Source organism: Peteryoungia wuzhouensis (genome assembly GCF_003205195.1).
Classification (GTDB): domain Bacteria; phylum Pseudomonadota; class Alphaproteobacteria; order Rhizobiales; family Rhizobiaceae; genus Allorhizobium; species Allorhizobium wuzhouense.
This window is the reverse complement of sequence record NZ_QJRY01000006.1, coordinates 56,774-114,444: the sequence shown is the minus strand read 5'-3', so window position 1 is coordinate 114,444 and position 57,671 is coordinate 56,774. Positions and strand designations below refer to the sequence as shown.

Below are 57,671 nucleotides of genomic sequence, written 5' to 3'. Positions count from 1 at the left end.
TTCCTTCGAGCAGGACAATCTGGTCAAGCTGATGGACATTCCGCCGCTGGAAGCGCGTGTGGACAGGCTTCAGCAGGAGGTGAAAGTGTATCTTTCCAAACTCGGTCGCATGGGTCTCAGCCCGGAAGACAGCCGTCGTTCCCTCGACATCATCGACTACGCGATCAATCTCGAACATATCGGCGATATCATTGAAAAAGGCCTGCTGACGCAGGTCACAAAGAAAGCAGCTCTTGGACTCAAATTCTCTGAGGACGGTCATCGGGAACTGAGCACTCTTTTTCAACTGACGCTCGACAATTTGCGCATCGCGCAGACGATTTTTGTCACGCGTGACTTCCCTCTCGCTCGCCAGATGATGGAAGTGAAGGTGGAGGTGCGCCGCATGGAAAAGGAGTCCTCCGAGCGCCATATCGAACGACTGCGTGACGGGAGGCTGGAAAGCCTTCAGACCAGTTCACTGCATCTGGACATTCTGCGCGATCTCAAGCGAATCAATGCCCATATCGTCTCGGTCGCACATCCGATCCTGGATGATAGCGGCCTCTTGATAGAAAGTCGCCTTCGCTCAGTTGCAGAGTTACAGCCACAGCCGGCGGGTCGTCGCGTTCACCAGTCGTAGCGCCAGCATCAGAAGCAGCCGTCCGGGGTCACTGCGAGACGGACATCGGTTGAAAACTCATTTTTGACCCGCGCCATATGCGTCCAAGCTGCAGGCCAAACCCTACGTTGCTGCAAGCCCGGCTCAGTTCAATGGCGTTATCCAGGGCCGGCGACCTCGGGAAATTCAATCAATTCATTGAATGCCCTGAGGACGGAAGAAAACGCCGATTATCTGTTGGCTCCAAGACTGCCTGCGGCTGGCTTCAGCCACTGGGTTTAGGCGCATGACGCTGAAGCTTGTACCGCTACGGCGGGAAGATAGCTTCACGATGCCGGCTCGCTCGACGATATCTCTTGCGAGAGAATTGGAAAATAGCGCGCGCCATTCCCCGACTCGCGGGCGCGCTCCATAAGCGACCAGGCAAGCTTGGCCCCCTGAAGCTCGATACCCAGCTCATCGGCGAGTTCAAGGGCACACGACATGTCCTTCATCGCGTAGTTGATGGGAAAAGTGTTCTCGGGAAAATCCTGCGGCACAAGGGCCTTCATACCATGGTTGCGCAGCGCAAAACTGTCGGCTGATCCCTTGGCCAGCGTCTCGAAGAGCCGCCGAGGGTCCATGCCGGCCGCTTTGCACACGGCCAAAGCCTCAGAAAGAGCCACGATATTCTCGAACAGGATCATGTTGTTGAGAACTTTTGAAAGCTGTCCGCATCCGATCGGACCACAATGCAAAACCTCGCTCGAGGTATAGGACAAAAAGGGGCGGATCCGATTGAAGACATCCAAGTCGGACCCGACCATTGTCAGCAGCGTTCCGTCTTCCGCTGCCTGTCTAGTTCTCGCTACGGGCGCGTCGGCAAAGGCAATATCCCGCTCGGACAGTGCGGCGGCGAGCCTGCGCGTGAGTCCGACCGAGAGCGTGGACGTATCGACAACGGTCAGACCGGGATTGGCATTTTCAAGGATGCCTCCAGCTCCCGATATAACCTGTTCCACCTGCAAGCCGCCGGGCAAGGAGAGAAAAATTATATCCGCAGTCTTTGCCATCTCGGCAATGCTTTCGACAGGAACGGCACCAAGAGCGACGAGGCGCTCGACAGGGGCAGGGTTCAAATCCAGGATCTGCACGGGCGCACCGGATTTTGTCAGGATGTTTCTGCACATCGGTTCGCCCATGACGCCGAGCCCCGCAAAACCGATTTTCAAGTCGTTCATCCTGTTCTCCAAATTATGCCTGCGACCATGTTTTGCATCGCCGCGTCTTGCTCGTGCGTCGTCTTTAGAAAGACGGTTCCTTGCCGGCTCGACCAGACGTCCCGCCCGGCATCTTGAGAGCGGGCGGAACGTCAGCGGCGGTATCAGTCTTCAGTGTGCTGCATGGGCCTTTACGGCTTCGCGGTAGGCGGAAAGCGCCTCGGAACCCTTCTGACCCCGACCGTCCAGCAGCTTTGCCCAGTCGGTCGTGACGCCTTCCATCTTCGTGTTTAGCGCCTCGGTGTCTTCCGGCGAGAGCTTGAAGACAGTCGCACCTTCTTCAGCCAGCTTCCGGGCAAGCTCCGCTTCGCCGACGTCGAAGGCGTGGCAACCGCTTTCGGTCACTTCGCGGCCGACACGGGCAAAGGCTTCCTGCATGTCCTTCGGAAGTGCATCCCACTTCGCCTGCGACATCGAGAAAGTCACTCCAACTGTTCCGAAATTTGCGCCTTGAGTTGACGAGCCCGCGATCTGGTCCAAACCGTAGGAGAACATCGAGGCAAAGGGTAATAGCGCACCGTCCACCGTACCCTTGCTCATCGCGTCGAAGATCTCAGGCGGGGCCATGCGGACCGCTGTCGATGCCGTCGACTGAAGTGTCAGTTCCATCGCGCCGGCATTTGCGCGGATCTTCTTGCCCGCGAAATCCGCAAGTTTAGCGACCCCTGCGCGCTTGGAAAACACGGCCTGGTAGGGAGCCTGCGCGACATTGTAGATGACGCGGATCCCATTGGGTTTGAATTCGGCCTCATCGAGCATGCCACCATTCGTGACCAGATCGTAGAAGGCCAGAGTTGCTTCGCACGAACTCGACGCGATACCCGGCAGGTCGGCAACATTGCTCAACGGCATTTTTTCAGACACGTAGCTGGGGCCGATATATCCGATGTCAGCAATGCCCGCCTGCGTGAGCGTGAGCATATCCGAAGCCTTGCCGAGCTGCTGGGCCGGATAGTGCTCGAATTTGATACGGTCTCCGAATTCCGCCTTCAGCTTTTCCATGAATACGTTGGTGGTATATTTCGTAATCAGATGTTCCGCTGGAAGGCTGTCAGCAATCTTGATGGTCACTTCCTGCGCAAGGGCCGGCCCTGCACCGATCGAAATGGCAACGGTGGCAGCAAACCCTGCGGTTGCTGCGGCGTATAGGCTCTTGAATGCTCTTTGGTTTCTCATGCTACTCTCCTCCTCTAAAGTTCCTCGAGATGACGATATGCGGCGGCGTAATGTCCATGTTCAGGATCTTACATTCCGCGCTGATCTCAGTTCAGTTGGCTCGGCAGCCACAAGATGATTGACGGGAAGATCACCATCAGAGCCAAGACGATGATGTGCGCAACGACATGGGGCAGAATCCCATGGAAGACTTCGCTTAAGGGCCGTCCCGAGTATCGAGCCACGACGAAGGCGTTCAGCCCCAGCGGCGGCGTGATCATCCCGACCTCCGCTGCAACCACGACCAGCACCCCGAACCAAACGGGATCGAAGCCCAGCGACACGATTGCCGGCACCATCACCGGTACGGTCAAAATGAGGATCGCCAGCTGCTCCATGAAGCATCCGAGAATAAGGTAGAACACGATGATCCCGGCGATGATCAGGTAGGGCGACACGTCGAGCGTGGTGACCCAGCTGACGAACTGCGGCGTGATCTGCCCCAAGGTGAGAACATAACCGAAGACATTTGCGGCAATGATGATCAGAAAAATCATGCACGTGGCATGGACCGCGCGTCCGAGCGCCAGGAACGCCGTCTGGAAATTCAGAGCGCCACTGAAGAGCGCAATGAGAAAGGCACCTGTTGCACCCAATGCGGCCGCCTCTGTCGGCGTTGCAATACCGAGATAGATCGATCCGGTTACGCAGAACAGCAGCAAGAGCATCGGCCCGATTTGCTTGAGCGCACCCAGTCGCTCGCTCCAGCTGTAGCGTTCCGTTTCCGGGGCGATGGAGGGATCACGCCAAAGCAGAACGTAGACCGTCGCAATGATGGCCAAGGTGACGACAATGCCGGGAATGACGCCGCCAATAAGCAGCGCAGCGATATTCACCTCGGCGATGATGCCGTAGAGGACCAGCGCAATCGACGGCGGGATCAACATGGCGAGTGTGCCGGAGACGGCGACGACCCCTGCAGAAAAACTGGGCTTGTAGCCGGCTTTCTGCATTGCAGGCAGCGATGTGGAAGACAAGGCGGCAGCGGCGGCGGTCGACGATCCCGAAATCGCACCGAAGCCAGCGCCAGCCAGTGCTGTTGCGACTGCAAGACCGCCGGGGACCCGGCCGACCCACACGGCGATTGCATGGAACATGCGATCGGCGATCCCAGAGATCACAACGAACTCCGCCATCAGAATGAACAGCGGTATTGCAATCAGTTCGTAGCCGTTCGTCATGGAAAGCGGCGCAGTGGACAATATCGACAATGTTCCACTCAGGCCGACAAAGGCCCACAAGCCAAGGATGGACGTGAAGAACAAAGCAATCCCGACAGGCACGCCCAGAAGCAGCAGAACGAGCAGCCCGACAACAACACAAATGGCAATCACTTCGAGACCTCCGCGGTGGTTTTGCGCGTCTTCAGCACATCCGGCAGGCAACGGAAGAAACTCGCGATACAGAAAAAGACCATGAAGCCGGTGCCGATCGGAACGATCGCAACGCTCGCCCAGACTGGCCATGCGATGAGGGTGTTCAAGGTCTCGTTCGCAGCGAAGCTGTTGGCTGTCCTGACCGCGGATGCCCAGGCCAGAAGACCAAAGACGAACAATCCGATCACGGCTGCAAACAGTTCAAGAAGCTTCTGAAGTCTGGTCGGCAGCGTTCCAGTGAGGAGGTCGATTGCGAGATGCTCCCTCCGCCAGAGGGTCGCGCCGAAGCCGAAGAAGAACAGTGCCGGCGTCAGATAGAGCGAGACGAAGTCATGGACGAAGGCTACCGGCTCGCCGAGCAGATAACGCATCATCACGTCAGCCGTCACAAGTGCTGCGAGAGCGGCAAGAGCCACCCCTGAGACTGCGGTCGTCAATCTCGCCAGTGTATCGATAGCCCCCGGCTTACCTGATGAAGGCGGTTGAAACGCCTCACCACTCTGCACCGGCGCGCTCGAATGATCCAAGGATCCTGTCATCGTGCCCTCCTCTCCTCTTTGCCGAAGCGACCCAACTGGTCTGGCAACTCTGTTATCCCGCAGATGCGTGCGCCTCTATCCCGCCTGCAACTTTGTTCTGCCAGACAGACCATTGGTTTGCTTGACGGAACGAATAACATCTCTTTGACATCGGCGTCAACCGGATCGGAACCGTCCATGCTCACTTCATGCGAAGAGGTGACGACGCGCCGGCAAGCCGGACACCTTTCCAAGGCAGATGAAAGACCGGGTTCGCAAGACGTCATTCGCCGCGGAACGACATGCTCGATCCATGCTATCGAGAGCTAGCCGTGAGACAGGCTGCAGAAATGCCGCGCGCAGGCATCGCGCGGCCGTCAGGCAACGCGACACCAGTCGTTCAACCTCAGCCGGCGCTTCGCCGCTTGGGAAAAGTGGATTGGATCAGCGGAATACAGGCAGAAGTGGACCGCCCGGTGGATCGATCATCAAATCGCGGCGCCGAACGAACGGCTGATCTCGGTCGCGGCAGCGCGTATTTCGACAATCAGGCCCTCGACCCGCTCGGGCGTGAAACGTTCCATGGGGCCGGAGAGCTGCAGGACCCCGACCAGCGCATTTTTGTGGTCCAACACCGGCGCGGCGACTGCGGCGCAATCCGGAGAGGTTTCGCAATAAGACACCGCGAAGCCCGCCTCCCTGATGGCAACGACCTTGTCAGAATGCGGACCCGGCCCGTAGGCTTGAAAAAGATACCCGCCGGCCCCCCTGTCCAGCGGTCGCACGGTACCGACTGTCACTCGATCGAGGGTGGAATGGTTGGAGTTGACACGCAAGATGCAAAGCCGTGTGTCATCGTCCTGCCGCACGAAGAAGCTGGCGCTTTCGCTTCCGCGTTCGACGAGCCTTTTCAGAACAGGTTCGATCCGATGCGCAATTTGACTGCCATGTTGATAACGCGCGGCAAGGCGCACGACAGCCGGGCCCAGGTCGTAGCGTCCGTCTTCGGTGTGGATGATGTAACCGAACCGCTTAAGAGAGCCGATCAGCCGCAGCGCTGTGCTCTTGTAGAGACCTGTACGCCTTGAAATCTCAGAGATGGTGAGGGGACCATCGGATGTCTCGAAGACCGCGACAATGTTCAGCGCGCGATCAACAGCGGCAACGCCTGACTGCATTTCCTGGCCTGCGGCATCTTCGGTCGATCGGTCGGACATGAGACTCTTTCTCCACCATTGAGCGCGCCTTCGACGCAAGCTCGTAAATGCCGCCGGAAAAAACAGAATTCAAGCGCCTCTCTCAATGACGTGCGAGGCAACGGCCTGAGCGAGGGAAAGTTACCGCTTGAACGCACCGGCACAGGATGGTATCAAACTCTACAAAATAGAACAGTGGTCTGTCTGATAGAACATTTGGGAGCCAATGATGGTCAAAGCGTATTCGATGCTGATCGACGGAAAATGGGTGGCCGCAACCGACGGCGCGACGCTGGACAGCTACAATCCCTACAATCAGGAGGTATGGGCAACGATACCCGATGCGCAGCCCGACGATGCAAGACTTGCCATCAGCGCCGCCCACGACGCCTTTCACAACGGGTGGAAGCAAACCAGCGGCCAAGATCGGGCTGAGCTTTTGCTGAAGCTTGCCGATTTGATCGTATCGGAAGGTCCGGAGCTTGCCAGGGTCGACAGCACGGACAACGGAAAGGTCATCCGCGAAACCAGCGCCCAGATGAAATTTGCGGCACGCAATTATCGGTATTTCGCGGGGATGGCTGACAAGCTGCAGGGCGCTGTCGTGCCATTGGATAATACCGAGATGTTCGACTACACGCTGATTGAGCCTCTGGGAGTCGCAGTTCTGATCACGGCGTGGAACTCCCCCATCCCACTGCTTGCAAACAAGCTCGCCCCGGCCTTGGCTGCCGGCAATTCGGTCGTGATCAAGCCATCGGAATATGCCAGCGCTTCAACGCTTGAGATGGCAGCGCTGATCGAAAAGGCAGGCTTCCCCAAGGGAGTTGTGAACGTCGTGACGGGGGGAGCACAGGTCGGCGCAGCTTTGACACGCGATCCCCGGGTGAAGAAGATCAGCTTTACGGGCGGCCTCTCGACGGCGCGACACATCCTGCGTGACGCCGCTCAAAACCTGACACCTGTCACGACAGAACTTGGAGGAAAATCACCGAATATCATATTCGCTGATGCCGATCTGGATGCTGCCGCCACCGGAGCGGTCGCCGGAATTTTTGGTGCCGCCGGGCAGACTTGCATCGCGGGATCACGACTGCTCCTGCAACGCGAAATCTATGAGGCCGTATGTGACAAGATCCTGGCCATCGTTAAACGCATTGTCCTTGGCAATCCATTGGATCCGGCAACAGAAATGGGTCCTGTGGCAAACCTTGCCCAGCTCGAACGGATCTCCGCCATGGTAGATGAGGCCCGTGCCCAAGGGGCCAAAGTCGCGATCGGGGGAAAGCCCGCATCACGCGAAGGCTTGGGCAATGGCTACTTCTACGAACCGACCGTTATCGTTGATGCAGACCCCTCTCTGCGCATATGCCAGGAGGAAGTGTTCGGCCCGGTACTCTGCGTCATTCCCTTCACCGATGAAGCGGATGCGTTGCGCATCGCAAACGCAAGTGACTACGGCCTCGCTTCTGGCGTTTGGACCAGAGACGTCAAGCGGGCCCACCGCATGGCCCGAAGGCTGGAGGCAGGCATGGTGTGGATCAACACGTATCGAGCCTCATATGTTGGCGCACCATTCGGAGGCACCAAGCTCAGCGGTCGCGGACGCGAGCGCGGGCTGCAGACGCTGATGGAATATTCACAGGTCAAGAATGTGATGCTCGATCTCTCCGATGAGGTCCGCGATCCATTTGCCATGAAGCTATGACCCGGTGATCAATGGGTGCGACGGTAGCGCAGACTGGAGTTGCCGACCTCAATGTGGTCGGCGCCCTGGTCTCGTTGCGCCCCAAGGTCAGGTCGACCGGATGAGGTTATCGACGCATAGCTGCGTGTCGCCGATGATTGAAATTTCAACACTGGTAGCGATCGGTTCTCCCAAGCCCTCCGCGCCCGGCAGGTGCTGCCTCCCATAACCTGCCGGGCAAAATCTTGTTTAACAGCACGTTTTTTTCCGGGTGAGGTCAGTCGACACGTCTTTCATGTCGCAGCTCCTGGGCACAGCGCATTCAACTCGTCGCTCCCCGCGAAACGGGTGAAACCACCGGCAAGCGGCTCAGTGCCTGCATGGTCAATTCCTTCGACCAGCTGAAATTCAAACTCCCGAATATCCCCCTTAGACTGATGAAGACTGCCCTCGTCACCAGGGCCAAAAACGGATCTTATCCTTGGCAGGGTGATGCTTGCGGTCCATCCCCGACGTGATGGCGTGCTGTGCATCCGACACAGCCGCGCAGCACCCGGCCGGGGGTGTTCATCCGTTAGTCCGGCGCGTTTCCTTATCTTTTCTTTACGTCGGGCATCACTCTTCGCAATCGAAGTCTGACCCGAAGAGCGCTTAATCCTGTGTCTGTATCAACAGGAGAAACGGACATGTCCGACTTCATCTTCATTGCGCTGGGCGCCGGCACGCTTCTCGTGCTTGCTTTTTACGCCCGCGCGCTCGACCGGCTGTGAGGGTAATGCAAAATGCTTGAACCCCTCTTCGGCCTCGCCGTTGCCGTCGCCCTTGGCATCTATCTCGTCGTGACGCTTCTGCGTCCCGAGCGTTTCTGATCGGGAGCAGATCCATGACCATTGTCGGATGGCTGCAGATCAGCCTCCTCTTCCTCGCCGTTATCATCGTCATCAAACCACTCGGCCTCTACATGGCGCGGGTGTTTTCTGGCGAGCGGACCTTTTTGTCCCCCGTACTCGGCCGCGTCGAGCGTGACCTCTACCGTGTAAGCGGCATCAATCCTGAAAAGGAGCAGAGCTGGCTTGGATATACGCTCGCCATGCTCGCCTTTTCACTCGCCGGCTTCGTGGCGCTTTATGCGATGCTGCGGCTTCAGGCCTATCTGCCGCTCAATCCGCAAGGCCTTGCCGGCATGGCACCGGATCTCGCCTTCAACACGGCGGTGTCCTTCGTCACCAACACCAACTGGCAGAACTATGGCGGTGAAACCACGCTCAGCCATTTCAGCCAGATGGCCGGCCTCACCGTGCAGAACTTCCTCTCGGCCGCGACCGGCATGGCGCTTGCCGTTGCTGTTACCCGTGCGCTTGCCCGCTCCAAGGTCACAACGCTTGGCAATTTCTGGGTCGATATGACCAGAGCCACGCTCTACGTGCTGCTGCCGCTCGCCATCGTCATAGCCCTCGCCTTCGTCGCCATGGGCCTGCCCCAGACACTCGATGCCTCCGTCACGGCGACGACGCTCGAAGGCGCCAATCAGGTGATTTCGCTCGGGCCCGTCGCGTCCCAGGAAGCGATCAAACAGCTCGGCACCAATGGCGGCGGCTTCTTCAACGTCAATGCCGCGCATCCCTTCGAGAACCCGACGGCCTGGTCGAACTATCTCAACATCTTCGCCATGCTGTCGATCTCGGCCGCCATGGTCTACACTTTCGGCCAGATGGTCGGAAACCGCCGTCAGGGCTGGGCGCTGATCTCAGCCATGGCGTTCCTGCTCATCGCAGGCGTGGCCGTCACCTACTGGGCTGAGGCCCAGGGCAACACCATCCTGACGGCAATCGGCGTTGATCCTGCGCTCGGCAATATGGAAGGCAAGGAAGTCCGCTTCGGCCAGGCCATGACCGCCCTTTATGCGGCTGTGACGACCGGTCTCTCGGACGGCGGCGTCAACGGTATGCACGGCTCGTTCACCGGGCTCGGCGGCCTCGTCCCGATGTTCCTGATCCAGCTCGGCGAAGTGCTGCCCGGCGGTGTCGGTTCCGGTCTTTACGGCATGCTGGTCTTTGCGCTGCTTTCCGTCTTCGTCGCCGGCCTTATGGTCGGACGTACGCCGGAATTCCTAGGCAAGAAGATCGAAGGTCGCGAGATGAAGTTCGCCATGCTCGCCGTGCTCATCCTGCCGCTGGTCATCCTCGGCTTCACATCAGTCTCCGCCATGCTGCCCTTCGCGGTGGCAAGCGTGGGCACGGCTGGCCCGCACGGGCTGTCGGAAATCCTCTATGCCTACACGTCGGCTGCCGGAAACAACGGCTCGGCCTTCGGCGGGCTCACCGGCAACACGCCCTGGTACAACACCACGCTCGGGATCGCGATGCTGCTCGGCCGCTTCGCCTATGTCGTGCCGGTTATGGCAATCGCCGGATCGCTCGCCGCCAAGGTGAAGTCGCCCGCTTCCGCTGGCACCTTCCCGACAGACGGCCCGCTTTTCGTCGGCCTCCTGATCGGCATCATCCTCATTCTCGGCGGCCTGCAATTCCTGCCTGCCCTGGTGCTCGGCCCCATCGTCGAACACTTCGCCATGCTTGCCGGCCAGACCTTCTAAAGGACCCATCATGTCAAAAGACCACAAGGCTCCAGGTCTTCTCGACCCATCGATCCTGTTTCCGGCGATGCGCGATGCGTTCGTCAAACTCGATCCGCGCCAGCTCATGCGCAACCCGGTCATCTTCGTGACCGAGATCGTCGCCGTCGTCGTGACGATCCTCTTCATCCGCGACCTCACTGGCAATCCCGGCGAAGCAGGCTTCTCCGGCCAGATCGCCGCCTGGCTCTGGTTCACCGTGCTCTTTGCCACCTTCGCTGAAGCCGTGGCCGAGGGCCGTGGCCGCGCCCAGGCCGACAGCCTGAAGAAGACCAAGTCCGAACTGGTTGCCCGTAGGCTTAACGCTACCGGCAAGACGGAATCGATCCCGGCCAGCAGCCTCAGGATCGGCGATATCGTGCTCGCCGCAGCAGGCGAGCTGATCCCCGGCGACGGCGAAGTGATCGAGGGTGTCGCCTCGGTCAATGAAAGTGCCATCACTGGTGAATCCGCCCCGGTCATCCGCGAATCCGGTGGTGACCGCTCGGCGGTAACAGGCGGCACGCAGGTGCTCTCGGACGAGATCAAGATCAAGATCACAGTCCAGCCCGGCTCCTCCTTTGTCGATCGCATGATCGCGCTGATCGAAGGCGCCCAGCGCCAGAAGACGCCAAACGAGATTGCGCTGTCGATCCTGCTCTCCGGCCTGACGCTGATCTTCCTCTTCGTCTGCGTCGCGATCTGGGGCCTCGCCGGCTATTCCGGCACGGTGCTCTCGGTCACGGTGCTGGCCGCCCTTCTCGTCACACTGATCCCGACCACGATCGGCGGCCTGCTCTCGGCCATCGGCATCGCCGGCATGGATCGCCTGGTGCGCTTCAACGTGATCGCCACCTCCGGCCGTGCTGTCGAAGCCGCGGGTGACGTCGACACACTGCTCCTCGACAAGACGGGCACGATCACCTTCGGCAACCGCATGGCCAGCGACTTCCTCGCCGCTCCCGGTGTCACAGCCACGGAACTTGCGGAAGCAGCACTCATCGCCTCGCTGTCCGACGAAACGCCCGAGGGCCGCTCGGTCGTGGCACTCGCCACAGGCGAATTCGGCGTGCCCATGCCCAGGGCCGAGTTCGATGCCGTGATCGGCTTCACCGCCGAAACCCGCCTCTCCGGCGTCGATATCGGTTCGCGCCGTCTGCGCAAGGGTGCCGTCGATGCCGTGCTGAAGTTTGCCGGTCTGACCGAACAGGATGCGCCGGCCGAATTCCGCCGCGCCGTCGACCAGGTCGCGCGCACCGGCGGCACACCGCTCGGTGTTGCCGATGGTGACCGCTTGCTCGGCGTCATCCACCTCAAGGACGTGGTCAAACCCGGCATCAAGGAACGTTTCGCGGCCCTGCGCGCCATGGGCATTCGCACGGTCATGGTGACAGGCGACAACCCGGTGACGGCAGCAGCTATTGCCTCAGAAGCCGGCGTCGACGATTTCCTTGCCCAGGCAACTCCGGAAGACAAGCTCGCCTATATCCGCCGCGAGCAGCAGGGTGGCCGCCTGATCGCCATGTGCGGCGACGGCACCAACGACGCCCCGGCGCTCGCCCAGGCCGATGTCGGCGTCGCCATGCAGACCGGCACCCAGGCCGCCCGCGAGGCCGCCAACATGGTCGACCTCGATTCAAGCCCGACCAAGCTCATCGAGATCGTCGAGATCGGCAAGCAGCTTCTGATGACGCGCGGGTCGCTCACGACGTTTTCGATCGCCAACGACGTGGCCAAATACTTCGCCATCATCCCGGCGCTGTTCGTTGCGACTTATCCGGCGCTCGAGGCCCTGAACATCATGGGCCTTGCCTCGCCGCAATCGGCGATCCTCTCGGCCGTCATCTTCAACGCGCTGATCATCGTGGCACTGATCCCGCTGGCCTTGAAGGGTGTTGCCTATCGTCCCTCGGGTGCCGCCTCGCTGCTTCGCCGCAACCTGCTGGTCTACGGCGTCGGCGGCCTGATCCTGCCCTTTGCAGGCATCAAGGTCATCGACATCGCTATCAGCGCTCTTCATCTGGTGTAATCATGCTCAACCATCTCAGACCCGCACTCACCCTCGTTGTTGCCATGACCGTGCTGACCGGTCTTGCCTATCCGCTGGCGATCAACGGCATTGCCCAGGCGGTGATACCGGCCAATGCCAATGGCAGCCTGATCGAACGCGACGGCAAGGTGATCGGCTCAAGCCTGATCGGTCAGGCCTTCACGTCAGACCGCTATTTCTGGCCGCGCCCCTCGGCGACGGGCCCAGATCCGTACAACGCCGCGGCCTCCTCGGGCTCCAACCTCGGCACGACCTCCGTCAAGCTGAAGGATCGTGTCACGGCCGATGTCGCGCGACTGACAGCAACCGGCATCGCGCAGCCGCTGCCGGGCGATGCCGTCACCACCTCGGGCTCCGGTCTCGACCCGCATGTCTCGCCGGCCTTCGCCGAAGCCCAGGTGGCGCGCGTCGCCACGGCACGGGGCCTTGAACCCACGGCGGTCGCAGCACTCGTTTTGCAACATGTCGAAAATCCCGAATTCGGCGTTATCGGCGAAGCAAGAGTCAATGTGCTAGAGCTGAACCTGGCTCTTGATGCCCTTTGATATGTGAGACCTAAATGGCGGATGACGACCGCAGGGACGCCAGGCGCCCCGATCCCGATGCCCTGCTTGCCCTGGCGGATAAGGACCGCCGGGGCAAGCTGACCGTTTTTCTGGGGGCTGCTCCCGGCGTCGGCAAGACCTATGCGATGCTGTCACGGGCAAAACGCCTGAAGACAGACGGTGTAGACGTGGTCGTCGGGTTGGTGGAGACCCATGGCCGCAGCGAGACGGCAGCACTCCTTGATGGGCTTGAGATCCTGCCCCGTCGCAGGGTTGCCCATCGCGGCCGGATTCTGGAGGAGTTCGATCTCGATGCCGCGCTCGAACGCCGCCCGCGCATCGTCATCGTCGATGAACTTGCCCACACCAACCCGGAAGACAGCCGCCACCCGAAACGTTATCATGACATTGAGGAACTGATATCAGCCGGGATCGATGTCTGGACCGCACTCAACATCCAGCATCTCGAAAGCCTGGCCGACCTCGTCGCCCAGATCACCGGCGTGACCGTACGGGAACGTGTACCAGATATCGTGCTTAAACGGGCTGACGAAGTCCTGTTGGTCGATCTCGCGCCGTCCGAATTGATCGAGCGGCTGAAGGAGGGCAAGGTCTACCTGCCCGAAAGCGCCAACCGCGCCGTCGACCGTTTCTTCCGCCTCGGCAACCTGACAGCGCTGCGTGAGCTGGCGCTCCGCCGCACCGCCGACCGCGTCGACGACCAGATGGTCGATTATCTCAAGCAGAATGCGATCGACGGCCCCTGGGCGACCGGCGAACGCCTCATCGTGTGTGTGGGCTCGGACTCGCTGTCGGAGAAGGTCGTACGCGTCGCGAGCCGGCTTGCTTCGGGGCTGAATGCGCCCTGGCTGGTCGTCTCGATCGAGCGGGCCGACCGGGAAGTTGAAACGCCGGAACGCCTGCAGCGGATCGAGACCCTCTTTCGGCTGTCGGAACAGTTGGGGGCGGAAACGCGCCGCGTCATTGGCAATGATTTTGTTGAAGAGATCCTGAAGCTCGCCCGGCGCGAACATGCCACCCAGATCGTGATCGGCACGCGCAAGCGCAGCCGTTGGCAGAAGCTCGTCACCCGGTCGCTTCCGGATGCCTTGGCGCGCAAGGCCTCTGGCCTTGGCGTCCATATCGTTACCCCGGAAGGCGGCACACCGGCGGAAGCACGGCGGCTGCCATTCCGGTTGCCCAAGACGACAGCGCTCGCGCATTCAGCACAGTCGGCGATTGGCTTCGTGATCCTGACGACGCTGATCGGCATGGGCATAGACTATTTCGTCGATCTGCCGAACATCTCGCTCCTCTTCCTGCTCGCCGTGCTCGGCGCGTCGGTGACGGGAGGCTATGTCGCTGCCTTCCTCGCCGCCCCCCTCTCTGCGCTCGCCTACAATTTCTTCTTCATCGATCCCATCCACACTTTCACGATCGCCGCTCCCCACGAGGTCTTCGCGCTCTTCATCTTCTTTGCGGTCGCGATGATCGCCGGTGGATTTGCCTCTCGCATCCGCGAGCAGGCGGAGATCGCGCGGGTCAGGGCAACGGCGCTGCAGTCGCTCTTTGATTTCTCTCGAAAACTGGCGAGCTCGGCCAAGGGCGAGGACGCAATCTGGCTTGCCGTCTCGCAGCTGCAGGCGAGCCTGAAGCGCAAGGTCGTGCTGCTGGTGCCACGCAAGGGCGATTTGGCCGTCGCCGCCGCCTGGCCACCTGATACCGAACTCGATGTAACCGACGTGACGGCGGCCCGCTGGGCCCATGACAAGCGCGAGGCAGCCGGTCATGGCACAGGCACCCTGCCCAACAGCCGCTTTGAATTCCGGCCGCTGCTCGGACCACACGGCATTGTCGGTGTCTGCGGCATCGAACACGCAGGCGAAAGGCTGGACCTGAATGCCGAGCGCTCCTTGACCGCAATCCTTGACCAGACGGCCATCGCGCTCGACCGGGCCCGTCTTGCCGACGAAACCGTCGAGCAGGCGGCGAGGCTGGAAGGCGAACGTTATCGCGAAGCGCTCCTGTCCTCGATCTCGCACGACCTTCGCACGCCGCTTGCGACGATCACCGGGGCCATCACCGGACTTCGCCAACTCGGCGAACGCATGACGCCTGAAAACCGGGATGATCTGCTTCAGTCGATCGAAGAGGAAAGCGGACGGATGAGCCGCTTCGTTGCAAACCTGCTCGACATGACCCGGATCGAGGCGGGTACATTGAAGCCGAAACAGGATTGGGTTGATATTGCCGACGTGGTGCAGTCCGCCGTCGAACGGACCCGCAAGCATGCACCCGGACGGGTCATCGAGACCGGAATCGCGGCGGATCTGCCCCTCATCCGCGGCGACAGCGTGCTGATCGGTCAGGTCCTCTTCAATCTTCTGGACAATGCGGTGAAATACGGTGGCGACGAACCAGTCAACGTCTATGCCCGTCGCGATGGCGGCGACGTGCTGATCTCTGTTACCGATCTCGGCAAGGGCATTCCGCCTGAAGATCTGGACCGGATCTTCGAAAAATTCTACCGCAGAGGAAAACCGGATGGACGCGCACCCGGCACCGGGCTTGGGCTTTCCATCGCCCGTGGATTTGTGGAAGCCATGGGTGGCCGGATCCATGCGGAGAGCCCGGCTCTGAAGAAGAAAGGCACGCGTATCGTTATGCGGTTCCCAGGAAGCGAAGCAAGAGGCGAGATCAGATGAACCAGTCTCGAATCCTGGTCGTCGATGATGAGCCGCAGATTCAGCGCTTCCTGAAACCATCGCTGACTGCGGCGGGCTACGAGGTGGTTGAGGCGGGTACGGGTGCCGAGGCCTTGAAGGCGGTCTCGACCCAGGCACCGGATCTCGTCATCCTTGATCTCGGCTTGCCCGATATGGACGGCAAGGACGTCATCGCGAGCCTGAGAGCCTGGTCAGACATCCCTATTGTCATTCTTTCGGCGCGCGACCGGGAGAGCGAGAAGATTGCGGCTCTGGATCTCGGTGCCGACGACTACGTCGAAAAACCCTTCGGCATTGGAGAGCTGACGGCTCGCATCCGCACCGCATTGCGCCATCGCGGGCGTCGCGACGCGATACCCGTCGTCACCGAAATCGATGGCCTCACAGTCGACCCGATCAAACGGCTTGTCTCGCGAGACGGCGAGACCGTGCATCTGACGCCGAAGGAATACGACCTTCTGCTTCTTCTTGCCCGGCATGCCGGTCGGGTGGTGACCCACCGCACCCTCTTGACGACCGTATGGGGTCCCGCACACGGCGACGACCTGCATTACCTGCGCGTTTTCATTGGTCAACTCCGCCAGAAGATCGAGCGCGATCCGACGCAGCCACGGATCGTGCGAACGGAACCTGGCGTGGGCTATCGCATGGCCGAGCAGGAGTGAAGCCGCAAATATCGCCGTGACACGTGAAAGACGCCTGGGATGTCATCCCGTCACGTTAAGATAGACGGCAAAGAGAGAGCGCGTTGCGGTGATGAACAGGCGGTTGTGCTCCGGTCCGCCAAAACAGACATTGCTGACGGTTTCCGGGATCAGGATTTTACCGATCAGCCGGCCATCATGATCGAGGCAATGCACACCATCCCCCGCACTGGTCCAGACGTGCCCTGCCTGATCGATGCGGAGCCCGTCATACATGCCATCCGTGCATTCGCTGAAAATGCGACCCTCATGAAGATTATCTGCCGGATCAAGGCGATAAGCCATGAGCCGCGCCGGCTGGACGCCGCTGTCGACCACAAAGAGGGTTTGTTCGTCACGCGAGAGGGCAAGTCCATTGGGTTGCTGCAGATCGGTCACCACAGCATCCATCCGCCCGTCAACTTTGAGCCGGTAGACATTGCGGCTTCCGATTTCGCTTTCTGCACGCGATCCTTCGTAAGGCGTGGAGATGCCGTAGGTCGGATCCGTGAACCAGACAGTGCCGTTGCTGTCCGCAATGACGTCGTTAGGCGAGTTCAACCTTTTGCCACCAAAGCTGTCAGCAAGCACCGTCAGGCTGCCATCGTGTTCACGGCGGGTGACCCGGCGCTCAAGATGCTCGCAGGATATCACTCTCCCTTCGCGGTCGAGTGTATGGCCATTGGCAAAGTTGGATGGGGCTTCGAAAGTCGCGACAGTGTCGTTGACCTCGTCGTATCGCAGCACCCGATTGTTCGGGATGTCCGAGATGAGCAGATGCCGTGCCGCCGGCACATAGACCGGCCCCTCCAGCCAGCGTCCGCCGGTATAGAGCAGGTCGACATGCACATTCGGCAGGATCAGCGATTTGAAGGCCGGGTCAATGATCTCAAACGAATCCGTGTAACGCATGCAGCCCAAGCTCCCCTGATGCGATCAAACTTTTGACATCCAGCCCAGCCCCTCGCGGGTGCCGGCGGCCGGGCGATATTCGCAGCCCACATAACCCTGGTAGCCGATCGCATCGATCTCCGCGAAGATCCTGCGGTCGTCGAGTTCACCGGTGAGCGGTTCGTGGCGATCGGGCACCGAGGCGATCTGGATATGACCGATGATCGGCGCCATCTGCCGGAGCGACATGATCACGTCGCCATGCAGGATCTGCCGGTGGTACACGTCGTACTGCAATTTCACATGCGGTGCGTCGACCTCGGCGATGAAGTCCAGAGCGCGGTTGAAATCGTTGAGGAAGTAGCCCGGCATGTCGCGGCCGTTGATCGGCTCGATGACGAGCCCGATACCGGCCTCGCCCGTGCGGTCAGCAGCACGCTGCAGGTTTTCGCGATAGGTTGCGATGGCTTGCGAATCGGATGCTGGCGCCAGACCGGCCATCATATGCAGGAGCGGCGTGCCGATCACCTTCGCATAGGCGATGGCCGTATCCAGCGCGGATGCGAAATCGGCTTCGCGTCCCGGCAGCGCTGCCATGCCGCGTTCGCCGGCCGCCCAGTCTCCGGGCGGCATGTTGAACAGCGCCTGGGCAAGGCCAGCTGCTTGCAGCCGCTCGGCGACGATCTCGGCCGGATTGTCATAAGGAAAGAGATATTCCACCGCCTTGAAGCCGCTCTCCGCTGCGGCCGCGAAACGATCGAGGAAGGGCACCTCGTTGAACATCATCGACAGGTTGGCGGCGAATTTCGGCATGTCAGTCCTCGTCCTCCATGCCCGGCAGTTTGAGGCCAGCGACTTTCGCCAGCAGGCGGGCGACCGAGCTATCGTCGTCGCGGCCCATGCCGGCGGCTTCGGTCATGATGAAGAGCTGAAGCGCTGCACTGGCGATCGGCAGAGGAAATTTCGACTGGCGGCCGATATCCGAGACGATGCCGAGATCCTTGGTGAAGATCGCGACCGCGCTGTGCGGCGTGTAGTCTCCTTCCAGTACATGCGGGATGCGGTTTTCGAACATCCAGCTGTTGCCGGCAGATTTGGTGATGACGTCGAAGACGCGGGAAATATCGAGATCCATGCTCTTGGCGAAGGTGATCGCCTCGCAGGCGGCGGCGATGTGCACGCCGGCCAGCAGCTGGTTGACGATCTTGAAGGAGGAGCCGATGCCCGGCTGGTCACCGAGTTCGTAGACCGTGCCGGCCATGGCATCGAGCGCCGAACGGGCGGCAGCGAAAGCATCAGATGAGCCTGAGGCCATGAAGGTCAATTGTCCGGCTTCGGCCTTTTTCGAGCCGCCACTGATCGGGCCGTCCACATAAAGCAGGCCAGCTTCCTCGACACGGGCGGCAAAGCGCTTCGCTTCGGCCGGCGAGATCGTTGCGCAGGCGATCACGACGCCACCCGGTTTCATGGCGGCGACCACGCCGTTTTCGCCGAAGAGCACCGTTTCCGTCTGCGCGGCGTTCACCACCACGATGACGGCGACATCGGCGCTGATCGCAGCATCACCGGGATTGCTGGACGCATTGCCGCCGGCCGCCTCGAGCGCTTTCAGGGCGTCGGCACTGATGTCATATCCCCGCACGGCATGTCCGGCCCTCAGCAATGAGCGGGCCATACCGAGGCCCATGGAACCGAGGCCGACCACGGCGACGGACGAATGATGAGACATCAGCGAAAGCTCCTTTTGTAGCCACGGATCAAAAGCATGGCCAGAATGATGGCACCGAAGACGATCTGCCGAAAGGCTTCAGGCATCTGCAGCACCGAGAGGATCGAGGACAGCAAGGTGATGAAGATGGCACCGACGATCGTGCCACCATAACCACCCTGCCCGCCCATGATCGACGTGCCCCCGATGACCACGGCGGTAATCACTGGGAGCATATAGGGGTCGCCCATGCCCTGATAGGCCTGGTTTGCATAACCGGCGAGCAGGATCGCGCCGATCGCGGTAAAGACGCCGGCGACCACGAAGGTGAGCGTGGTGACAAGCCGCACGCGGATACCGGAGAGGTAGACGGCCCTTTCCGAATTACCCATGGCAATCAGATACTTGCCGTAGACGGTCCGGTGCAGGAGATAAGCCATGGCCACCATGACCGCCAGCCAGAACAGAAAGGCGTTGGGGATGCCAAAACTGCGCTCCAGCGACAAGGTGATGGAGAGCGGAGGGGCAAGTCCGCGCGGCTTGAAGCCACCGGTAAAGAAGACCACGGAGCCGATCAACATCGAGTTCATCGCCAGTGTCCAGACCATTGACGGCAATCGCAGGAAGGCAACGCCAATGCCGTTGATCAGGCCAATCAGGGCACCGGTGAGGAGGCCGATGGGGATGGCCAGCGTGGCCAGTGCAGGGTCCTGCGAGCCGGCAATCGTCGTTGTCACGATGGCGATCGAGGTAATCGCTGCCGGCACCGAGAGGTCGATATGCCCGAGCAGGATCACAAGCGTGGCGCCGGCGGCGATGATGCCGAGGAAGGAGGCGATCTGCAATTGCTGCAGCAGGTAACCTGCGGTCAAAAATGCCGGCAGGATGATCCCGCCTACGGCGAGCAAAAGACCGCAGCCGATTGCGACGACGAGGACAGCCGGATCGACGGGTAGGCTCGGCCTGGATGGCCTTGAAAGCGCACGGTCGGTCATTGGGCGAACAACTTCAGTTTGTTGCGAACGCGCAGCACGCCGATGGAACCGAAGGCGATCGCGAGCGCAAGGATCAGCCCCTCGAAGAAAGGCTGGGCGAGAGGAGGAAGGCCGGAGAAGAACATCAGTGAAGCGACGGTCTTCAGAAGCATGGCACCGACCGCGACGCCGATTGCCGTGCCGATGCCTCCGGCAAGCGAAACGCCGCCAAGCACGATCGCTGCGATCGAATTCAGCGTATAGGTCGGGCCGATGCCGGCATCCCCTGTCATGGTGACCATCGAGACATAAAGGCCGGCCATTCCGGCCATAAGACCTCCGAGCACGTGGGCCGAGATGCGCATCGACGTCGTGTTGATGCCGGTCAACTGGGCGGAGTGCTCATTTGCCCCGAGCGCCTTCAACGCCATGCCGAAACTCGTCTTTCGCAGCACGATGGTGATGATCAGCACTGTCGCGATGATCAGCAGAAGCGAGGTGGGAACCGGACCGATGGCATAGGTGAAGGCATCGGAGAGTTCCGAATTCACACCGCCGCCTGGCGTGGGCCGCAGATAAAGCGCGATGCCGGAATAGATGGCCCCTGTGGCCAGCGTTGCAACGATCGGCGGCACGTTGCCGAAACAGACAAACAGCCCAGTGAAGAGCCCGCAGGCCATGCCGACCAGGAGCACGGCAGCCATGCCGAAGACAAGCGATCCACCGTCGCCGGCCAGTACGAAGGAAGCCGTGACGTTGGTGAGTGCCACCACCGCGCCGACAGAGAGATCGATGCCGCGGACAAGAACGACGAAGAACTGGGCGAAGGCGGCAAAGACCAGGAGCGCAGACTGGTTGGACCAGATCGTCAGCACATAGGTGGAAAGACCGCGCGGATGGGTGGCGATGTAGAGCACAAAGAGTGCGATGAAGGCGATGGTCGGGACAATGACGCGCAGGTTGCGTCGGATGTAGAGCGCGGTCATGACACGGTCTCCGGCGCGGGTGTGGCAGTGCTGAGGCCCATGGCCGCTGAAATCAGGTTTTCAGGCGTCAGCGTGCCTCCGCTCAGTTCGCGGGCAATCCGGCCGCGATAGAAGACCGCGACCCGGTCGCAGAGATGCACAAGCTCCTCATAGTCCGTCGATTGCATGACGATGGCGATGCCCTGTCCGGCAAGGTCGGTGAGCAGGCGGTAGATCTGTGCCTTGGTCTTGACGTCGATGCCGCGGGTCGGATCGAGCAGCAGCAGGCAGCGTGGGCCAAGCGCCAGCCATTTGGCAAGCAGCACCTTCTGCTGGTTGCCACCCGACAGCGACATGACGGGATCGGAGAGCTGGCCATAGGTCAACTCAAGCCGCTCAAGAAGGGCGAGGCAGCGGGCGTCCAGCGCTTCGCCGTCTGCGTGAAGTCCGATGCCGGCAAGCCGCATGTTATCGGATATCGAGAGCGGCTGAATCATGCCTTCTGTCTTGCGGTCCTCGGGTACCAGCGCGATGCCGATATCCGGCGACTTCGATCGATGCGGCGAGCGGCTCTCGTAGGGCTTTCCAGCAAGTTCGATGGAGCCACCGACGCCCGACAGCGTGCCGAAGATCGCTTCGAGAACACGCTGCTGGCCCTGCCCTTCCAGGCCGCCGAGACCATAGATCTCACCGGGCCTTACGGTGAAGCTGACATCGAACAATTCTCCGGGGAAGGACAAGTCCTTGACGGAGAGAAGCGGAGCAAGACTTGCCGACACCGCCGGGCGTGGCGGTGGGAAGAGGCGATCCATGGTCTCACCGATCATCAGTGAAACGATGCTCTGGTTGTCCAGGCTGCCAGCCGGGAACGTGCGGACATGCTGCCCGGCACGGAAGACCGAGATCGTGTCGGCGAGTGCCTCGACCTCGTGAAACCGATGGGAAATGAAGAGGATGCAACACCCCTCGTCGCGCAGCTTGCGAATAACCGTGAACACCTTTTCGACGGCTGAGGCGCCGAGTGCAGATGTCGCCTCGTCAAGGATGAGAAGCCGTGGCTTCTGATAGAGCGCCTTGGCGATCTCCACCCGCTGCCGATCGGCGAGCGACAGTTCTTCAACCGGCGTATCGAGGGAAATGCTCTCGGCACCAATGAGGTCGAGCGCCGCGCGTGCTTCTTCATAAGCCCTGGCCAGCATGAAGCCGAGCCGCGTCTGCGGGCGGGCAAGAGTGATGTTGTCGCCGACGGAGAGTGTCGGCAGCAGCGACAACTCCTGGAACATGCAGACGATACCGGCGGCCGAGGCCTGGCGCGTTCCGGAAAACCGGATGGAGCGACCTTCGAGGCGGATCTCGCCCGTCGTCGGCTGGATGGCCCCGGAAAGCAGTTTCATCAGGGTCGACTTGCCGGCGCCGTTTTCGCCAAGAATGGCGTGCACGGAGCCCGGCCGGGCGGAGAAATCGATCGTCTTCAGGGCCTGGATCGGCCCATAGGATTTGGAAATCCCCGATAGCTCGATCAGTGGAGCTGTCGTCATTCTGGCATGTCCTGGTAGGGGTCGGGCGGCGGCGCCCTATGAGGTATCAGGCACCGCCGTCCGACTGGGAGGATCAGGTGTTATCGGGGGTCTGGCCGAGCAGTTCTTCCGGTGTGAAGACCGGGAAGCAGTTCGCGTAGCCTGTCGTCGTGTAGAACGTGTCCGGCAGGTTCGGGAAGTAGTCGGTACCTTCCTTCAGCTCAGCATTGTCCTTGTTCGGGATCGGCAGGAAGACCTTCTGCGGCAGGGCATTGCCTTCGAGCAGCGAGACGGCGGCTTCGAGTGCGACGGCGGACATGACCGGCGCCTGGGCCGCAGTCACGCCCGGATACTTGCCTTCGGCGATCAGCTTGCGGGCGCCGTTGCCGGCATCGCCACCGATCGGAACAACCGGATGACCGGCATTCTTCATGGCGTTCAGTGCACCAATCGTGCCTTCCTGAACCATGACGCCGTCAAAGTTGCCGTTGGTGGCGATGGCGTCTGCAGTCACCTTCTGCACGGTGCCGGCGTCCCAGTTGCCGACCACCTGGACGACCTTGAGGCCCGGATGCTTGTCGAGCACGGAACGCATGCCGAGATGGTTGTCACGATCGGTTGCATTGCCCGGCAGACCGGAGACCTCCAGCACGCTGCCTTCGACCTTGCCCTTGGCCTTTTCGATTTCGCGCACGACAGCTTCCGCCTTCATCGCGCCGAGTTCGAACTGGTTTTCGTTCACCTGCACGATGGCATCAGTGTCGAGCACGTTGTCGAAGGGAACGAGCACGGTGCCAGCCTGTTCAGCGCGCTTGATGACGGACGAAAATGCGGTCGGATTGACAGCGATGAAGCTGATCGCGTCGTAGCCGGCGGCGATGAAGTTGTCGATCGCGGCGATCTGGGCAGCGCTGTCATTGCCGACGGAAACAACGGTGAATTCTGACAGCTTTGCCTTGTTTTCCGGACGAGCAGCCCAAGCCTTGGCGCCCTGGATGGCGGTCACGCGCCAGTCGTTGCCGGCAAAGCCGTTGACGAAGGCGACCTTGTAGGGGCCGTCGCGCTTTTCGTACGTGATGACCTTGGCATTGTCGGGTGCTGCAGAGAAGCACTCCGGACGATAGGTGTCCTCGGCACGGACGGCCGAAGTGAAGCTGAAGGCGCAGAGCATCGCGGCCGACGCGGCAAGCGCGGCCTTGTTAAAGGTTCTCACGGTGAACTCCTCCCGAAGTGAAATCTCCCAGAAAGCGCTTATCTCAGCGCTAACATAATTTTTTAAGCACATCCTCTAGCCAGGATCAAGCGAAATATGTTAGCGCTGAGATAAAGTTTGTGACACCATTGCAAACTGCATGATCAGGTGCCGCCGTTGCGAAACTGAACAATGCGGCAGTGGGGAGAGGGAAACGATGCAGCCGGAGACGCCGACGCTGACGCATGTGGCTCGGCTGGCGAATGTCAGCGAGAACACCGTGTCGCGGGTCATCCGCAACAAGGGATCGATTGCGGAGGAGACCCGCAAGCGCGTGCTCGATGCCATCGATACGTTGGGATATGTGCCCAATCGAGCGGCGGGCTCCCTCGCCTCCTCGGCCTCGCTGATCATAGGCGTCATCCTGCCCTCTCTCTCCAACATCGTTTTTCCCGAAGTGCTGCGCGGCATTCATGCCGCTCTCGCCGATACATCTTTCCAGCCGATGATTGGTGTGACCGACTACGACCTCCACAAGGAGCAGCAACTCGTCTCATCCCTGCTCGCCTGGCAGCCGACGGCCCTGATCACAACCGGCTTCGAACACACAGACGCTGCGCGCCGGATGCTGGAAAACAGCCGGATCCGCATCGCCGAACTGATGGACATCGACGATACGCCGATCGATCTTGCCGTGGGCCTTTCCCATCGCCGCGCTGGCCGTGCAACAGCCGAGCATCTTGTGCGTCGGGGCTACAGCCGGATCGGCTATGTCGGTCACGACTGGACGGCCGACCGGCGTGCCCGGGCCCGCTATGACGGCATATGCGAGGCGCTGTCCGAGGCAGGCCTTTCGCTCGCCGTCGAGAAGCTTCATGACGGCCCGAGCTCGACGATTGCGGGGCGCGATACGCTGGCTGCGCTCTTGGCCGATGGCGCAATGGCCGATGCGATCATCTTTTCCAACGACGACATGGCGGTTGGCGGCTTCATGCATTGCCTGGCCGCCGGGATCCCGGTGCCGGAGCGGCTCGCGCTCTTCGGCTTCAACGGACTGGAGATCGGCCAGGCCCTGCCGAAACCGCTCTCAACCGTACGCTCGAACCGCTTCAACATCGGCAAGACGGCCGTCGAAGCACTTCTGTCCCAGGGCGAGCGACCGAGCGTGCCCGAGATCATCGACACCGGATTTGCCATCATCGACGGCGCGACGGCCTGACGCCGCCCGCCCCTTTACCGGAGACTGCCATGCTTTTGGGCGCCATTGCCGACGACCTGACCGGAGCCACCGACCTTGCGCTCATGCTGTCGCGGGAGGGCATGCGGACCATCCAGACGATCGGCGTCCCGCCGGCCGGGCTTGATCTTGCAGACGCCGACGCTGTCGTGGTCGCCCTGAAGTCGCGCACCAACCCGGCCACTGAAGCTGTCGCCATGTCGCTTGAGGCGCTCGCCTTCCTGCAGTCGGCCGGCGCACGACAAATCCTGTTCAAATACTGCTCGACCTTCGATTCCAGTCCGGCCGGCAATATCGGCCCCGTGACCGAGGCGCTGATGAAGGCACTCGGCACGGATTTAACGATCGTCTGCCCGGCCTTTCCGGCGAACGGCCGTACCATCTACAAGGGCCATCTCTTCGTCGGCGACCAGTTGCTGTCCGACAGCCCGATGCGCAATCATCCGCTCACCCCGATGACCGACAGCTCGCTGGTTCGCCTGATGGCGGGCCAATCGCAGCTGAAGGTGGGGTTGGTGACCCGCGAGACGGTCGCCCAGGGGCCATCGGCAGTTTCCAAGGCCTTCGCGGCGGCGCGTGGCAAGGGCGAGCAAGCCCTGGTCGTCGATGCGCTGACGGATAGCGACCTGAGGGTGATCGGCGAGGCTGCAGCAGGACTGACCTTGATCACCGGTGGCTCCGGCGTCGCGCTTGGCCTGCCAGAAAATTTCCGCCGCGCTGGACTTCTGCGACCTGCCGGCGACCAGTCCGCCTTCACGGCACCGCCCGGCCGGTCGATGATCCTTGCCGGGTCCTGTTCGGAAGCAACGCGTGCTCAGATCCGCACCGCTATCGAGGCAGGGGGTCCGACGCTCAAGCTCGACCCGATTGCGATTGCCGAGGGGCGTTTCCAGGTCGAGGAGGCTCTTTCGTGGGCGTTGGCTCAGTCGGCAAGGGCACCGCTGATCTACTCGAGTGCCGAGCCCGAAGAGGTTAAGGCCACCCAAGCTGCCCTCGGTCGCGAGAGGGCCGGATCGCTGGTCGAGCATTTCCTGGCCGAGACGGCGCTCGGTCTCAAGGCTGCCGGAGTCCGGCGCCTGATCGTCGCCGGCGGCGAAACATCCGGTGCTGTCGTCGGGGCGCTGGCGCCCGCTGCACTGTTCATCGGACCAGAAATCGATCCTGGTGTGCCCTGGACGCTGACCCTCGGGCAGACAGAGCCGATGGCGCTGGCGCTCAAGTCCGGCAACTTCGGCGCGCCCGATTTCTTCCTCAAGGCCTGGGACCTCTTGTCATGACATCAGTTCTTTCCGAGGAGACCCGCCTGCGCGACGAGATCGCCGAAGTCGGCAAATCCCTCTTCGACCGCTGCTTCACCTTCGGCTCGACCGGCAATATCAGCGCGCGCCTGTCGAGCGGCGAGATGCTGATGACGCCGACCAATGCCTCGATGGGATCGCTCGATCCGGCTCGGCTGTCAAAGTTCTCTGCCGAAGGCGTGCATGTCGGCGGCGACAAGCCGACCAAGGAGGCCTTCCTGCACCAGTGCATGTACTGCGCCCGCGAAAGCTCGGGCGCTGTCGTCCATCTGCACTCGACGCATGCCGTGGCTGTCAGCATTCTTGATGGTCTCGATCCCGAGAATGTTCTGCCGCCACTCACCGCCTATTACGTGATGCGTGTCGGTCGACTTCCGCTTGCACCCTATTTTCCGCCTGGCGACGTGGCTCTCGCGGAGGCCGTTCGCGACAGGGCCGTGCAAAGCCATGCCGTACTTCTGGCCAATCACGGCCCGGTCGTTGCGGGCAAGACGTTGAAAGAAGCCCAATATGCCATGGAGGAACTGGAGGAGACCGCCAAGCTCTTCCTGATGCTGCGCGGCGAGAAGACGAGGCCCCTGACGGCGTCACAGGCCGATGCCCTGCGCTCGTCATAAGGCTCCCCATAGCAGCCTAAACCTCGACGCTGCCCGGACGGGTTTGCGGCAAGACGCAGATTGACACCGCTTCCGGCATCCAGACTATCAGCCTGACAGCCGCGAGGTGGTTTACCATTCGAGCCCGTCAGGCGCCCGCCCCCGAGCCAGCAAGGCGGGTCACGCCCAGATCTCCAATCTGCTCGCCATTCCGATCAAAGTCGCCCAGCCGGCATAACAGACATTCGGGACTTCAGACGGTGCATCGCCTCACCTCTGCGCAAAAGCGCGATATCGGCGAAGGCTTGACATCATCGCAACCAAATTTCGGCTTCGCTGAATGGGCGCGCGTGCGCGGCTTTGCCAAGATGCTCATCCCGCTGCTTCGCCTTCATTCATTCCCACGACCAGAGAAGGACATCGGCAGGCTAAATTTGTTATTGATCTGTTGCATCATTCTGAAAATACGTTCATATTTTGATACAGAAGATAACAACAAGGAGATTTCGGGTGCTCGTCATCGTTGCCGACGATCTCACAGGTGCCCTGGATACAGCTGCCCCCTTTGCCGCAAGGGGACTGCATACAGAGGTCGTGCTGAACGCCGCCGCCGTCGCCCAGAGGCTGCCCTTGTCGCCGGATGTTCTCGCGATCAATCTGGCATCACGTGAGCGATCTCCAGAAGAGGCGTTTCAGTCGATGCGCCATGTTGTGCAACAGCTGCCTCTGCATGCTCGCCTGTTCAAGAAAATCGATTCCCGCTTGAAGGGCCACATCTCCCCGGAGCTGGACGCCATTTCCTATCGAAAAGCCCTGGTCGCACCCGCTATTCCAGCGTTCGGCCGGGTCGTGCGGAACAGTCATGTCGAGGGCTTCGGCGTTGCCAGCCCGATTTCGATCGTCGATGTGCTCCGGCACCACGCCGCCTGCGCAACTGTTCCCGATACATTGAAGGACGATGACCTGCTGGCCGCATTGGAAACAGCCGAAGCCGGCGGCGTCGATCTTCTCGTCGGCGCACGGGGGCTGGCTGAGGCGCTGGCGCGCCAGATGACGGGGCAGTCCGAGGCCGGGTTCGTCGCTCCGCCGGAAGGGCCGGGCCTGCTTGTCATCGGCTCGCATGATCGGATCACGGTCGAGCAGGTGGAGCAATTGCGGCAACTCGATACGGTTGCCTATCACCCCGCTCCGAACGGCGTCATGGCGCCGGCCACATCGAATTCGGCGCAGATTGCCGTGGTGCAGGCGACTGAGGGCGCGGTTTCCATTTCCTCGGAAGAGGTTTCGGACAACCTTGCAACCAGTGTCCATCCGCATATGACCCGGACGGCACGGACCTTGCTGTTGTGTGGCGGTGCGACAGCCGAAGCCGTTCTTGCGCGCATGGGAATCCACTCCTTTCGGCTGCAGGGAGAATGCTTGCCGGGGCTCGGGCTGGCCTATGCCGACAGTCAATGTATCATAGCCAAATCCGGCGGATTCGGGGGGCCGGACACACTGGTAACGCTTGCGCGACATCTGGGCGGAGGCAGGGGCTGACAATGGGACTGCAAAGCGGAACTGCACGAAAGAGCCTGGCGGATCTTGTATTTGAGCGCATGCACCGCGCGATCAAGTCAGGCTCCTACCAGTCGGACGAGCGACTACCCACAGAACATGATCTGGCGATCGAGTTCGAGGTTTCGCGGCCGATTGTTCGAGAGGCTCTGCGCCGACTTCGCGAGCAGGGGTTGATCTATTCGCGCCGCGGGGCGGGCAGTTTCGTGCGTTCCGTCGGCATGAAACAACCATTGGGCTTCGGGCAACTCGAGAACGTGGCCGATCTCCTGAACTGCTACGAGTTTCGCATGACGCTGGAGCCGGCCGCCGCCGAAGCTGCCGCCATGCGCCACACACCCGGTGCGCTTTCCGCGATCCGCGAAGCGCTGGAGCTGATGCGAGACGCGACCAACAGGCAGGCACACCGCGAGGATGCCGATTTTCAGTTTCACCTCGCCATCGCACGGGCTGCCAACAACACCTATTTCTCAACCGCCATGGAAGCCTTGAAGGATCACATCGCGGTCGGCATGCGCTTCCACGGTGTTTCGGTCAAACGCGACAATGCTGGCCTTTCGCGGGTTTTTGCCGAGCACGAGGCAATTGCCGAAGCAATCGCTTCGGGACAAGGAGCGCGCGCGAAAGAGCTGATGCACGCGCATCTCACAGGCTCCCGTGCCCGTCTTTTTCAGGCGAGCGCATCGCTAGTGCCGGTGAGCGATGAATGAGCGGATCTCGTTCCCGGCCCCATGTCCGGGAACGACAGAGGACTGCGTCGTCCGTCATCCACTTCAACGTCGATGAATGCCGTCAGTAGGCGGCCTTGTAGACAGCCAGCACATCCGCAACCGACATTTCCGCCGGATTGTTGTCCATCAGGCGACGATTGGCATGGGCTTCCGCAGCGTAACCTGCCAGGTCGTCTTCCTTCGCGCCATGGCAGGAGAGTTGCATCTCGATGTTTAAGTCCGTGCAGAAACGGCAGGCATTTTCGAGGAGAGCGTCGGGCGAGCTCGCACCGAAGCCGAGGGCCTCGGCCACCTCTGTTGTCTTGTCGCGCACGACCGGCTGGTTGAAGGCGAGCACGTGCGGGAAGACGATGGCGTTGGCCAGCCCATGCGGCAGGCCAAGGCGGGTGCCGAGCGGATAGGCGATGGCATGGCCGGCTGCGGTGTTGACGGGGCCGAGGCAGATGCCACCGTAATAGGAGGCAAGCATCATGCCTTCGCGGGCCTCGGTGTCCGATCCATCCTTGACGGCCCGGGCGAGGTATTTGCCAACGAGGCGGAAACCCATGCGGGCAAAGCCGTCGATCATCGGATGCGCGCGCTTGTTGGTAAAGGCCTCAACGCAATGGGCCATGGCATCGACACCGGTCGCGGCCGTGACGGCGGGCGGAACGGTAAAGGTGAGTTGCGGGTCAAGCACGGCCACATCGGCAATCATATGCGGGCTTTCGACCGCAATCTTCGCGCCCTTGACCGGATCGGTGATGAGAGAACGAATGCCGGCTTCGGATCCGGTTCCGGCTGTGGTTGCGACCTGGATCAAGCGGACATTGCGACCGGCGACCTTGTTGGGGCCAGCAACATCGGCCAGCGTCTGCTCGCTATCCCAGAGCACAGCCACGAGCTTGGCCACATCAAGGACCGAGCCGCCGCCAAGGCCGACAACGACCTGCGGCTTCACCCGGCGAGCAGTCGTGAGCGCCGCTTCGAGGGTGGCCACGTCCGGTTCTCCCGGAATCGCATCGAAGATCTCGATCTTGCCGGGCAGTTTCAGCCGCTCAATGAAGCCGGCGGTGATCGGCGTCGCGATGACCAGCGTGGATGTGGCGTCGGAAACGAGGCCGCCGACGTCTCCGATCGTGCCTGCGCCGACGATCAGGCGGCGCGGCTGGTGAAGGGTGATGGATGCGGTCATCGAGGTCATCCTTGCTTGGCTTTGCCGGCGACCAGCTTGCGGGCATAGGCGATCGCGGAATTCATGTTGCCGTGGTTGGCGATGCCTTTGCCGGCGATGTCGAAGGCCGTGCCGTGGTCCACGGAGGTGCGATCGATCGGCAGTTCAACCGAAACATTGACGGCCGTATCGAAGGCGACGAGCTTGATCGGGATGTGGCCCTGATCGTGATATTGCGCGACCACGAGGTCAAAAGCGCCGGAATAGGCGCGGTGGAAAACGGTATCGGCAGAGATGGGACCGTGGACGTCGATGCCCTCCGCGCGTGCGGCCGCGACTGCCGGTGCGATCTGGTCATCGTCTTCGGTGCCGAAGAGACCATTTTCGCCGCAATGCGGATTGACGCCGGCGACCGCGATGCGTGGTTTGTCGTAGCCGATGCGTTTCAAGTGGTCATTTCCGGCCTTGATGGTGGCCAGCACGCGCTCGGTCGTTGCCCGGCGGATCGCTTCCTGCAGCGAGACATGGGTCGAGACATGGATGACCTTCAGGCGCTCAGAAGCGAGCAGCATATAGGCGGCTTTCGAGCCGGTGAGGCTGCGCAGCATGCCGGTGTGGCCGTCATAATGGTGGCCGGCCAGGTTCAGGGCTTCCTTGTTGATCGGGGCTGTCACGATGCAGTCGATCGTTCCAGCCTCGGCATCGCGGACTGCCTTTTCGATGAAGCGAAACGCTGCGTCGCCAGCAACCGGGCTCAGGGTTCCCCAGGGGAGTGGCGCGCCTTCCACCTCGATGTCGACGACATTCGGCACGAGATCAAGGGTGAGGCCAAGCGCGTCCCGCGCTGCATTCAAGGTCGCGAGATTGCCGTAGATGCGCGTGGCCGCACGATCTTCCGCAGTCATCTCGGCCAGGGCGCGGACCGAGATCTCGGGGCCAACGCCGCAAGGATCGCCCATGGTGATGCCGATTATGCCGCTCATGTCATTCTCCGTTTTCGGGACGATCCCAGCCGGGGGCCAGCCGGACATATTTGATCGCGCGTCGGTGATAGGTGTAGGCGATATGGAGCGATCCATCCTGGCCGGCCAGCAGCCAGGGATAGGACATTTCCTTGTTTCGCCCATCGGTGGAATCGTTCGACAGACAGGTTCCTGGTCCATCCTCAATCACGATCCGTTGCGGGAAGGTCAATCCGCCATCGCTTGAGATGCAGACAGTGACCGGAGCACGCGGCACTCCCCAGATGGGGGCGCAACCCCCGGTCGGGTCCGCCTCCGGCCTGTCGTCTTCCTCTCCGAGTTCGTCGTAGAGGGAGGTGCGACGGTCCGGGGAGGCCGCGGCATTGACGGGATTGCAGATGATTGCAACGCGTCCGTCGTTCAAAGCAATCGCTGCGATGGAGGAATTGTTGTTCGGCAGGTCGGTCGGTGCCGGATTGCTCCAGCTCCGGCCTTCGTCGGCGCTCTCCGTCCGGTAGACGAAGTCTGCCTGGCGACGCCGAAAGAAGGCAGCGATCGTGTTTTCGCCGGGCGTGACGGGCGACATGTGCACGCAGCCGGTCGACTGATCGAGTTCCTCCAGCCGCCAGCTTGTCCCGCCATCTTCGCTTACGCCGACGGCGGCGGTGTCATGGCTGCCGTTCCACTTCTGGCCGGGCCGGGGGATGCAGCGAAAGATCGGCAAGAGCCAGGCGCCGTCGGTCCGGATGACCACCGGAGCCCGCACGAAGCTGCCGCGCGGCAGATCGAGATAGTGACCTTCAGCTGCGGTCAATCGGGTCGGGTTGGTGGCGTCGGTCGTGACCTCGGTCATGCGGATCCGGCACTCGTCCTGGTTTCCCGAAGGCTGCGAGGTGTGGAACAGAAGCAGCCGCCCATCGGGGGCTGCAAACAGCACAGGGTTCTGCTCGGAATGGTCAGGGTCGGCGCTCAATCGTTGCGGTGGGCCCCAGCTGTCCGCGCCTTGCGCGAGGACCGAGGCGTAGATCGAAATGTCCGACTTTCCTTCGAGTGATCCCCCGAACCAGGCGCAGATCAGGCTGCCATCCGCCTGCATGTGCAGGAAGGATGCATGGTTCTGCACCATCGGAGACGGAAGATAGGCTTCCGTGCGTACGGCATCAATGGTGGCAAGCGCGCCGGTCATGCGCCGGGCAATATCATCAGGGGTCATGAAGTCGCTCCTCTTGCCCATCGAGATCGACTTTTTTCGCAAAGTTGTCAAGTTTTTTTATGTTGTAATTTGCGGAATTCGATCTCCGTTCTATTTTTATCTCTTTGAAAAAACGTGATTAAATTTGATGTCTGACGTTTGCATATTTTTACATTGGGAAATCATTTGACAAAGATTGCTGGAAGTTGGATGTTTTATGCATGCCGACGTGGAGGTCGGCCCGGGAGGATTGCATGCGTGCAGAAGGGAAAAGCGAGCGGGTGACCGCTGCCGTGCTCTTCGCAGTCGGGGCTGCGGCGCTGGCTGCATCCGATGCCGTCATCGTGCGTGCACTGGATGGTGCCGTGCATCCCTTCGTGATTGCATTCTTCCGGGCGTTGTTTGGCGTCCTCATGCTCTTGCCCTTCGTTGCTCTGCGGCCTCAGGTGCTGCAATCGACGCATACGCTCGGCCAGCACGCCGTTCGCGCGCTGTTCAAGCTTTTCGCGATGGTCGCCTTCTTCGCTGCCTTCAGCGTGGGCCCGCTCGCGGACGTTACGGCGATTGCCTTCATGTCACCGATCTTCGTTGTGCTTGGCGCTGCCGTTCTTCTGGGGGAACGGCCCGGTCTTTCGATGTTTCTTGCCGTCGTGGTTGGCTTCTCGGGTGCCATGGTCATTGTCGGCCCGTCGCCGTCGGGATTTACGCTCGCGGTTGGGCTCGCTCTAGGTGGCGCGCTTCTGCAAGCCGCCATCCAGCTGATCCTCAAGTCCATGTCGCGCGGTGATACGACGTCGACTCTGGTCGTCTGGAATCTCCTCTTGACCGTGCCGATTTCGCTGGCGCTCGCCGTGCCCTTTTTCGCCATGCCGGGCAACCGGGAGCTTGCGCTGCTCGCCCTGCAGGGCGTGGTCGGTACCAGCTGCATGGGCCTGATGACGCATGCCATGTCGCTTGCCCCGGCAAGCATCGTCGCGCCGGTCGATTTTCTGCGGCTGCCACTCGTGGCCTTCGGCGGCTTTGCCCTGTTCAACGAAACCATCGCTCTGACCACCGTGGTCGGTGCGGTCCTGATCTGCCTCGCCGCGCTCATGGCTGCGCGCTCGCGAGGCGTGAAAACGTCAAACTGAATTCATCTGGGAGGAGAATGGAAATGAGAAAGACTGCTTTGCTGTGTGCCTTGGTCATGGGCACGTCCCTTTCGCCTGTTTATGCCGGGTCCGGCCCGATCAAGGTCGTGCTCGCCGAAGAGGCCGATCTGCTCGAGCCCTGCATGGCGACGCGCTCGAACATCGGCCGCATCATCATGGAAAATGTCAGCGAAACGCTGACCGAACTCGATGTGCGTGGCGGCACCGGCGTTCAGCCGCGCCTTGCCGAGAAGTGGGAGCAGAATTCAGACGGCAGCTGGCGCTTCCATCTGCGCCAAGGCGTCAAGTTCTCCGACGGCACCGGTTTCGATGCGAAGGATGTGAAGCACAGCTTCGACCGCATCATGAGCGACAAGAACACCTGCGAGTCCCGTCGCTATTTCGGCGGCATGACCGTCACGCCGACCGTCGTCGACGACTATACCATCGACTTCAAGGCTGATCCGGTCCAGCCGATCCTGCCGCTGCTGCTCACGCTCGTGACCATCGTGCCTGAGGAAACGCCGCTTGAATTCGTTCGCGAACCTGTGGGCACCGGCCCGTACAAGCTTTCCAACTGGACACCCGGCCAGCAGATCGTTCTGACCAGCCGCGACGACTATTGGGGCGCGAAGCCCGAGGTGACCGAGGCAACTTACCTGTTCCGTGCTGATCCGGCTGTTCGCGCCGCCATGGTTCAGGCCGGTGAAGCCGATCTTTCGCCGTCGATCTCTCAGGTCGAGGCGACCAATCCGGCAACCGATTTCTCCTATCTCGATAGCGAAACCGTCTATCTGCGCATCGATCACAACATCGAACCGCTGAACGATGTCCGCATCCGTCGGGCCTTGAACCTTGCTATCGATCGCCAGGCCTTCCTCGGTACACTGCTGCCGGAGAGCGCTCTGCTGGCAACCGCCATCGTGCCCCCGCCGACACTCGGCTGGAACAAGGACGTCAAGGTTCCGGCCTATGATCCCGAAGCGGCCAAGAAGCTGATCGAAGAGGCGAAAGCTGATGGCGTGAAGGTTGATACGCCAATCACCATCATCGCCCGCTCCGCCAACTTCCCGAACGTCACCGAGATCATGGAAGCGATCCAGCAGCAGCTTCAGGAAGTCGGTCTGAAGGTCGAGCTGAAGTTCGTCGAAGTCGCCGAGCACGAGCAGTATTACTCGAAGCCTTTCGCTGAAGGCCGTGGTCCGCAGCTGGTTGCAGCCATGCATGACAACTCGAAGGGTGATCCGTCCTTCTCGATGTTCTTCAAGTATGCGACTGAAGGTACCCAGTCGGGCTTCTCCGATCCCAAGGTCGACGACCTGATCAAGCGTGCGTCGGCTGCCGTCGGTGACGAGCGTGCGAAGCTCTGGTCGGAACTGATCGCCTATCTGCATGACGATGTGGTTGCCGATGTGCTTCTCTTCCATATGGTCGGCTTCTCGCGTGTCTCCGAGCGCCTGGACTTCAAGCCAACGATGGCGACGAATTCCATGCTCCAGCTCTCCGAGATCAAGATCAAGTAATCGTCGGGCGGCAGCCGCCGCCCGTCCCAAGGCAAGTCATGCGGCGGGATGATCCCGCCGCATCGTTTTCTTCGAGGACGCCATGCTGAGCTTCATCCGAAAACGCGCCGTGGCCAGTCTGATCTCGCTGATCGGTCTGGTGGTCATGGTCTTCTTCCTCTCTCGCCTGACCGGTGATCCGGCAGCGCTCTTCCTGCCGGTCGAGGCATCGGAAGAGATGAAGAACCAGTTCCGGGAACTGCATGGCCTGAACGATCCGCTGCTGGTGCAGTTCGGCCGCTATGTCGGCGACGTCGTGACCGGCGATCTCGGCGAGTCCCTGCGCAAGGCACGACCGGCGCTCGACGTGGTGCTTGAGGCCTTCGTCTGGACGCTGTGGCTTGCCGTCATCACCATGAGCCTCGTCACCGCAGCCGCCATCGTTGTCGGCTCGCTCGCCGCGTTTCGGGCCGGTGGTTTCTTTGATCGCTTCTCGTCGATCGTCTCGCTGGTCGGTGCTTCCGTTCCGGATTTCTGGCTGGCGATCGTCGCGATCGTCATCTTTGCGGTGAACCTCTCCTGGCTGCCCACCTCGGGGACTGGGTCGATCTGGCACTGGATCCTGCCGATCGGCGTGCTCTTCGTCCGGCCTTTCGGCATCATCGTGCAGGTGGTGCGGGGTTCGATGATCTCGGCGCTCTCATCCGCTTACGTGAAAACCGCGCGTGCCAAGGGCGTGAAATCGACCCCAATCATCTTCGTCCATGCACTGCGCAATGCCATGCTGCCCGTCATCACCGTCATCGGCGACCAGGCGGCCAGCCTGCTCAATGGCGCCGTCATCATCGAAACCATCTTCGGCTTTCCGGGCGTCGGCAAGCTGATGATCGATTCCATCCTGCAGCGCGACTTCAACGTGGTGCTGGCTGCAATCCTCGTCACGGCACTCGCCATCTTTCTCATGAACCTGCTGATCGATCTCGCTTACGCGCTTCTTGATCCGCGTATCAGGAACTGAGGAGAAGACGATGTCCCTCGACGCCACCGCCGTCATTGACGAGCCTCCCTTCTTCAAGCGCATGGGCCGCATGCTGCTCGCCGACAAGTTTGCGCTCTGTGCTGCGATCTTTCTGCTGATCATTGTGCTCATGGCGATCATTGGCCCGAGCTGGCTTGGTGATCTCGCGACGAAGCAGAACCTGCGCGGCCGCAACGCAGCACCCTTCGATTTCGACAAGGCCTGGGTCTGGTGGATGGGCGCCGACGCGCTTGGCCGACCGCTGCTGGCACGTATCATCGTGGCCACGCAGAACACGATCATGGTCGCGGCCGGTGCCGTGTTGATTTCGGCGGTGACCGGAACGGTTCTCGGCCTGATCGCCGGCTTTTCCTCGCCACGGGTCAGCCAGATCATCATGCGGCTTGCCGACGTGATCATGTCCTTCCCGTCGCTGCTGATTGCGGTCATCGTGCTCTACATTCTGGGCTCGTCCATCCTCAACCTGATGATGGTGCTCGCCATCACCCGCATCCCCGTCTATCTGCGCACCACGCGGGCCGAGGTGCTGGAGATCCGCGAGCGCATGTTCGTGCAGGCGGCGCGCGTCATGGGCGCGTCCAGCAAGCGCATCGTCTTCCGGCATATCCTGCCGGTGGTGCTTCCAACGCTCACCACGCTCGCCACCCTCGACTTCGCCTATGTGATGTTGGCGGAAAGCGCGCTTTCTTTCCTCGGCATCGGCATTCAGCCGCCGGAGATCACCTGGGGCCTGATGATTAGCCAGGGGCGGCAATACCTCACCAATGCCTGGTGGCTGTCCTTCTGGCCTGGGCTCGCGATCATCCTCACGACGATGTCGCTGAACCTTCTGTCCAATTGGCTGCGGATTGCGCTCGATCCGGTGCAGCGCTGGCGTCTGGAAATGAAAGGGGCCAAGAATGGCTGACCACCTTCTCGAAGTCCGCAACCTCTCCGTCGAATTCCATACAGCCGTCGGCGTGGTCAAGGCCGTGCGCGACATGTCCTATCATCTCGATCGCGGCGAGACGCTGGCGATCCTCGGGGAAAGCGGTTCTGGCAAATCGGTCTCGTCTTCAGCGATCATGAACCTGATCGACATGCCGCCGGGGCGCATCAGCTCAGGAGAAATCCTGCTGGACGGCGTCGATCTCCTGAAGATGCCACTGGCGGCACGGCGCGAGATCAACGGCCGTAAGATTGCGATGATCTTCCAGGATCCGCTCAGCCACCTCAATCCGGTCTATACCGTCGGCTGGCAGATCCGCGAGGCGCTGACGACCCATGGTACGGATAGTGCCAAGGCGCAGGCCGAGGCGCTTCGGCTTCTCGGACGTGTCGGCATTCCCGACCCTGATAATGCCCTCGACAAATATCCGCACGAGTTTTCCGGTGGCCAGCGTCAGCGCGTGATGATCGCGATGGCACTCGCGCTTCGACCCGATCTTCTGATCGCGGATGAGCCGACCACCGCGCTCGATGTCACCGTGCAGGCCGAAGTGCTAGCGCTTCTCAAGGAGTTGCAGCGCGAAACCGGCATGGCCGTTCTCATCATCACGCACGATCTCGGCGTCGTGGCCGAGATCGCGGACCGTGTCGTGGTGATGGAGAAAGGCGTTCTGGTCGAGGCCGGCACGGTGCGCGAGGTCTACAAGAACCCGCGGCATCCTTATACCAAGAAGCTGATCGCGGCAGCGCCGGGCAAAGGCGAAATGCACGAACCGCTGAAGGGGGCGGAACCTGTCCTCTCCGTTCGGGACGTGCGCAAGACTTACGGTGCCTTCGCCGCGCTGAAGGGCGTGTCCTTCGATCTGCTGGCGGGCGAGACGCTGGCCGTCGTCGGCGAAAGCGGTTCGGGCAAGTCAACGCTCGCCCGCATTCTTCTGCGACTCGATGAGCCGGATTCCGGCTCTGCACACTGGAAGGGCCGCGACCTTTTCACCCTGTCGCCCGCCGAACTCTACAAGCTGCGCCGCGATCTGCAGATGGTGTTCCAGGATCCGACGCAGTCGCTCAACCCGCGCATGACGGTCTACCAGCTGATCTCGGAAGCCTGGATCATCCATCCCGACATTTTGCCGAAAGCGAAGTGGCGGGAGCGGGTCGCTGAACTGCTGACCCAGGTCGGGCTCGGCCCGGAGCATATGGGCCGTTATCCGCACCAGTTTTCCGGTGGCCAGCGCCAGCGCATCGCCATTGCCCGGGCGCTGGCGCTCGAACCGCAGCTAATCATCTGCGACGAGGCGGTGTCGGCCCTCGACGTGTCGGTCCAGGCGCAGGTCATCGCGCTCCTCGACAGGCTGCGCCGCGACATGGGCATCGCCTTCATCTTCATCGCGCATGACCTGCCCGTGGTGCGCGACTTTGCCGACCATGTGATGGTCATGCAGAAGGGCGAAGTCGTCGAGCTGGGAACCGTGCGCGAGATCTTCGAGACACCGCAAAAACCCTATACCCAGGCGCTGCTTGCCGCCGGGCTTGATCCCGATCCCGACGTTCAGGCGCAAAATCGCGCTGCCCGTCTCAGCCGCGCCTCGTAAGTCAGACCATTCCGGAGAACACCACCATGTCGAAAAAGGCCTTCGTCGCGCTCGTCACCTGCTTCAACGAGGACGAGACGATCAATTACGAAGCCACGCGCGCGCAGGTCCGCCGTCAGGTGGCCGCCGGCAACAACATCATGTGCGCCGGCACCAATGGGGATTTCACCGCGCTCACCTTCGAGGAGAAAGTGAGGCTCGCGGAAGCTGTGGTCGACGAGGTCGGCGGCAAGGTCGACGTCATCGTCAATGCTGGCATGCCGGCCACTTTCGAGACGATCAAGCTTGCGAAGGAATTCGACCGGATCGGCGTGACGGCCATCGCCGTCATCACGCCCTTCTTCATCGCCTGCACGCAGGACGGTCTCATCCGCCATTTCTCGACGGTTGCCGATGCCGTGAACACTCCAATCTATCTCTACGATATCCCGGCCCGCACGCAGAACCACATCGAGCCGGAGACGGCCCGCAAACTCGCCGCCCATGGCAATATTGCCGGGATCAAGGATTCGGGCGGCGCGAAGGAAACGCTGGAAGCCTATCTCGCCGTCTCCCGCGACATACCGGGTTTCGACGTCTATTCCGGTCCAGATCACCTGGTGCTCTGGGCGCTACAGAACGGTGCTGCCGGCTGCATTTCCGGTCTCGGCAATGCGCTACCGGAGGTGCTGGCTGGAATTTTGAAAGGCTACAACACCGGCGACATCGCGGAAGCCGAGAGGCAGCAAGCGGTTTTCACAGCCTTCCGCACCGATCTCTATGCGCTCGGCTTTGCCCCTGCCATGGTCAAGCGGGCGCTCTTTTTGCAAGATGCCTCGGTCGGTGCCAGCCGTCAGCCGGCTCTGCTTCCCGATCCAGAGCAGGATGCGAAGATCGCGGAAATCCTGCGTCGTTTCGGTATGACCGCGAACGCCTGAAGTGCGCCTGCGGTATCAGTCGGCTCGCTGAAGAATTTGCTTACTTGTCCAGGGGCCAAATTGGTCGTCGAACGCGGACATAGGGGCGAAGTTCTGCCCGCGGTGTCGCAAGTGCTCCGCTGTCGCAGACAATCACCTTTGCCGCGAGAGGCTCGAAAGCAGCGCGGAAGTGCTGCATCGACTTGACCACCAGGAAGCGAAGGCATGTCGGCTCGATGCCGAAAGCGCGGACCTGTTGCAAATCAAGCATCTGCCCCGGAATGCTCACCACGAGAATGTCGATGCCGGCGACCCTGAATACGGCTGTGGGTCCAAAGCTGTGTGTGATCCCACCCAGGATGGGCCCGTCACCAGTGTAGGAACCATCGGACAGACACATGATCTGGCCGGTCAGCGTCAGCGGCCCGCCCCCGAAGGTCGGGTCGACCTTGCCGCCCAGTTCCAGAGTGACGGTATCGCCCGCGCGATGGCGATGCAGAAGCGCTGCCGCCTCCGGATCAATGATCGGAGCAAAGGCGCCCTGTGTTGCACCTGCCGCCAGCAATGCCTGAAGCAGGGCCGTGGCGTCCCCATAGGCCCCTGCCCCGGGATTGTCAGCGTAGTCGGCGATGACCAGAGGGCGACCCGACAACTCAAAGTCTTTGGCGATGCCTGCCGCGTCCGCCGGGGACAGAAAGTCATTGGCAACCTGCTCACGCTGCTCCCAAATCGTCGCTGCCAGACCATCGGCGATGACCTGAGCCCGTGTTTGTGATCCGGCTGTGGCTTCATCATAGGTCACCAGCACGGTTGCCCCGGCCTCCTCGATGTCTGCCTCGGAAAATCCGGCATTGATCGATACCGCGAGGATTCCAGGCTCCTGCTCGTGCAATCGAGCACGGTCGTAAAGAGCCTTGGTTTCCGTCACGTCCGTGCGCCCAGCATTCGCTTCGTCGAGCATCGGGATATGAACGCGCAGCGTTCGTGGGTGAATGGTACCGGCCAGGACCCTGTGCAGCAGTCGCCCGGCCTGGCAACCGATCTCGCGCATGTCGATATGGGGATAGGTCTTGTAGGAGACGAAGATCTGCGCCTGGCTGACCATCAGCGGTGTCGCCATCGCATGCAGATCGAGCGTGACCGCGATGGGCAGGTCCGGTCCAACGATCGCTCGAATCCGGCTGAGCAGTTCGCCTTCACCATCCTCGCAAAAATCCGGGACCATCGAACCATGCAGGGCAAGCAATATGCCGTCCAGATCCTCGCCTTCCTCGCGGGCCGCATCGCAGATCAGCCCGGCAATATGATCAAACGCCTCTCGCGACACGCGTGCGCCCGGTGTGGCATGGGCCGACACCACGTGCCTTGTACTCCAGCCTGCCTCGCGTCCTGCATCGAGGAAGCCCGCAATCTCTGCATTGACGTCGCCGAATCTCTCGATTGCAGCTTGGCCCAGGTCGAGCGTTTCGCGTCGAAAGGCATCGAGATCAGTCTTACCCTTCTTGAAGGTATTGCTTTCATGGACGAATTCGGCAGTCAGGACGCGAAAAGACATGAGGATATCCAGCTTCAACAGTCAAAGGGGGTGCAGGCAGGCGAAGGCATGACCATCGTGGCGCTCAAGACGAGGCACCTCGCTGCGACAGTCGCTGCTTGCGCGGCTGCACCGTGCTGCAAAGGCACAACCTTTGGGCAGACTGAACGGAGAGGGTATTTCGCCGGAGAGGGGTGCGATCGTCCTGCGGAGGCTCGGATCGGGCGCGAAGCTCGAATCCATCAGTGCTCGGGTATAGGGGTGACGCGGTGGCGTGCGGGGAGACGGGAGCACTTCGACCACGGAACCGAGATACATGACGACGATCCGGTCGCAGAAGTAGCGAACCAGGCTGAGGTCATGGGAAATGAAGAGATAGGTGAGACCGAAGCGATCGCGCAGCGTTGCCAGAAGTTCGATGATCTGCGCCTGAACCGACACATCGAGGGAGGCCGTCGGCTCGTCCAGGATGACGAGAGCAGGCTTGAGCGCAAGGGCCCGAGCTATGCCCACCCGCTGGCGCTGGCCACCGGACAACTGGTGCGGATAACGTTGGGCGGTGGAAGCCGGAAGCCTGACACTGTCTAGCATCGCGCCAATCTCGTCAGGCGAGACCTGGCGAGACTGAACCGCGAACGGCTCCTCCAGGCTCCTGGCAATGGTGAACCGCGGGTCCAGCGATGAATAGGGATCCTGGAAGACCATCGCCATGCGTCGTCTGATCGCCTGAAGGTCGCGCCGATCCAGGTTGCCGAGGCTGACGCCATCAAGCGTCACGTCTCCTTCGCTCGGCTCGATCAACCGCATGATCAGTCGGGCCAGGGTCGACTTTCCACAACCCGATTCACCGACAACGCCGACCACTTCACCGCGTGACAGAGAGAGATCCACGTTTCGCACGGCTGTCATTTCGCGCGGTCGGGTGAACCAACCGCCGGCCGTTGCAAAGCGCTTTGTCAGCCCCTGTATCGACAGCAACGGATCTGTCATGCGGGTTTTCCTTCTACCAGAAAACAGGCGGCCGCTCCGCTGGGGGAAAGAGGGCGAAGGAGAGGTTGCCTCGTCCGGCACGTTTCAAGGACCCGGTCACAGCGCGGATGAAACCGGCACCCGGATGGAAAGTGAGCGGCGCCCGGAACGGTCCCGGGAATTCCGCGCAGTCCGCCGGCTTCCATTCCATCCCGCGGAATGCAGCCGATCAGTGCCTTGGTGTATGGATGGGCCGGCCTTTCAAAAAGTGATCCGACCGGCTGCTCTTCCGCAAGCCGGCCAGCATAGAGGACGGCCACGCGGTCGCATGCCTGGGCAACGACGCCCATATCGTGGGTTATCAGGAGCAGAGCGAGACCACGCTCCCGCACGAGGCCGGTCAGGATCTGGATAATCTGCGCCTGAACGGTTACGTCCAACGCTGTCGTGGGTTCATCCGCAACGATGAGGTCGGGATCTCCGGCGAGCGCCATGGCGATCACAATACGCTGCTTCATGCCGCCAGAGAGTTGATGAGGATAAGCTTCGGCAACCGCGCTTGCCTCGGGAATACGCAACTGCGCCAACAGGTCGAGGGTACGGGAACGGGCCTCCTTGCGGGAAAGACCCAAGTGGAGCCGCGAGACTATATCCACCTGTTCGCCGATCCGCTGGACCGGATCGAGCGCCGTCATGGGGTTTTGCATGACAAATCCAATTCGTCGGCCACGCAGCTTACGCAGGCCGGTTTCCCCCAGCCTCGCCATGTCCGTGCCATCGAACATGACGCGACCGCCGGTGATGCGTCCGCCGATCAAAGGCAAAAGGCCGGTTATGGTCAGCGCGGTGAGCGATTTTCCCGATCCGCTTTCACCGACGAGACCCAGGATTTGTCCCCGCTCGACGGAAAAACTCACCTCATCCAGCAAGGCGGTATTTCCGATGCTGACAGACAGGCCTTGCACGTCGAGAAGCGCGCTCATGGCTGGCTCCGGCGCGGGTCGCGAATATCCAGGGCGGCAATCAACGCGTCCCCGAAGAGATTGATGGCGATGACCGTCGACCCGACGGCGAGACCGGGAAAGATGATGATCCAGGGGGCCTTGAACAACAGTGCCGAGCCTGAAGACATCATCGATCCCCAGCTTGGCATGGGTGGTTGAGCGCCAAGGCCAAAGAAACCGAGGGTGGCTTCCAGAATGATCGCATCGCCGGTCGCCAACATGGCACTGACCAGCACAGGTGCGAGCGCGTTGGGGATCAGGTGACGGAAAAGCAGATGGCCGTGACCAGCGCCGAGACTTCGGGCCGCCTCGATATAGGTCTCGCCTTTCAGGGTCATGATCTGCGCACGCGCGAGCCTGGCGAATTGCGCGAGATAGGCAACCGCAATTGCGGCCATGGTGCCGCTGACACCCGGGCCTATGATTGCCACGAGGATAAGCGCGATCAGGATTTCAGGAAAAGACCAGGTGAGATCCACCATGGCAGTCACAATGCGATCGAAGACACCGCCGAAATAGCCGGCCGCCGCCCCTATCGTCAAACCGGCGGTGACCGATATCAGGATCGAAATGCTGCTGACGGCCAATGACGTGCGCGCGCCCTGAAGGAGCCGCGTCAACAGGTCCCGACCGAACTCGTCTGTCCCTAGGAAATGCCCGGCTGAAGGTGGACCAAATGCCTCCTTCAGCACTTGCGCATCATAGGCATAGGGGCTGAGGATCGGGCCGAATATGGCTCCGAGCACGACGAGTATCAACCAAGCACCTGCCAGAGCGCCGGATGGCCGGGAGAAGCTACGCCGCATCGGGCCGAGAACGGAGTGCCGCAGACCCTCAAATGTAATCCGGGCTGTCATGCCACAGCTCCCCTGACGCGCGGATCCATCGCCGCCTGCAGCAGATCGCCGAGCAGGGTTCCAAGCATGACCGCCATGGACAGCATCAACAGGCTCGCCTGTACCACGGGATAGTCGTGCTGGCTCAATGCCTTGATCAACAGGGTTCCCAATCCCGGTCGCGCAAAGACGACTTCAACAGTAACCGCACCGCCCAATATCCATCCGATCCGGAGCGCCAGAATGGTCACGACGGGGATCAGGGCATGCCGCAGGACATATCTGAGCTGAATTTCAAGGGGTGACAGGCCCTTTGCGTGCAAGAGAAGGACAAAGTCTCGCGATGCTATGTCGATCATCGAAATCCTCGTGATCCGCGCGACAAGCGCCGTACCACCAAAGCCGATTGTCAGCACCGGCAGGACGAGGGATGACCAAGTGCGTGCACCCGACACCGGGAACCAGCCCAATCCGACGGAGAAGGCGAGGATCAGCAGCAGACCAAGCCAGAAGCTCGGCAGCATCGACCCGAAGAGAACGCCGCCCATGACGAGACGATCGAGCCATCCGTCCTTTTGCAGGGCGGCGACAACGCCGAATGCAATCCCAAGAAGGGACGAGAAGGCAAGTGCCACGCCGCCGAGAAGCAATGAATGGGGAAGGGCCTGGGCGATGAGATCGGCGACCGGTCGACGCGCCACAATCGCGGTTCCCAGATCCCCCGTCAAAAGTTTGGCGAGCCACATCGCATACTGCACAGGCAGCGGCCGATCCAGGCCGTAACGGGTCATCATTTCGGCCCGCTGTTCCGGTGGGGCGCCGACCTTCAGCAGATTGTCGATCGGATCCCCCGGGATGAAATGAAGGATCAGGAATATGACGACGGACACCGCAAGGAACACGGGAACGAGCATCAGCACGCGTCGAAGCGCATAAGCCAGCATGTTTACGTATCCCCCGCGGTCCTGTCCCTTACTCCTTGACTTCCATGTCCATGATCACGGTCGCGCCGACAGTCGGAGAGTGAATCTCTGCCGGCAGAACCAGTCTGTCCTTGTTGTAGGCGACGGAATTCACCGGCTGGTAGATCGGCGCCATCGGGTACTGCGAAAGGACATATTCGTGGTAGGCGGTGAAGTTCTTCACCCGTTCCGCCATGTTCTTCGAACCGCTCATCGCGCGCTTCCTGAGCTCCTCTGCCTTCGGGTCGTTGAACATGGAGATGTTCGGATAGCCGAGGCGGTCGCCGCCGAAGAACCAGTCGACGATATCAGCATTGTCCCAGTTGTAGGACCGGACTGCGAGCTGCTGATTGCCGCTCTTGTACTGGTCACGGATTGCCGAGCTGTCGAAGGTGGTGATTTCGCTGTCGATGCCGACAGCCTTGAGCTCGGCCTGGACGACTTCGGTCAGGCGGCGGAAGCTGGAATCGCTCTGGGTCCACAGTGACACGCGAAGCGGCTTGCCGTCCTTCTCGCGGACCCCGTCTGCGCCCATCTTCCAGCCTGCTTCGTCCAGCAGGGCCTTGGAGCGATCCGGGTCATAGGAGATCTGGTACTTCGGATCGACCTTGGATTCCGGCAGGGCAGAGATCAGGAAGGTATTGGCCACTTCGCCAACGCCTCCATAGACGGAGTCCAGAATTTCCTTCTGGTTGATGGCCTTGGCTGCGGCTTCCCTGACCCGGATGTCGGTGAAAGGTTCCTTGGTCACATTGATCGGCATGTAGGCCACGTCCTGGCCCGCCAAGGTCACCACTTCCAGATTGCTCTCGCTCTTGAGTTCGCCGAGGAAGTCGGTGGGTACGCTGAGCAGCATGTCGACGCCACCGGACTTCAGCTCAAGGAAGGCTGTCGAATCTTCGGCGATTTCACGCAGGGTGATCTTGGCAATCTTGGCCTTGCCCCGGTTCTTGGCGAGCGACGATGCCCAGGCATAGTCCTCGTTACGCACGAGCACGGTTTCCTGTCCGATCGTAAAGCTCTCAAGCTTGAACGGACCGGTGCCATAGACCTCGGTCACGCCATAGTTGTCGCCCAGCGCTTCAAAGGACTTGGGCTCGATGACGGAGAGATAACTCGAGGAGAAATTATAGAGCAGGTTCGGCTCCGGCCGGGACATCACGAACTTGACGGTCGCATCGTCGATCACCTCGACGGTCTGGATCGCCTCTGTCATGTAGGCGTTTTCAGAGGCCTTGAAGAGCTCAAGCCACTTTGCGACAGTTTGTGCATTGAAGGGCTCGCCGTTGTGGAACGTGACGCCCTTCTTGAGATGGAAGATCCAGGACATGCCATCGGAAGCCTCCTCCCAGCTTTCTGCGAGCCAGGGATGGAAGGACAGATCTGCATCTTGCGCCACAAGACGGTCAAAGATCAGCGTGCTGCCGATGCTGAGGTTAGCGGCCTTGATCGGATTGTAGGTTGGCGAGCCAACCTCGTTGGAGGCCATGACAAAAACCGCCTCCTGGGCCAATGAAGGGCCCGCGGCGACCACGAGTGCCGCCAGGCTGACACCTGCGGCGATGATGGATTTGCGAATGTTCAGACGTGTCATTTCGGTCCTCTCTGCAGGTTATTGTTATTGTAAAGTCATCGATCCCAGCGACGCTGCCGGTCAAACTGGCCGGTGTGGCCGATGAAATCGTCGTAGTAGGCGGATATGCGCGCCATGCGTTCTTCGACTTCGGCGCCAAGTTCATTGAACACCCCGTTGACCAATAGGCCGATCAGCGAGGACATGGCCGATGTCGTGTCCCAGAAGTGGTTGAGGTCGGTTGGCACGGCGAAGATTTCTTCGACGACCCCAGTCGCCCAGTCGCAGTAGGGGTCCGTGATCAAACTGACGGGAATTCCGACTTCGTGCGCTGCGGTGGCGAGATCGCGGGTCAGCCGCGAGTAACGCCGCCCATCAATCAGGACGAGGGTCGTATCTTCTGGGGGTGAGAGCAGTACCTCTGCAAAATGCCCCCCTGCAATGTCGGCAAGCTGCACGCCCGGGCGCAAATACTGGAGATTGTGGACGAGTTCGGCGGCATGTCCCCGTTCGGTCTGAAACCCCGCCACGAACACATTCGGGCAGCGCGCAAGCCGCTTCACCGAGGTCTCGAACTCCGGGGTCGACGCGACCTCATAGACGGTGACGAGTGCCGCCATCTCCTTTTCGAGGGCGCGGGCAAGCTCGCCTTTGTCTGACTGACTGCGGCGATGGAAATCCTGCAGACGATCCCCGATCAACCAAGGCTGATCACCAAGATCCTGCTGCAGCCCGCCTTTCAGATCCTTGAGGCTTCTGTAGCCGATCGCGCGGCAAAAACGCCCTATCGAGGCCTCGGAAACCCCGACCTTGGCGGCAACGGTAGCGGCCGTCTCAAATGGTAGAGACTGGAGATTGGACAGAAGGTAGGAGGCGATCGCCCGCTCGGCAGGCGTTCCGGAGGCAGCCTGCTGCTGCAGGCGCTGGCGCAGATCACTCATCTGGCTGCTTCCGCTGCTGTGCTGCATGTCCCCGTCAGATCCAGACATCGTTATCCCCTCTGGTTAAAGAAAGACTGACAGAACTCTTTCATAAGGTCAATCTTGCAAGAAAACTAAAATCAACATAGGTTCGGCTGAGCAGATTCAGGGATGCGCCACATGACTGAAAGACCGAGCGAGACCGAGCCGCGTGCTCCACTGCGGATCGACGGAGCCGAACTTCGTCTGGTCCGTCTTCCCCTTCTCGTTCCATTCACGATCGCAACCGGCACCCTGCATGAAAAGGTGTTTCCTCTCCTGACGCTTTACTCGGATGGCCTTCAGGGACACGCGGAAGGGGTCATGGACCCCCTGCCGGACTATCTTGAGGAGACGGTGGCTGGCGCCATGGACCTCACGCGGACAGTCTTGCTTCCGCAAATCATGGGGAAATCCTTCGATAATCCTCAGGCTCTTCACCGGTTGCTTGCACCGTGGCGGGGAAACGCCATGACCAAGGCCACGGTCGAGATGGCGTTCTGGGACCTGTGGGCAAAATCGCTCTCCTTGCCGCTCCAGACACTCCTCGGTGGATCAGGGGACGCAGTGAATGTGGGCGTCTCGCTTGGCATCATGCCCATCGATCAGACCCTTGCCCGCGTCGAGAAACATGTCGGTGAGGGTTACAAGCGGATCAAGCTGAAGATCAAGCCCGGGCATGATCTCGAAATCCTGCGAGCAGTTCGTGCGCGCTTTCCAAACGTGCATCTGACGGCCGATGCCAACAGCGCCTACACGCTGGCGGACAGTCCGTTGCTCGCGCGCCTGGACGAATTCGACCTGGACTATATCGAACAGCCGCTAGCCTGGAATGACATTCACGATCATGCCGTTCTGCAGAAGCGCCTAAGAACACCGGTCTGTCTCGACGAGAGCCTGAGGAGCCCCGAGGATGCCCGCAAGGCGCTGCAGTCCGATGCTGCACGCGTGATCAACATCAAGGTGGGGCGTTCGGGCGGATATATAAATTCGCTGCGGATCCACGATCTGGCTGAAGTCTTTTCAGTCCCGGTCTGGTGTGGAGGCATGCTCGAAAGCGGCATCGGCCGTGCCCACAATATCCATCTTTCGACCTTGTCGAACTTCCGAAAACCCGGCGACACATCCTCCGCAAGCCGCTATTTCCAGCGAGACATCATCGAGCAGAAGCTGGAAGCGAAGGACGGGCGGATGCCTGTCCCGCCAGGAACCGGGATCGGCGTATCGCTCGACCGGGATTTCCTCCACCACGTGACGATGGGGCTGGAAAGCTTCCGGCCATGACGAGCGTGCACATTCGCGACCTCAATGGAATTGCCGAGTTCCGCCAGGCCGAAGCCCTCCAGGCTGAAGTCTGGGGTCATGGCGACACACCGGATGCCGCGGATCTGATGATGGTCATCCAGGCCGAGGGTGGACTTGTCGCAGGAGCATTCGTTGACGGACGTCTGGCCGGGTATGTCTTCGGCTTCCCGACCCGGGACCCAAACATTCAACACTCCCACCGGCTCGCGGTTGCTCCCGGCTTGCGGGGCAAAGGGCTCGGAGCAGAGCTCAAATGGTATCAGCGTGACTGGTGCCTGCAGCGCGGCATCCGGCATGTCCGCTGGACCTTCGATCCCTTGCGGATCACCAATGCGCGCCTCAACCTCAATCGGCTGGGTGGTCGCTCGTCGACCTACCTCGTCAACTACTATGGCGATATGGGCGGCATCAATACGGGGCTTCCTTCCGACCGGCTTCTTCTGGACTGGTATCTTGACGATCCGAAAGTCGCGCGGCGCGCAGAGGGCGAACTCCTGGACGATCACAGCGCGCATAGGCTCCTGGTGCCAATTGACGACGGGAGCGGAACGCATATCGCAAACGCGGCAGGGGCCTACGACCTATCGAGCCTTCTTGATCTTCGATCGCGGCTTCAGGACGCCCTCTCTCAAGGCTTTCACATCGTCGGTGTTGATGGCGGCAGTTATATCCTCGACAAGTGAGGCCCGAGTTGCGGTCTTGGCGACTGCACGGAGCCTAGCCGCTCGTTCCTCGTTTCGTACTGCGTGGTCGAAGAACATGGTGGCAGAGTAGCGCACGCCGGGTAAAGCCAACGCCGGTCAAGGGAACAGCGCGTTTCATTCCACTTGCATCGAGAGGACAGTGATTTCCTCAAAACCCGTCATACAGGCGCTTGCGCTCGGAAACTCGTTTGATTGAACCCTCTCAAGGGAGCGTTCGCAGACCGAACCACTGTCAGACGTGCTCAATCACGGGGCGGCATAGGCAATTCGCTGCTTTTGCAAGCCATTGAAATCATAACAGACAAAAAACATAACGAACGCCAACCCAGGCATAAAGTTCGCCACTGGTGATTCACCGCTCAGGGAGAAGCAGGAAACCGCTTCCGATGAGCAATCCGCACGACATCATATTACCCGGATCAGCGAACTGATGGAAGGGTTACTTTATCGATAGAGCGGCTCATCGAGTTCACTCCACAGATTTGCAGCTCTTGATCCAATGTCGTACGGCCCCTCCCTGGCTCAGTGAATGCTCTGACGAAATCGCCCCGCTCCTTCGTGCCATCCCTTCCCACAGGACGCGCCTCAAACGGTCAAGTGAGGCACGCGCGGGATCGAACGAAATCGACGCGCCACCAAAAATGTTGGCACCTTGGCTGCATGCTCTACTGTCGTCAGGATTGGGAGCCCCCTACCCTACCGCCCTTCCAGTCAGAGTGTCATTGCGGCGCCTGGATGCGGGCTGCCCTCATAGGCTCCCCAGATCGACTGGTCGAAATTGATCGTCGCACCAGTCATCAAGCCGGATTCGTCGGAAGACAGGTAGGCGCAGGCACGGGCCACTTCGGCCGGATCGACGAGCCGGCCGAAAGGTTGACGTGCCGCAGCCTTCGACAGCCAGTCGGCATCCGCGCCATGGTGCTCACGCTGAATCCGATCTTCACCGTCGCTCGCCATCCACCCGATATTGAGCGCATTCACACGTATGCGATTCCTGAGAAGGGCAAAGGCGGTATTGCGGGTCAGCGTGTCGACAGCTCCCTTCGAGGCGCAGTAGGCCGCGATGAAGGGCTGACCTGCCATCGATGACATCGAGGAGATGTTGACGATCGTTCCTTCAACCTGCGTCTCTATCATCAGCTTGATGGCGTCCTGCATCAGGAAAAATGGCGCGCGCGTATTGATGGCAATCATGCGATCGAAGAGCGCCGGGTCGGTATCGAGGATCGTGCCGCGATCGGTGATGGCCGCGACATTCACCAGCGCGTCGACACGGCCGAATTTGGCTTTGGCAACGGCGATGACCTTGCGGCACTCGTCGACCCCCGCTAGGTCGGCCGCGACAAATTCGACTTGGCACCCATAGCGGCGACGGAGGTCATCCGCCCTCGCCTGCCCCTTGTCCACGCTGCGGCCGCAGATGACGAGACCACTGGCGCCGCGCTCAGCAAAAAGGCGTGCGACTTCGGCTCCCAGCCCCTGGGTGCCGCCCGTGACCACCGCAAACTTACCATCCATTCTTCCCATGACACTCCTCATTTCTGCGTGGCCAACCAAGCGCTCGGGTCCCACCATTGCCCGTTTCAAAAGCCGCCGCCATGATCCTCTTCCTCGATGGCAGCGCAAGTCCTCGAGCGACATTCGGCAGCGGCATTGTCTGGAACCCGGCGGTTGACAGCTGTCAACACCTGGCGGCGGACGACAGACGAAACGTACGGCAACCCATCAGCGGCATGAATCGATGGTGCCGGACCGATTCCATTTATGCGTTGGACCTGACACCTCGAGGTGTCGGAGACTCTGCGCATGACACAAGCGCCCTTTGACTGCGTCCACCTGCACCGCATAGATCCCTCCATCAACATGGCTCGCTTCTATCGCGTCACGATCGAAAAGACCTTGTTCAGCGAAACGGTCATCCGCCGCTCGTGGGGACGCATCGGCACACGAGGGCAGAGTCTCTCGCTTACGCTCCCGACAGGCGCGGATGCCCAACGAATGGCCCGCGAGATGGAGCACAGAAAGCGTCGGCGCGGCTACCGCGAGCCAGGCGCGTCGTAACTCACCGACCCAACTTTAGGGCAGGGCAGGGCAGGGCAGGGCAGGGCGCGACATCCTAAGGATGTTGACAGCTGTCAACAGGGCCCGCCCGGCGTCGTAAGACATACCCCAACAGCGCCATTTATCCGCAGCCGCCAAAGGCCCCTCGTTCCAAACCCTGCAAGCCGAACTCCCTTCAACTCGCACCAAAGACATCCCGCGGCGCCCCAGCCATCTCGCCGCCGCGACTTTCACCAACCGATGGGGCGAGGCAGGGTAGGGTAGGGTAGGGTAGGGTAGGGTAGGGAGGAGACGCCTACCTTGTCGAGCGCATCAAGAGGCCAGCCCGTCGCCGTGGCCGCCCCGCTGTTCGCTTCACCTGCCTGCCGGACCACGATGAATTCACGCACCATCAGCGATCAAACAAGATCGGCTTCCCAAGGACATACAACAACCGCCATCTCCGTTCTGAAGGACAGCCTTCATTCGACATGAATGGGAAAGAAGGCAACGCCGCCTTGCAAGGCACCACTGCAACCGCACACGCAACACGGTGCGGGGCCAAGGCGCGGCTCAGAATACCGTAAATCCGGAGACAGCCTTTGCGCATGACGTTATGCCCATAAATGCATCAAACTTTGCCTCATCCCGCCCTTTTCTCGTTGCGACGCAGGGCGGATAAAGACGCTAAACGCGCGGCGAATTTGGGTTATCGCCATTTCCGGATTTTTTAAACGACCAGACGGCAAACGCCGAATGATTGTGCGCAACATCTACATTTTGCCAAAATCTGGACCGAATTGCAGGGGAAATGCGGCAGAATTTCTCTTTACAACATTTTCGAAGCCGATAAGACAATGCGTTAGTGATCTAACAGGCGGGGCTGGACGGTTGTCATTTTGCGACTTTCCCAGCCCTTGGCGATCGATCGCCGGATCTGGCTTGTCGCCTGATCCGAAAAAAACACGGGCGCGAAACACGCGCTGCGGAACCAAAAGAACCGGCGAGACGGGTTTCCGTCTTCGCCTTTGGGAGACTGTTGATGAAAACCAAATTCGCCTTTGCTGCTGCGGCACTTGCTGCGGCGACCTTCCTGTCGGGTGCTGCGAGCGCCAAGACCTTTGTGTATTGCTCGGAAGGTTCGCCGGAAGGCTTCGACCCCGGCATGTACACCGCCGGCACGACCTTCGACGCCTCCGCCCATCCGGTCTACAGCCGTCTGATGGAATTCAAGCCGGGCACCACGGAAGCTGAAGCCGGCCTGGCTGAAAGCTATGAAGTCAACGCTGAAGGCACCGAATACACCTTCAAGCTGCGTCCCGGCGTCAAGTTCCACACGACCGAATTCTTCACGCCGTCGCGTGACCTCAACGCCGACGACGTCATCTTCTCGCTGGAACGCCAGATCAAGGCTGACCATCCGTGGGCCCAGTATGTCGCCGGCACGTCCTGGGAATATGCCGCAGGCATGGGCTTCCCGGAATTGATCAAGTCGATCGAGAAGGTCGATGACCTGACCGTCAAGTTCACGCTCAACCGTCCGGAAGCACCGTTCCTCGCAAACCTCGCGATGCCGTTCGCCTCGATCCTGTCGAAGGAATACGCCGACAAGCTCGAAGCCGAAGGCAAGAAGGAACAGCTGAACCAGATGCCGGTTGGCACCGGTCCGTTCATCTTTGTCGGCTATCAGCAGGACGCCGTCATCCGCTACAAGAAGAACGCCGACTACTGGGGTGGCGCACCGAAGATCGACGATCTCGTCTTCGCGATCACCACGGATGCCGCCGTTCGTTACCAGAAGCTCAAGGCTGGCGAATGCCACCTGATGCCGTTCCCGAACGCTGCCGACGTCGAATCGATGAAGGCTGATCCGTCGCTGACCGTGATGGAGCAGGAAGGCCTGAACGTCGCCTACCTCGCCTACAACACGACCCAGGCTCCGTTCGACAAGCCGGAAGTCCGCAAGGCGCTGAACAAGGCGATCAACAAGGCCGCCATCGTTGACGCTGTCTTCCAGGGCATGGCAACGCCGGCGAAGAACCCGATCCCGCCGACCATGTGGTCCTACAACGAAGCGACCGTCGACGACGCCTATGACCTCGATGCCGCCAAGAAGGAACTCGAGGCTGCTGGCGTGAAGGATCTTTCGATGAAGATCTGGGCGATGCCGGTGTCGCGTCCCTACATGCTGAACGCCCGTCGCGCGGCTGAAATCATGCAGGACGATTTCGCCAAGGTCGGCGTCAAGGTCGAGATCGTTTCCTATGAATGGGCCGAATACCTCGACCGTTCGAAGGCCAAGGATCGCGATGGTGCCGTCATGCTCGGCTGGACCGGTGACAACGGCGATCCGGACAACTTCCTCGACACCCTCCTGGGTTGTGAAGCTGTTGGCGGAAACAACCGTGCGCAGTGGTGCAACGAAGAGTTCAACGCGCTTGTGAAGAAGGCCAAGGTCACGTCCGACCAGGCTGAGCGCACCAAGCTCTATGAAGAAGCCCAGACCGTCTTCAAGCGCGAAGCGCCTTGGGCGACGATCGACCACTCGCTCTCGGTCGTGCCGATGCGCAAGGAAGTTTCCGGCTTCGTTCAGAGCCCGCTTGGTGACTTCACCTTCGAAAACGTCGATATCGCCGAGTAATCGGACCGATCATTCTTTCGCCGCGGGCCATTGCGCCCGCGGCGATTGTCGTTGAAGCTGCCGACGAATGCGGCCGCGCCTCGGTTCGATATCCGTCGCGGTCAAGCGAGCAGCCCCGGAATGCCGTGCGCACCGGGATTGACCATCACAAGAAAAAAAACAGGTCCACATATGTTTGGCTTTCTCCTGCGCCGGCTTGCCGTCCTGATCCCGACTTTCGTCGGCGTCTCGATCATTGCCTTCGCCTTCATCCGGCTGCTGCCGGGCGACCCCGTCGCACTTCTCTCCGGTGAACGGGTCATGTCGCCAGAACGGCATGCTGAGATCAGTGCCAATCTCGGCCTCGACCGGCCGCTGGTGGTGCAGTATTTCGATTACCTCGGGGGCGTGATGAAGGGTGACTTCGGCACCTCGATCGTCTCGAAGAGCCCGATCATCGATCAGTTCTTCGCTCTTTTCCCGGCAACCGTCGAACTGTCCTTCTGCGCGATCCTGATCGCCATTGCGATCGGTGTTCCAGCCGGCATCATCGCGGCCATCAAACGAGGTTCGGCTTTCGACCAGACGATGATGGGCATCGCACTCGTCGGCTACTCCATGCCGATCTTCTGGTGGGGCCTGCTGCTGATCATCCTCTTTTCCGGTATCCTGCAATGGACTCCGGTTTCGGGCCGCATCTCGCTAATGTTCTTCTTCCCGCCCGTCACCGGCTTCATGCTGATCGACAGCCTGTTGTCAGGACAGAAGGGGGCTTTCGCCTCGGCCGTCAGCCATCTCATCCTGCCGTCGATCGTGCTCGCCACCATTCCGCTCGCAGTCATTGCACGTCAGACCCGCTCCGCCATGCTCGAAGTGCTGTCGGAAGACTATATCCGGACCGCCCGCGCGAAAGGTCTTTCGCCCTTCCGAGTCGTCAGCCTGCATGCGCTGCGCAATGCCATGATCCCGGTCATCACCACGATCGGCCTGCAGATCGGCGTCATGCTTGCTGGCGCCATCCTCACCGAGACGATCTTCTCCTGGCCGGGCATCGGCAAGTGGATGGTCGACAGCGTCTTCCGCCGCGATTACCCGGTCATCCAGGGGGGCCTCCTCCTGATCGCCGGCATCATCATGGTCGTGAATCTGATTGTCGACCTGCTCTACGGCCTGATCAACCCGCGCATCCGCCACTAGAAGGATAAAATCCCATGGCAGAGACAACATCCAGCCAGCCGGTCACCAGCGCGCAGATGCGCCGCCAGATGCTGGCCGAATTCTGGTTCTACTTCTCCGAAAATCGTGGCGCGGTCATCGGCCTTGTCGTGTTCATCGCCCTGGTGCTGATCGCCGTCTTCGCCAGCGTGATTGCACCTCATTCGCCGTTCGAGCAGTATCGCGACGTGGTTCTCCTCCCGCCAGCCTGGCTCGAAGGCGGCAATTGGAGCTATCCGCTCGGCACCGATCCGGTCGGTCGCGACATCCTGTCCCGACTGATCTATGGCTCGCAGTATTCGCTCTTTATCGGCGTGTTCGTCACGACGCTGTCGCTGACGACGGGCATCGCCATCGGCGTCATCGCCGGCTTTTACGGTGGCTGGCTTGATACGGCGATCATGCGCTTGATGGACATCATCCTGGCCTTCCCGTCCTTGCTGCTGGCGCTGGTTCTCGTCGCCATCCTGGGCCCGGGACTGACCAATGGCATGATTGCCATCGCGCTGACCCTGCAGCCGCATTTCGTTCGTCTGACTCGTGCAGCAGTCATGTCGGAAAAATCGCGTGACTATGTCACGGCAGCCCGTCTTGCCGGCGCAAGTCCGCTCCGCCTGATGTTCAAGACGATCCTGCCGAACTGCATGGCGCCGCTGATCGTCCAGGCGACGCTGTCCTTCTCGAACGCCATTCTCGATGCAGCCGCACTCGGCTTCCTTGGCATGGGCGCACAGCCGCCGGCTCCGGAATGGGGCACGATGCTCGCAGAAGCGCGCGAATTCATCCTGCGCGCCTGGTGGGTTGTGACCTTCCCAGGTCTCGCGATCCTGATCACGGTGCTTGCCATCAACCTGATGGGCGACGGCCTGCGCGACGCGCTCGACCCCAAGCTGAAGAGGTCCTGATATGGCGCTCCTCGATATCAAAAACCTCACCGTCGAATTCGAAACCTCGACCGGCTGGTTCAAGGCCGTCGATGGCATCTCACTGTCGATCGAGCCGGGCGAAGTTCTCGCCATTGTCGGCGAGAGCGGATCCGGCAAATCGGTCGCCATGCTCGCCGTCATGGGCCTCTTGCCTTGGACCGCGAAAATCACGGCCGATCACATGCTCTTCCAGGGCCGCGACATCGCCAGGATATCGGCCAATGAGCGACGCAAGCTGATCGGCAAGGACGTGGCGATGATCTTCCAGGAGCCGGTCGCCAGCCTCAATCCGTGCTTCACCGTCGGCTTCCAGATCGAGGAAGTCCTCAAGCTCCATATGGGATTGGGCAAGGCTGAGCGGCGGGCGCGCGCCATCGAGCTTTTCAAGCTGGTCGGCCTTCCGGATCCAGCCGAACGGTTGAACCATTTCCCGCACCAGATGTCGGGCGGCCAATGCCAGCGCGTGATGATCGCCATCGCCATCGCCTGCAATCCGAAGCTTCTGATCGCCGACGAGCCGACCACCGCACTCGATGTGACCATCCAGAAGCAGATTCTCGACCTCCTGATGAAGCTGCAAGCCGAGACCGGTATGGGGCTCATCATGATCACCCATGACATGGGCGTGGTCGCCGAGACCGCCGACCGCGTCATCGTGCAATACAAGGGCAAGAAGATGGAGGAAGCCGACGTGCTCTCGCTCTTCGAAAGCCCGAAGAGCGCCTATACCCGGGCATTGTTGTCGGCGCTTCCGGAAAACGCCACCGGCGACCGCCTGACCACGGTCTCCGACTTCCTGGCTGCAGCTGAAACAGGAGGTGCCGCATGACTGCCGTAACGCAGACCCCGATGCTCGAGATCCGCGACATCAAGCGCGACTACCGCGTGCCGCAAGGTGTTTTCAAAGAGGACAAGATTGTCCATGCGGTGAAGGGCGTCTCCTTCAAGCTCGACAAAGGCAAGACGCTTGCCATCGTCGGCGAAAGTGGTTGTGGCAAGTCCACGCTCGCGCGCATCCTGACCTTCATCGACGAGCCGACAGCGGGCGACCTGCTGATTGACGGTCAGAAGGTCGACACGCGTCCGGGTCACCTGACGGCCGATATGCGCCAGAAGGTGCAGATCGTCTTCCAGAACCCCTATGGTTCACTGAACCCGCGCCAGAAGATCGGCGACGTGCTCGGCGAACCGCTGCTCATCAACACCAAGATGAGTGATGCAGAACGGCGTGAACGGGCAACCGAGATGCTGATCAAGGTTGGTCTGGGGCCTGAGCACTACAACCGCTATCCGCACATGTTCTCGGGCGGCCAGCGCCAGCGCATCGCGATTGCGCGTGCCTTGATGCTCAATCCGAAGCTGCTCGTGCTCGACGAGCCTGTCTCGGCACTCGATCTCTCGGTCCAGGCCCAGGTCTTGAACCTGCTTGCGGACCTTCAGGAAGAGTTCGGCCTGACCTACGTCTTCATCAGTCATGACCTCTCCGTCGTGCGCTACA

General features: G+C 60.9%; 50 protein-coding genes (2 of these 50 running past the window's edge). 27 read left to right on the top strand and 23 right to left on the bottom strand.

The genetic code is table 11. The features are described from left to right. Positions 1–622, top strand: partial view of a Na/Pi cotransporter family protein gene (locus tag DMY87_RS16365; RefSeq protein WP_110792721.1) — the end only. Its footprint begins 1,064 nt before the window's first position; 622 of the gene's 1,686 nt are visible here — the last part of the coding sequence; the start codon falls outside the window, past its left edge; it ends in the stop codon at positions 620–622. A gap of 305 nt (positions 623–927) precedes the next feature. Here the strand turns inward: DMY87_RS16365 and DMY87_RS16360 are convergent, their stop codons facing one another. The 5 genes from DMY87_RS16360 to DMY87_RS16340 all read right to left on the bottom strand — a co-directional run bounded on the left by DMY87_RS16360 (position 928) and on the right by DMY87_RS16340 (position 6,147). Next, positions 928–1,917: an NAD(P)-dependent oxidoreductase gene (locus tag DMY87_RS16360; RefSeq protein ID WP_245408959.1), complete on the bottom strand. Its 990-nt coding sequence runs from the start codon at positions 1,915–1,917 to the stop codon at positions 928–930. Positions 1,918–1,971: 54 nt separating this feature from the next. Next, positions 1,972–3,036: a TRAP transporter substrate-binding protein gene (locus DMY87_RS16355; RefSeq protein WP_110792720.1), complete on the bottom strand. Its 1,065-nt coding sequence runs from the start codon at positions 3,034–3,036 to the stop codon at positions 1,972–1,974. 86 nt (positions 3,037–3,122) lie between these two features. After that, positions 3,123–4,409, bottom strand: coding sequence for a TRAP transporter large permease (locus tag DMY87_RS16350; RefSeq protein WP_110792719.1), 1,287 nt, complete (start codon positions 4,407–4,409; stop codon positions 3,123–3,125). After that, complete coding sequence (locus DMY87_RS24415) at positions 4,406–4,990, bottom strand: TRAP transporter small permease (RefSeq protein WP_110792718.1); 585 nt, start codon at positions 4,988–4,990, stop codon at positions 4,406–4,408. The genes DMY87_RS16350 and DMY87_RS24415 overlap by 4 nt, the downstream gene beginning before the upstream one ends. Before the next feature lie 467 nt (positions 4,991–5,457). After that, positions 5,458–6,147, bottom strand: a complete 690-nt coding sequence (locus DMY87_RS16340) for an IclR family transcriptional regulator (protein WP_165826275.1) — start codon at positions 6,145–6,147, stop codon at positions 5,458–5,460. A gap of 247 nt (positions 6,148–6,394) precedes the next feature. Here DMY87_RS16340 and DMY87_RS16335 point away from each other — a divergent pair, with 247 nt between their 5' ends. From DMY87_RS16335 to DMY87_RS16305, 7 genes are all read left to right on the top strand, one after another. Then, the gene (locus DMY87_RS16335; RefSeq protein ID WP_205908178.1) at positions 6,395–7,873 is read left to right on the top strand and encodes an aldehyde dehydrogenase; all 1,479 of its coding nucleotides are present in this window, start codon (positions 6,395–6,397) and stop codon (positions 7,871–7,873) included. 761 nt (positions 7,874–8,634) lie between these two features. After that, complete coding sequence (gene kdpF / locus DMY87_RS24645; protein WP_110792715.1) at positions 8,635–8,721, top strand: K(+)-transporting ATPase subunit F; 87 nt, start codon at positions 8,635–8,637, stop codon at positions 8,719–8,721. Between the two features lie 14 nt (positions 8,722–8,735). Next, complete coding sequence (gene kdpA / locus DMY87_RS16325) at positions 8,736–10,445, top strand: potassium-transporting ATPase subunit KdpA (protein WP_110792714.1); 1,710 nt, start codon at positions 8,736–8,738, stop codon at positions 10,443–10,445. A 10-nt stretch (positions 10,446–10,455) separates the two neighbouring features. Then, entirely contained in the window at positions 10,456–12,492 is a 2,037-nt protein-coding gene (gene kdpB / locus DMY87_RS16320) for a potassium-transporting ATPase subunit KdpB (RefSeq protein ID WP_110792713.1), read from the top strand. Positions 12,493–12,494: 2 nt separating this feature from the next. Further along, a complete protein-coding gene (kdpC, locus tag DMY87_RS16315) occupies positions 12,495–13,058 on the top strand; it encodes a potassium-transporting ATPase subunit KdpC (RefSeq protein WP_110792712.1) in 564 nt (187 codons plus the stop codon). Between the two features lie 14 nt (positions 13,059–13,072). Then, positions 13,073–15,763 (top strand): sensor histidine kinase, encoded by a 2,691-nt coding sequence (locus tag DMY87_RS16310; protein WP_110792711.1) that lies wholly within the window; start codon positions 13,073–13,075, stop codon positions 15,761–15,763. Further along, a complete protein-coding gene (locus DMY87_RS16305) occupies positions 15,760–16,449 on the top strand; it encodes a response regulator (protein ID WP_110792710.1) in 690 nt (229 codons plus the stop codon). Before DMY87_RS16310 ends, DMY87_RS16305 begins: the two co-directional genes overlap by 4 nt. Positions 16,450–16,491: 42 nt before the next feature. Here the strand turns inward: DMY87_RS16305 and DMY87_RS16300 are convergent, their stop codons facing one another. The 7 genes from DMY87_RS16300 to DMY87_RS16270 all read right to left on the bottom strand — a co-directional run bounded on the left by DMY87_RS16300 (position 16,492) and on the right by DMY87_RS16270 (position 23,735). After that, positions 16,492–17,379, bottom strand: a complete 888-nt coding sequence (locus DMY87_RS16300; protein WP_110792709.1) for an SMP-30/gluconolactonase/LRE family protein — start codon at positions 17,377–17,379, stop codon at positions 16,492–16,494. 24 nt (positions 17,380–17,403) lie between these two features. Next, positions 17,404–18,171, bottom strand: coding sequence for a 2-oxo-tetronate isomerase (gene otnI, locus DMY87_RS16295; protein WP_110792708.1), 768 nt, complete (start codon positions 18,169–18,171; stop codon positions 17,404–17,406). Position 18,172: 1 nt separating this feature from the next. Continuing rightward, positions 18,173–19,087 carry an L-threonate dehydrogenase gene (gene ltnD / locus DMY87_RS16290; protein ID WP_110792707.1) on the bottom strand — a complete coding sequence of 305 codons (915 nt, stop codon included), beginning with the start codon at positions 19,085–19,087 and terminating at the stop codon, positions 18,173–18,175. Then, positions 19,087–20,061, bottom strand: a complete 975-nt coding sequence (locus tag DMY87_RS16285) for an ABC transporter permease (RefSeq protein ID WP_110792706.1) — start codon at positions 20,059–20,061, stop codon at positions 19,087–19,089. The genes ltnD and DMY87_RS16285 overlap by 1 nt, the downstream gene beginning before the upstream one ends. Then, entirely contained in the window at positions 20,058–21,026 is a 969-nt protein-coding gene (locus DMY87_RS16280) for an ABC transporter permease (protein WP_110792705.1), read from the bottom strand. The genes DMY87_RS16285 and DMY87_RS16280 overlap by 4 nt, the downstream gene beginning before the upstream one ends. Further along, complete coding sequence (locus tag DMY87_RS16275) at positions 21,023–22,543, bottom strand: sugar ABC transporter ATP-binding protein (RefSeq protein WP_110792704.1); 1,521 nt, start codon at positions 22,541–22,543, stop codon at positions 21,023–21,025. The genes DMY87_RS16280 and DMY87_RS16275 overlap by 4 nt, the downstream gene beginning before the upstream one ends. Before the next feature lie 73 nt (positions 22,544–22,616). Next, the gene (locus tag DMY87_RS16270) at positions 22,617–23,735 is read right to left on the bottom strand and encodes a sugar ABC transporter substrate-binding protein (RefSeq protein ID WP_165826273.1); all 1,119 of its coding nucleotides are present in this window, start codon (positions 23,733–23,735) and stop codon (positions 22,617–22,619) included. Between the two features lie 196 nt (positions 23,736–23,931). On the opposite strand from DMY87_RS16270, the gene DMY87_RS16265 reads away from it, so the two are divergent. The 5 genes from DMY87_RS16265 to DMY87_RS16245 all read left to right on the top strand — a co-directional run bounded on the left by DMY87_RS16265 (position 23,932) and on the right by DMY87_RS16245 (position 29,112). Then, complete coding sequence (locus DMY87_RS16265) at positions 23,932–24,933, top strand: LacI family DNA-binding transcriptional regulator (RefSeq protein ID WP_110792702.1); 1,002 nt, start codon at positions 23,932–23,934, stop codon at positions 24,931–24,933. Between the two features lie 29 nt (positions 24,934–24,962). Beyond that, positions 24,963–26,228 (top strand): 3-oxo-tetronate kinase, encoded by a 1,266-nt coding sequence (gene otnK, locus DMY87_RS16260; RefSeq protein WP_110792701.1) that lies wholly within the window; start codon positions 24,963–24,965, stop codon positions 26,226–26,228. Further along, positions 26,225–26,866: a 3-oxo-tetronate 4-phosphate decarboxylase gene (gene otnC / locus DMY87_RS16255; RefSeq protein WP_110792700.1), complete on the top strand. Its 642-nt coding sequence runs from the start codon at positions 26,225–26,227 to the stop codon at positions 26,864–26,866. Before otnK ends, otnC begins: the two co-directional genes overlap by 4 nt. Positions 26,867–27,355: 489 nt before the next feature. Further along, positions 27,356–28,384, top strand: a complete 1,029-nt coding sequence (locus DMY87_RS16250) for a four-carbon acid sugar kinase family protein (RefSeq protein ID WP_110792699.1) — start codon at positions 27,356–27,358, stop codon at positions 28,382–28,384. Positions 28,385–28,386: 2 nt separating this feature from the next. Beyond that, positions 28,387–29,112, top strand: a complete 726-nt coding sequence (locus tag DMY87_RS16245) for a FadR/GntR family transcriptional regulator (protein ID WP_110792698.1) — start codon at positions 28,387–28,389, stop codon at positions 29,110–29,112. A gap of 82 nt (positions 29,113–29,194) precedes the next feature. Here DMY87_RS16245 and DMY87_RS16240 read toward each other — a convergent pair whose 3' ends face one another. From DMY87_RS16240 to DMY87_RS16230, 3 genes are read right to left on the bottom strand one after another with little or no spacing between them, the layout of a single operon-like run. Then, positions 29,195–30,316, bottom strand: coding sequence for an iron-containing alcohol dehydrogenase (locus DMY87_RS16240; RefSeq protein WP_110792697.1), 1,122 nt, complete (start codon positions 30,314–30,316; stop codon positions 29,195–29,197). Continuing rightward, a complete protein-coding gene (pdxA, locus tag DMY87_RS16235; protein ID WP_110792696.1) occupies positions 30,313–31,269 on the bottom strand; it encodes a 4-hydroxythreonine-4-phosphate dehydrogenase PdxA in 957 nt (318 codons plus the stop codon). Before pdxA ends, DMY87_RS16240 begins: the two co-directional genes overlap by 4 nt. 1 nt (position 31,270) lies before the next feature. Beyond that, positions 31,271–32,461 carry a sialidase family protein gene (locus DMY87_RS16230; RefSeq protein WP_110792695.1) on the bottom strand — a complete coding sequence of 397 codons (1,191 nt, stop codon included), beginning with the start codon at positions 32,459–32,461 and terminating at the stop codon, positions 31,271–31,273. Between the two features lie 233 nt (positions 32,462–32,694). On the opposite strand from DMY87_RS16230, the gene DMY87_RS16225 reads away from it, so the two are divergent. The 6 genes from DMY87_RS16225 (at position 32,695) to DMY87_RS16200 (ending at position 39,547) form a co-directional block, all read left to right on the top strand. Beyond that, complete coding sequence (locus DMY87_RS16225; protein WP_110792694.1) at positions 32,695–33,570, top strand: DMT family transporter; 876 nt, start codon at positions 32,695–32,697, stop codon at positions 33,568–33,570. A 23-nt stretch (positions 33,571–33,593) separates the two neighbouring features. Further along, entirely contained in the window at positions 33,594–35,093 is a 1,500-nt protein-coding gene (locus tag DMY87_RS16220) for an ABC transporter substrate-binding protein (RefSeq protein WP_110792693.1), read from the top strand. 82 nt (positions 35,094–35,175) lie between these two features. Then, positions 35,176–36,090, top strand: a complete 915-nt coding sequence (locus DMY87_RS16215; RefSeq protein WP_110792692.1) for an ABC transporter permease — start codon at positions 35,176–35,178, stop codon at positions 36,088–36,090. A 10-nt stretch (positions 36,091–36,100) separates the two neighbouring features. Then, positions 36,101–37,018 (top strand): ABC transporter permease, encoded by a 918-nt coding sequence (locus DMY87_RS16210; protein ID WP_110792691.1) that lies wholly within the window; start codon positions 36,101–36,103, stop codon positions 37,016–37,018. Continuing rightward, a complete protein-coding gene (locus tag DMY87_RS16205; RefSeq protein ID WP_110792690.1) occupies positions 37,011–38,630 on the top strand; it encodes an ABC transporter ATP-binding protein in 1,620 nt (539 codons plus the stop codon). The genes DMY87_RS16210 and DMY87_RS16205 overlap by 8 nt, the downstream gene beginning before the upstream one ends. Positions 38,631–38,656: 26 nt before the next feature. Then, positions 38,657–39,547, top strand: coding sequence for a dihydrodipicolinate synthase family protein (locus tag DMY87_RS16200; protein ID WP_110792689.1), 891 nt, complete (start codon positions 38,657–38,659; stop codon positions 39,545–39,547). A 40-nt stretch (positions 39,548–39,587) separates the two neighbouring features. Here the strand turns inward: DMY87_RS16200 and DMY87_RS16195 are convergent, their stop codons facing one another. From DMY87_RS16195 to DMY87_RS16165, 7 genes are read right to left on the bottom strand one after another with little or no spacing between them, the layout of a single operon-like run. Continuing rightward, entirely contained in the window at positions 39,588–41,081 is a 1,494-nt protein-coding gene (locus DMY87_RS16195) for a M81 family metallopeptidase (RefSeq protein ID WP_110792688.1), read from the bottom strand. 21 nt (positions 41,082–41,102) lie between these two features. Next, complete coding sequence (locus tag DMY87_RS16190) at positions 41,103–42,050, bottom strand: ABC transporter ATP-binding protein (RefSeq protein WP_110792687.1); 948 nt, start codon at positions 42,048–42,050, stop codon at positions 41,103–41,105. Continuing rightward, on the bottom strand, positions 42,047–43,012 hold the full coding sequence (locus DMY87_RS16185; RefSeq protein WP_110792686.1) for an ABC transporter ATP-binding protein: 966 nt from the start codon (positions 43,010–43,012) through the stop codon (positions 42,047–42,049). Before DMY87_RS16185 ends, DMY87_RS16190 begins: the two co-directional genes overlap by 4 nt. Next, positions 43,009–43,890, bottom strand: coding sequence for an ABC transporter permease (locus DMY87_RS16180; protein WP_245408945.1), 882 nt, complete (start codon positions 43,888–43,890; stop codon positions 43,009–43,011). Before DMY87_RS16180 ends, DMY87_RS16185 begins: the two co-directional genes overlap by 4 nt. Next, entirely contained in the window at positions 43,887–44,813 is a 927-nt protein-coding gene (locus DMY87_RS16175; RefSeq protein ID WP_110792685.1) for an ABC transporter permease, read from the bottom strand. The genes DMY87_RS16180 and DMY87_RS16175 overlap by 4 nt, the downstream gene beginning before the upstream one ends. A gap of 28 nt (positions 44,814–44,841) precedes the next feature. Continuing rightward, on the bottom strand, positions 44,842–46,425 hold the full coding sequence (locus DMY87_RS16170; protein ID WP_110792684.1) for an ABC transporter substrate-binding protein: 1,584 nt from the start codon (positions 46,423–46,425) through the stop codon (positions 44,842–44,844). 35 nt (positions 46,426–46,460) lie between these two features. Continuing rightward, positions 46,461–47,345, bottom strand: a complete 885-nt coding sequence (locus DMY87_RS16165) for a MurR/RpiR family transcriptional regulator (RefSeq protein ID WP_110792683.1) — start codon at positions 47,343–47,345, stop codon at positions 46,461–46,463. A 159-nt stretch (positions 47,346–47,504) separates the two neighbouring features. On the opposite strand from DMY87_RS16165, the gene menC reads away from it, so the two are divergent. Beyond that, positions 47,505–48,647 carry an o-succinylbenzoate synthase gene (menC, locus tag DMY87_RS16160; protein ID WP_110792929.1) on the top strand — a complete coding sequence of 381 codons (1,143 nt, stop codon included), beginning with the start codon at positions 47,505–47,507 and terminating at the stop codon, positions 48,645–48,647. Then, on the top strand, positions 48,644–49,351 hold the full coding sequence (locus DMY87_RS16155) for a GNAT family N-acetyltransferase (protein ID WP_110792682.1): 708 nt from the start codon (positions 48,644–48,646) through the stop codon (positions 49,349–49,351). Before menC ends, DMY87_RS16155 begins: the two co-directional genes overlap by 4 nt. A gap of 732 nt (positions 49,352–50,083) precedes the next feature. On the opposite strand, the gene DMY87_RS16150 is transcribed toward DMY87_RS16155, so the two are convergent. Then, positions 50,084–50,911, bottom strand: coding sequence for an SDR family oxidoreductase (locus tag DMY87_RS16150; RefSeq protein WP_110792928.1), 828 nt, complete (start codon positions 50,909–50,911; stop codon positions 50,084–50,086). A gap of 267 nt (positions 50,912–51,178) precedes the next feature. Between DMY87_RS16150 and DMY87_RS16145 the strand changes: the two genes are divergently transcribed. The 6 genes from DMY87_RS16145 to DMY87_RS16120 all read left to right on the top strand — a co-directional run. Beyond that, complete coding sequence (locus DMY87_RS16145; protein ID WP_110792681.1) at positions 51,179–51,433, top strand: WGR domain-containing protein; 255 nt, start codon at positions 51,179–51,181, stop codon at positions 51,431–51,433. Positions 51,434–52,454: 1,021 nt separating this feature from the next. Then, positions 52,455–54,053: an ABC transporter substrate-binding protein gene (locus tag DMY87_RS16140; RefSeq protein ID WP_110792680.1), complete on the top strand. Its 1,599-nt coding sequence runs from the start codon at positions 52,455–52,457 to the stop codon at positions 54,051–54,053. 171 nt (positions 54,054–54,224) lie between these two features. Continuing rightward, complete coding sequence (locus DMY87_RS16135) at positions 54,225–55,229, top strand: ABC transporter permease subunit (protein WP_110792679.1); 1,005 nt, start codon at positions 54,225–54,227, stop codon at positions 55,227–55,229. Positions 55,230–55,243: 14 nt separating this feature from the next. Next, positions 55,244–56,152 carry an ABC transporter permease subunit gene (locus DMY87_RS16130; protein ID WP_110792678.1) on the top strand — a complete coding sequence of 303 codons (909 nt, stop codon included), beginning with the start codon at positions 55,244–55,246 and terminating at the stop codon, positions 56,150–56,152. Position 56,153: 1 nt separating this feature from the next. Next, on the top strand, positions 56,154–57,002 hold the full coding sequence (locus tag DMY87_RS16125; RefSeq protein ID WP_110792677.1) for an ABC transporter ATP-binding protein: 849 nt from the start codon (positions 56,154–56,156) through the stop codon (positions 57,000–57,002). Beyond that, a protein-coding gene (locus DMY87_RS16120) for a dipeptide ABC transporter ATP-binding protein (RefSeq protein ID WP_110792676.1) crosses the window boundary here: on the top strand, positions 56,999–57,671 show its 5' portion. 185 nt of this gene lie beyond the right edge of the window; only the first 673 of its 858 coding nucleotides appear in the window; it begins with the start codon at positions 56,999–57,001; the stop codon falls past the right edge of the window. The genes DMY87_RS16125 and DMY87_RS16120 overlap by 4 nt, the downstream gene beginning before the upstream one ends.

Excerpts from the sequence above, each read along its gene's own strand:
- DMY87_RS16355 (WP_110792720.1), bottom strand. The coding sequence starts at position 3,036 with ATGAGAAACCAAAGAGCATTCAAGAGCCTATACGCCGCAGCAACCGCA.
- DMY87_RS24415 (WP_110792718.1), bottom strand. The coding sequence starts at position 4,990 with ATGACAGGATCCTTGGATCATTCGAGCGCGCCGGTGCAGAGTGGTGAG.
- DMY87_RS16340 (WP_165826275.1), bottom strand. The coding sequence starts at position 6,147 with ATGCAGTCAGGCGTTGCCGCTGTTGATCGCGCGCTGAACATTGTCGCG.
- DMY87_RS16335 (WP_205908178.1), top strand. The coding sequence starts at position 6,395 with ATGGTCAAAGCGTATTCGATGCTGATCGACGGAAAATGGGTGGCCGCA.
- kdpF (WP_110792715.1), top strand. The coding sequence starts at position 8,635 with ATGCTTGAACCCCTCTTCGGCCTCGCCGTTGCCGTCGCCCTTGGCATC.
- kdpA (WP_110792714.1), top strand. The coding sequence starts at position 8,736 with ATGACCATTGTCGGATGGCTGCAGATCAGCCTCCTCTTCCTCGCCGTT.
- kdpB (WP_110792713.1), top strand. The coding sequence starts at position 10,456 with ATGTCAAAAGACCACAAGGCTCCAGGTCTTCTCGACCCATCGATCCTG.
- kdpC (WP_110792712.1), top strand. The coding sequence starts at position 12,495 with ATGCTCAACCATCTCAGACCCGCACTCACCCTCGTTGTTGCCATGACC.
- DMY87_RS16310 (WP_110792711.1), top strand. The coding sequence starts at position 13,073 with ATGGCGGATGACGACCGCAGGGACGCCAGGCGCCCCGATCCCGATGCC.
- DMY87_RS16305 (WP_110792710.1), top strand. The coding sequence starts at position 15,760 with ATGAACCAGTCTCGAATCCTGGTCGTCGATGATGAGCCGCAGATTCAG.
- DMY87_RS16300 (WP_110792709.1), bottom strand. The coding sequence starts at position 17,379 with ATGCGTTACACGGATTCGTTTGAGATCATTGACCCGGCCTTCAAATCG.
- otnI (WP_110792708.1), bottom strand. The coding sequence starts at position 18,171 with ATGCCGAAATTCGCCGCCAACCTGTCGATGATGTTCAACGAGGTGCCC.
- ltnD (WP_110792707.1), bottom strand. The coding sequence starts at position 19,087 with ATGTCTCATCATTCGTCCGTCGCCGTGGTCGGCCTCGGTTCCATGGGC.
- DMY87_RS16285 (WP_110792706.1), bottom strand. The coding sequence starts at position 20,061 with ATGACCGACCGTGCGCTTTCAAGGCCATCCAGGCCGAGCCTACCCGTC.
- DMY87_RS16280 (WP_110792705.1), bottom strand. The coding sequence starts at position 21,026 with ATGACCGCGCTCTACATCCGACGCAACCTGCGCGTCATTGTCCCGACC.
- DMY87_RS16275 (WP_110792704.1), bottom strand. The coding sequence starts at position 22,543 with ATGACGACAGCTCCACTGATCGAGCTATCGGGGATTTCCAAATCCTAT.
- DMY87_RS16265 (WP_110792702.1), top strand. The coding sequence starts at position 23,932 with ATGCAGCCGGAGACGCCGACGCTGACGCATGTGGCTCGGCTGGCGAAT.
- otnK (WP_110792701.1), top strand. The coding sequence starts at position 24,963 with ATGCTTTTGGGCGCCATTGCCGACGACCTGACCGGAGCCACCGACCTT.
- otnC (WP_110792700.1), top strand. The coding sequence starts at position 26,225 with ATGACATCAGTTCTTTCCGAGGAGACCCGCCTGCGCGACGAGATCGCC.
- DMY87_RS16245 (WP_110792698.1), top strand. The coding sequence starts at position 28,387 with ATGGGACTGCAAAGCGGAACTGCACGAAAGAGCCTGGCGGATCTTGTA.
- DMY87_RS16240 (WP_110792697.1), bottom strand. The coding sequence starts at position 30,316 with ATGACCTCGATGACCGCATCCATCACCCTTCACCAGCCGCGCCGCCTG.
- pdxA (WP_110792696.1), bottom strand. The coding sequence starts at position 31,269 with ATGAGCGGCATAATCGGCATCACCATGGGCGATCCTTGCGGCGTTGGC.
- DMY87_RS16230 (WP_110792695.1), bottom strand. The coding sequence starts at position 32,461 with ATGACCCCTGATGATATTGCCCGGCGCATGACCGGCGCGCTTGCCACC.
- DMY87_RS16225 (WP_110792694.1), top strand. The coding sequence starts at position 32,695 with ATGCGTGCAGAAGGGAAAAGCGAGCGGGTGACCGCTGCCGTGCTCTTC.
- DMY87_RS16220 (WP_110792693.1), top strand. The coding sequence starts at position 33,594 with ATGAGAAAGACTGCTTTGCTGTGTGCCTTGGTCATGGGCACGTCCCTT.
- DMY87_RS16215 (WP_110792692.1), top strand. The coding sequence starts at position 35,176 with ATGCTGAGCTTCATCCGAAAACGCGCCGTGGCCAGTCTGATCTCGCTG.
- DMY87_RS16210 (WP_110792691.1), top strand. The coding sequence starts at position 36,101 with ATGTCCCTCGACGCCACCGCCGTCATTGACGAGCCTCCCTTCTTCAAG.
- DMY87_RS16205 (WP_110792690.1), top strand. The coding sequence starts at position 37,011 with ATGGCTGACCACCTTCTCGAAGTCCGCAACCTCTCCGTCGAATTCCAT.
- DMY87_RS16200 (WP_110792689.1), top strand. The coding sequence starts at position 38,657 with ATGTCGAAAAAGGCCTTCGTCGCGCTCGTCACCTGCTTCAACGAGGAC.
- DMY87_RS16195 (WP_110792688.1), bottom strand. The coding sequence starts at position 41,081 with ATGTCTTTTCGCGTCCTGACTGCCGAATTCGTCCATGAAAGCAATACC.
- DMY87_RS16190 (WP_110792687.1), bottom strand. The coding sequence starts at position 42,050 with ATGACAGATCCGTTGCTGTCGATACAGGGGCTGACAAAGCGCTTTGCA.
- DMY87_RS16185 (WP_110792686.1), bottom strand. The coding sequence starts at position 43,012 with ATGAGCGCGCTTCTCGACGTGCAAGGCCTGTCTGTCAGCATCGGAAAT.
- DMY87_RS16180 (WP_245408945.1), bottom strand. The coding sequence starts at position 43,890 with ATGACAGCCCGGATTACATTTGAGGGTCTGCGGCACTCCGTTCTCGGC.
- DMY87_RS16175 (WP_110792685.1), bottom strand. The coding sequence starts at position 44,813 with ATGCTGGCTTATGCGCTTCGACGCGTGCTGATGCTCGTTCCCGTGTTC.
- DMY87_RS16170 (WP_110792684.1), bottom strand. The coding sequence starts at position 46,425 with ATGACACGTCTGAACATTCGCAAATCCATCATCGCCGCAGGTGTCAGC.
- DMY87_RS16165 (WP_110792683.1), bottom strand. The coding sequence starts at position 47,345 with ATGAGTGATCTGCGCCAGCGCCTGCAGCAGCAGGCTGCCTCCGGAACG.
- menC (WP_110792929.1), top strand. The coding sequence starts at position 47,505 with ATGACTGAAAGACCGAGCGAGACCGAGCCGCGTGCTCCACTGCGGATC.
- DMY87_RS16155 (WP_110792682.1), top strand. The coding sequence starts at position 48,644 with ATGACGAGCGTGCACATTCGCGACCTCAATGGAATTGCCGAGTTCCGC.
- DMY87_RS16150 (WP_110792928.1), bottom strand. The coding sequence starts at position 50,911 with ATGAGGAGTGTCATGGGAAGAATGGATGGTAAGTTTGCGGTGGTCACG.
- DMY87_RS16145 (WP_110792681.1), top strand. The coding sequence starts at position 51,179 with ATGACACAAGCGCCCTTTGACTGCGTCCACCTGCACCGCATAGATCCC.
- DMY87_RS16140 (WP_110792680.1), top strand. The coding sequence starts at position 52,455 with ATGAAAACCAAATTCGCCTTTGCTGCTGCGGCACTTGCTGCGGCGACC.
- DMY87_RS16135 (WP_110792679.1), top strand. The coding sequence starts at position 54,225 with ATGTTTGGCTTTCTCCTGCGCCGGCTTGCCGTCCTGATCCCGACTTTC.
- DMY87_RS16130 (WP_110792678.1), top strand. The coding sequence starts at position 55,244 with ATGGCAGAGACAACATCCAGCCAGCCGGTCACCAGCGCGCAGATGCGC.
- DMY87_RS16125 (WP_110792677.1), top strand. The coding sequence starts at position 56,154 with ATGGCGCTCCTCGATATCAAAAACCTCACCGTCGAATTCGAAACCTCG.